Source organism: [Actinomadura] parvosata subsp. kistnae, from assembly GCF_900323885.1.
Taxonomy (GTDB): domain Bacteria; phylum Actinomycetota; class Actinomycetes; order Streptosporangiales; family Streptosporangiaceae; genus Nonomuraea; species Nonomuraea composti.
This window is the reverse complement of record NZ_OOHJ01000018.1, coordinates 3,357,854-3,412,784: the sequence shown is the minus strand read 5'-3', so window position 1 is coordinate 3,412,784 and position 54,931 is coordinate 3,357,854. Positions and strand designations below refer to the sequence as shown.

The 54,931-nt window shown below is 71.6% G+C and carries 54 protein-coding genes (2 of these 54 cut by a window edge); 26 read left to right on the top strand and 28 right to left on the bottom strand.

Annotated elements, in window-relative coordinates:
- On the top strand, positions 1-820 hold the 3' end of the coding sequence (locus KIS93_RS36140) for a bifunctional metallophosphatase/5'-nucleotidase (RefSeq protein ID WP_080043452.1). It extends 986 nt beyond the left edge of the window; the window shows 820 of its 1,806 coding nt (coding positions 987-1,806); the start codon falls outside the window, past its left edge; it ends in the stop codon at positions 818-820.
- A gap of 39 nt (positions 821-859) precedes the next feature.
- Here the strand turns inward: KIS93_RS36140 and KIS93_RS36135 are convergent, their stop codons facing one another.
- The gene (locus KIS93_RS36135) at positions 860-1,165 is read right to left on the bottom strand and encodes a nucleoside triphosphate pyrophosphohydrolase family protein (protein WP_080043453.1); all 306 of its coding nucleotides are present in this window, start codon (positions 1,163-1,165) and stop codon (positions 860-862) included.
- A gap of 27 nt (positions 1,166-1,192) precedes the next feature.
- On the bottom strand, positions 1,193-2,221 hold the full coding sequence (locus tag KIS93_RS36130; protein ID WP_186404600.1) for a sensor histidine kinase: 1,029 nt from the start codon (positions 2,219-2,221) through the stop codon (positions 1,193-1,195).
- 237 nt (positions 2,222-2,458) lie between these two features.
- Here KIS93_RS36130 and KIS93_RS36125 point away from each other — a divergent pair, with 237 nt between their 5' ends.
- A complete protein-coding gene (locus tag KIS93_RS36125) occupies positions 2,459-3,439 on the top strand; it encodes an NAD-dependent epimerase/dehydratase family protein (protein WP_080043455.1) in 981 nt (326 codons plus the stop codon).
- A gap of 277 nt (positions 3,440-3,716) precedes the next feature.
- On the opposite strand, the gene KIS93_RS36120 is transcribed toward KIS93_RS36125, so the two are convergent.
- Complete coding sequence (locus KIS93_RS36120; RefSeq protein WP_230465636.1) at positions 3,717-5,243, bottom strand: MFS transporter; 1,527 nt, start codon at positions 5,241-5,243, stop codon at positions 3,717-3,719.
- A gap of 110 nt (positions 5,244-5,353) precedes the next feature.
- Here KIS93_RS36120 and KIS93_RS36115 point away from each other — a divergent pair, with 110 nt between their 5' ends.
- Positions 5,354-6,784: a purine-cytosine permease family protein gene (locus KIS93_RS36115; protein ID WP_080043456.1), complete on the top strand. Its 1,431-nt coding sequence runs from the start codon at positions 5,354-5,356 to the stop codon at positions 6,782-6,784.
- Positions 6,784-7,248: a hypothetical protein gene (locus tag KIS93_RS36110; RefSeq protein ID WP_155128658.1), complete on the top strand. Its 465-nt coding sequence runs from the start codon at positions 6,784-6,786 to the stop codon at positions 7,246-7,248. Before KIS93_RS36115 ends, KIS93_RS36110 begins: the two co-directional genes overlap by 1 nt.
- A gap of 5 nt (positions 7,249-7,253) precedes the next feature.
- Here KIS93_RS36110 and KIS93_RS36105 read toward each other — a convergent pair whose 3' ends face one another.
- Entirely contained in the window at positions 7,254-9,053 is a 1,800-nt protein-coding gene (locus KIS93_RS36105; RefSeq protein WP_080047312.1) for an alkyl/aryl-sulfatase, read from the bottom strand.
- Between the two features lie 107 nt (positions 9,054-9,160).
- Between KIS93_RS36105 and KIS93_RS36100 the strand changes: the two genes are divergently transcribed.
- Together KIS93_RS36100 and KIS93_RS36095 are read left to right on the top strand one after the other, a co-directional pair.
- Positions 9,161-9,787: an HAD family hydrolase gene (locus tag KIS93_RS36100; protein ID WP_222107701.1), complete on the top strand. Its 627-nt coding sequence runs from the start codon at positions 9,161-9,163 to the stop codon at positions 9,785-9,787.
- 73 nt (positions 9,788-9,860) lie between these two features.
- On the top strand, positions 9,861-10,799 hold the full coding sequence (locus KIS93_RS36095) for a ribose-phosphate diphosphokinase (protein ID WP_080047313.1): 939 nt from the start codon (positions 9,861-9,863) through the stop codon (positions 10,797-10,799).
- A gap of 10 nt (positions 10,800-10,809) precedes the next feature.
- Here KIS93_RS36095 and KIS93_RS36090 read toward each other — a convergent pair whose 3' ends face one another.
- Entirely contained in the window at positions 10,810-11,625 is an 816-nt protein-coding gene (locus KIS93_RS36090) for an SDR family NAD(P)-dependent oxidoreductase (protein ID WP_080043459.1), read from the bottom strand.
- A 10-nt stretch (positions 11,626-11,635) separates the two neighbouring features.
- Here KIS93_RS36090 and KIS93_RS36085 point away from each other — a divergent pair, with 10 nt between their 5' ends.
- Positions 11,636-12,370 (top strand): nucleotidyltransferase domain-containing protein, encoded by a 735-nt coding sequence (locus KIS93_RS36085; protein ID WP_080043460.1) that lies wholly within the window; start codon positions 11,636-11,638, stop codon positions 12,368-12,370.
- Positions 12,371-12,810: 440 nt separating this feature from the next.
- A complete protein-coding gene (locus KIS93_RS63680) occupies positions 12,811-13,137 on the top strand; it encodes a hypothetical protein (RefSeq protein ID WP_222107700.1) in 327 nt (108 codons plus the stop codon).
- Positions 13,138-13,244: 107 nt separating this feature from the next.
- Here the strand turns inward: KIS93_RS63680 and KIS93_RS36075 are convergent, their stop codons facing one another.
- Entirely contained in the window at positions 13,245-13,841 is a 597-nt protein-coding gene (locus tag KIS93_RS36075; protein WP_080043462.1) for a TetR/AcrR family transcriptional regulator, read from the bottom strand.
- Between the two features lie 60 nt (positions 13,842-13,901).
- Here KIS93_RS36075 and KIS93_RS36070 point away from each other — a divergent pair, with 60 nt between their 5' ends.
- From KIS93_RS36070 to KIS93_RS36060, 3 genes are all read left to right on the top strand, one after another.
- Positions 13,902-15,077 (top strand): FAD-dependent monooxygenase, encoded by a 1,176-nt coding sequence (locus tag KIS93_RS36070; RefSeq protein WP_080043463.1) that lies wholly within the window; start codon positions 13,902-13,904, stop codon positions 15,075-15,077.
- 356 nt (positions 15,078-15,433) lie between these two features.
- Complete coding sequence (locus KIS93_RS36065) at positions 15,434-16,633, top strand: sensor histidine kinase (protein WP_080043464.1); 1,200 nt, start codon at positions 15,434-15,436, stop codon at positions 16,631-16,633.
- A gap of 124 nt (positions 16,634-16,757) precedes the next feature.
- A complete protein-coding gene (locus KIS93_RS36060; RefSeq protein WP_080043465.1) occupies positions 16,758-17,405 on the top strand; it encodes a response regulator in 648 nt (215 codons plus the stop codon).
- A 687-nt stretch (positions 17,406-18,092) separates the two neighbouring features.
- Here KIS93_RS36060 and KIS93_RS36055 read toward each other — a convergent pair.
- From KIS93_RS36055 to KIS93_RS36030, 6 genes are all read right to left on the bottom strand, one after another.
- On the bottom strand, positions 18,093-19,499 hold the full coding sequence (locus KIS93_RS36055) for an alpha/beta fold hydrolase (RefSeq protein ID WP_186404598.1): 1,407 nt from the start codon (positions 19,497-19,499) through the stop codon (positions 18,093-18,095).
- Positions 19,500-20,414: 915 nt separating this feature from the next.
- Positions 20,415-21,422, bottom strand: coding sequence for an ABC transporter ATP-binding protein (locus KIS93_RS36050; RefSeq protein ID WP_080043467.1), 1,008 nt, complete (start codon positions 21,420-21,422; stop codon positions 20,415-20,417).
- A gap of 124 nt (positions 21,423-21,546) precedes the next feature.
- On the bottom strand, positions 21,547-22,554 hold the full coding sequence (locus KIS93_RS36045) for an ABC transporter ATP-binding protein (protein WP_080043468.1): 1,008 nt from the start codon (positions 22,552-22,554) through the stop codon (positions 21,547-21,549).
- Between the two features lie 85 nt (positions 22,555-22,639).
- A complete protein-coding gene (locus KIS93_RS36040; RefSeq protein ID WP_080043469.1) occupies positions 22,640-23,521 on the bottom strand; it encodes an ABC transporter permease in 882 nt (293 codons plus the stop codon).
- Complete coding sequence (locus KIS93_RS36035; RefSeq protein WP_080043470.1) at positions 23,518-24,570, bottom strand: ABC transporter permease; 1,053 nt, start codon at positions 24,568-24,570, stop codon at positions 23,518-23,520. The genes KIS93_RS36040 and KIS93_RS36035 overlap by 4 nt, the downstream gene beginning before the upstream one ends.
- Before the next feature lie 16 nt (positions 24,571-24,586).
- Positions 24,587-26,401: an ABC transporter substrate-binding protein gene (locus KIS93_RS36030; RefSeq protein WP_080043471.1), complete on the bottom strand. Its 1,815-nt coding sequence runs from the start codon at positions 26,399-26,401 to the stop codon at positions 24,587-24,589.
- 147 nt (positions 26,402-26,548) lie between these two features.
- Here KIS93_RS36030 and KIS93_RS36025 point away from each other — a divergent pair, with 147 nt between their 5' ends.
- A complete protein-coding gene (locus KIS93_RS36025; RefSeq protein ID WP_222107699.1) occupies positions 26,549-26,905 on the top strand; it encodes a ribosomal maturation YjgA family protein in 357 nt (118 codons plus the stop codon).
- Here KIS93_RS36025 and KIS93_RS36020 read toward each other — a convergent pair.
- Entirely contained in the window at positions 26,861-27,694 is an 834-nt protein-coding gene (locus KIS93_RS36020; RefSeq protein WP_080043473.1) for a helix-turn-helix domain-containing protein, read from the bottom strand. The two genes, KIS93_RS36025 and KIS93_RS36020, sit on opposite strands and share 45 nt — an antisense overlap.
- Positions 27,695-27,795: 101 nt before the next feature.
- Here KIS93_RS36020 and KIS93_RS36015 point away from each other — a divergent pair, with 101 nt between their 5' ends.
- Positions 27,796-28,503: an SDR family NAD(P)-dependent oxidoreductase gene (locus KIS93_RS36015; RefSeq protein WP_080043474.1), complete on the top strand. Its 708-nt coding sequence runs from the start codon at positions 27,796-27,798 to the stop codon at positions 28,501-28,503.
- A gap of 1 nt (position 28,504) precedes the next feature.
- On the opposite strand, the gene KIS93_RS36010 is transcribed toward KIS93_RS36015, so the two are convergent.
- Complete coding sequence (locus KIS93_RS36010; RefSeq protein WP_080043475.1) at positions 28,505-28,771, bottom strand: heavy-metal-associated domain-containing protein; 267 nt, start codon at positions 28,769-28,771, stop codon at positions 28,505-28,507.
- Positions 28,772-28,894: 123 nt separating this feature from the next.
- On the opposite strand from KIS93_RS36010, the gene KIS93_RS36005 reads away from it, so the two are divergent.
- Both KIS93_RS36005 and KIS93_RS36000 read left to right on the top strand, forming a co-directional pair.
- Positions 28,895-29,437: a type 1 glutamine amidotransferase domain-containing protein gene (locus tag KIS93_RS36005; protein WP_080043476.1), complete on the top strand. Its 543-nt coding sequence runs from the start codon at positions 28,895-28,897 to the stop codon at positions 29,435-29,437.
- 150 nt (positions 29,438-29,587) lie between these two features.
- Entirely contained in the window at positions 29,588-31,117 is a 1,530-nt protein-coding gene (locus tag KIS93_RS36000; protein ID WP_080043477.1) for an amino acid permease, read from the top strand.
- A 42-nt stretch (positions 31,118-31,159) separates the two neighbouring features.
- Here KIS93_RS36000 and KIS93_RS35995 read toward each other — a convergent pair whose 3' ends face one another.
- The 5 genes from KIS93_RS35995 to KIS93_RS35975 form a co-directional block, all read right to left on the bottom strand.
- Positions 31,160-32,626, bottom strand: a complete 1,467-nt coding sequence (locus tag KIS93_RS35995; RefSeq protein WP_186404597.1) for an alpha/beta fold hydrolase — start codon at positions 32,624-32,626, stop codon at positions 31,160-31,162.
- A 163-nt stretch (positions 32,627-32,789) separates the two neighbouring features.
- Positions 32,790-33,425, bottom strand: coding sequence for a lipoyl(octanoyl) transferase LipB (lipB, locus tag KIS93_RS35990; protein ID WP_080043479.1), 636 nt, complete (start codon positions 33,423-33,425; stop codon positions 32,790-32,792).
- Positions 33,426-33,481: 56 nt separating this feature from the next.
- On the bottom strand, positions 33,482-33,673 hold the full coding sequence (locus tag KIS93_RS35985) for a PspC domain-containing protein (RefSeq protein ID WP_080043480.1): 192 nt from the start codon (positions 33,671-33,673) through the stop codon (positions 33,482-33,484).
- Between the two features lie 65 nt (positions 33,674-33,738).
- Positions 33,739-34,251: an HAD domain-containing protein gene (locus KIS93_RS35980; protein ID WP_186404596.1), complete on the bottom strand. Its 513-nt coding sequence runs from the start codon at positions 34,249-34,251 to the stop codon at positions 33,739-33,741.
- The gene (locus tag KIS93_RS35975; RefSeq protein ID WP_080043481.1) at positions 34,248-35,168 is read right to left on the bottom strand and encodes an AraC family transcriptional regulator; all 921 of its coding nucleotides are present in this window, start codon (positions 35,166-35,168) and stop codon (positions 34,248-34,250) included. Before KIS93_RS35975 ends, KIS93_RS35980 begins: the two co-directional genes overlap by 4 nt.
- Before the next feature lie 75 nt (positions 35,169-35,243).
- Between KIS93_RS35975 and KIS93_RS35970 the strand changes: the two genes are divergently transcribed.
- Both KIS93_RS35970 and KIS93_RS35965 read left to right on the top strand, forming a co-directional pair.
- Positions 35,244-36,062 carry an NmrA family NAD(P)-binding protein gene (locus KIS93_RS35970; protein WP_080043482.1) on the top strand — a complete coding sequence of 273 codons (819 nt, stop codon included), beginning with the start codon at positions 35,244-35,246 and terminating at the stop codon, positions 36,060-36,062.
- A gap of 208 nt (positions 36,063-36,270) precedes the next feature.
- Entirely contained in the window at positions 36,271-37,101 is an 831-nt protein-coding gene (locus KIS93_RS35965; protein ID WP_186404595.1) for an undecaprenyl-diphosphate phosphatase, read from the top strand.
- Here the strand turns inward: KIS93_RS35965 and KIS93_RS35960 are convergent.
- The gene (locus KIS93_RS35960) at positions 37,070-37,753 is read right to left on the bottom strand and encodes a hypothetical protein (protein ID WP_080043483.1); all 684 of its coding nucleotides are present in this window, start codon (positions 37,751-37,753) and stop codon (positions 37,070-37,072) included. The two genes, KIS93_RS35965 and KIS93_RS35960, sit on opposite strands and share 32 nt — an antisense overlap.
- Positions 37,754-37,845: 92 nt before the next feature.
- Positions 37,846-39,066 (bottom strand): serine hydrolase, encoded by a 1,221-nt coding sequence (locus KIS93_RS35955; RefSeq protein WP_080043484.1) that lies wholly within the window; start codon positions 39,064-39,066, stop codon positions 37,846-37,848.
- 90 nt (positions 39,067-39,156) lie between these two features.
- Here KIS93_RS35955 and KIS93_RS35950 point away from each other — a divergent pair, with 90 nt between their 5' ends.
- On the top strand, positions 39,157-39,705 hold the full coding sequence (locus KIS93_RS35950; RefSeq protein ID WP_080043485.1) for a PadR family transcriptional regulator: 549 nt from the start codon (positions 39,157-39,159) through the stop codon (positions 39,703-39,705).
- Positions 39,706-39,761: 56 nt separating this feature from the next.
- Here the strand turns inward: KIS93_RS35950 and KIS93_RS35945 are convergent, their stop codons facing one another.
- Both KIS93_RS35945 and KIS93_RS35940 read right to left on the bottom strand, forming a co-directional pair.
- Positions 39,762-40,184: a hypothetical protein gene (locus KIS93_RS35945; protein ID WP_155128662.1), complete on the bottom strand. Its 423-nt coding sequence runs from the start codon at positions 40,182-40,184 to the stop codon at positions 39,762-39,764.
- A 139-nt stretch (positions 40,185-40,323) separates the two neighbouring features.
- Positions 40,324-41,493: an MFS transporter gene (locus tag KIS93_RS35940; protein ID WP_222107698.1), complete on the bottom strand. Its 1,170-nt coding sequence runs from the start codon at positions 41,491-41,493 to the stop codon at positions 40,324-40,326.
- A gap of 57 nt (positions 41,494-41,550) precedes the next feature.
- On the opposite strand from KIS93_RS35940, the gene KIS93_RS35935 reads away from it, so the two are divergent.
- From KIS93_RS35935 to KIS93_RS35925, 3 genes are read left to right on the top strand one after another with little or no spacing between them, the layout of a single operon-like run.
- Positions 41,551-41,886: an ArsR/SmtB family transcription factor gene (locus KIS93_RS35935; protein WP_080043488.1), complete on the top strand. Its 336-nt coding sequence runs from the start codon at positions 41,551-41,553 to the stop codon at positions 41,884-41,886.
- Positions 41,879-44,644 carry an ATP-dependent helicase HrpB gene (gene hrpB / locus KIS93_RS35930; protein ID WP_230465638.1) on the top strand — a complete coding sequence of 922 codons (2,766 nt, stop codon included), beginning with the start codon at positions 41,879-41,881 and terminating at the stop codon, positions 44,642-44,644. The genes KIS93_RS35935 and hrpB overlap by 8 nt, the downstream gene beginning before the upstream one ends.
- Positions 44,641-45,315, top strand: coding sequence for a hypothetical protein (locus KIS93_RS35925; RefSeq protein ID WP_080043489.1), 675 nt, complete (start codon positions 44,641-44,643; stop codon positions 45,313-45,315). The genes hrpB and KIS93_RS35925 overlap by 4 nt, the downstream gene beginning before the upstream one ends.
- Here KIS93_RS35925 and KIS93_RS35920 read toward each other — a convergent pair.
- Positions 45,268-46,446: a threonine synthase gene (locus tag KIS93_RS35920; protein ID WP_155128664.1), complete on the bottom strand. Its 1,179-nt coding sequence runs from the start codon at positions 46,444-46,446 to the stop codon at positions 45,268-45,270. The genes KIS93_RS35925 and KIS93_RS35920 overlap by 48 nt on opposite strands.
- 56 nt (positions 46,447-46,502) lie before the next feature.
- Here KIS93_RS35920 and KIS93_RS35915 point away from each other — a divergent pair, with 56 nt between their 5' ends.
- The 3 genes from KIS93_RS35915 (at position 46,503) to KIS93_RS35905 (ending at position 50,654) form a co-directional block, all read left to right on the top strand.
- Positions 46,503-47,939 (top strand): amidase, encoded by a 1,437-nt coding sequence (locus tag KIS93_RS35915; RefSeq protein WP_080043490.1) that lies wholly within the window; start codon positions 46,503-46,505, stop codon positions 47,937-47,939.
- Positions 47,940-48,009: 70 nt separating this feature from the next.
- Complete coding sequence (locus KIS93_RS35910) at positions 48,010-49,287, top strand: FAD-binding oxidoreductase (protein WP_080043491.1); 1,278 nt, start codon at positions 48,010-48,012, stop codon at positions 49,285-49,287.
- Positions 49,288-49,298: 11 nt separating this feature from the next.
- Positions 49,299-50,654 (top strand): leucine-rich repeat domain-containing protein, encoded by a 1,356-nt coding sequence (locus KIS93_RS35905; protein WP_080043492.1) that lies wholly within the window; start codon positions 49,299-49,301, stop codon positions 50,652-50,654.
- A gap of 18 nt (positions 50,655-50,672) precedes the next feature.
- Here the strand turns inward: KIS93_RS35905 and KIS93_RS35900 are convergent, their stop codons facing one another.
- The 4 genes from KIS93_RS35900 to deoC are packed head-to-tail and all read right to left on the bottom strand — an operon-like array spanning position 50,673 to position 54,051.
- Positions 50,673-51,518, bottom strand: a complete 846-nt coding sequence (locus KIS93_RS35900; protein WP_080043493.1) for an aldehyde dehydrogenase family protein — start codon at positions 51,516-51,518, stop codon at positions 50,673-50,675.
- Positions 51,511-51,705, bottom strand: a complete 195-nt coding sequence (locus KIS93_RS35895; protein ID WP_080043494.1) for a hypothetical protein — start codon at positions 51,703-51,705, stop codon at positions 51,511-51,513. Before KIS93_RS35895 ends, KIS93_RS35900 begins: the two co-directional genes overlap by 8 nt.
- Positions 51,698-53,116 carry an aldehyde dehydrogenase family protein gene (locus KIS93_RS35890; protein WP_080043495.1) on the bottom strand — a complete coding sequence of 473 codons (1,419 nt, stop codon included), beginning with the start codon at positions 53,114-53,116 and terminating at the stop codon, positions 51,698-51,700. The genes KIS93_RS35895 and KIS93_RS35890 overlap by 8 nt, the downstream gene beginning before the upstream one ends.
- Positions 53,117-53,121: 5 nt before the next feature.
- On the bottom strand, positions 53,122-54,051 hold the full coding sequence (gene deoC, locus KIS93_RS35885) for a deoxyribose-phosphate aldolase (protein WP_155130014.1): 930 nt from the start codon (positions 54,049-54,051) through the stop codon (positions 53,122-53,124).
- 199 nt (positions 54,052-54,250) lie between these two features.
- Here deoC and KIS93_RS35880 point away from each other — a divergent pair, with 199 nt between their 5' ends.
- Positions 54,251-54,397 carry a hypothetical protein gene (locus KIS93_RS35880; protein WP_186404594.1) on the top strand — a complete coding sequence of 49 codons (147 nt, stop codon included), beginning with the start codon at positions 54,251-54,253 and terminating at the stop codon, positions 54,395-54,397.
- Positions 54,398-54,522: 125 nt separating this feature from the next.
- A protein-coding gene (locus KIS93_RS67700) for an ATP-binding protein (protein ID WP_281261986.1) crosses the window boundary here: on the top strand, positions 54,523-54,931 show its beginning. Its footprint extends 2,447 nt past the window's final position; 409 of the gene's 2,856 nt are visible here — the first part of the coding sequence; its start codon is at positions 54,523-54,525; its stop codon lies off the right edge, out of view.

Genomic DNA, 54,931 nt, shown 5'->3' with positions numbered 1-54,931 from the left:
GGGGTCGTCGTTCGGCCGCGTGCTCACCCAGATCGACCTGCAGATCGACAAGCGCACCAAGGACGTGATCCGGTCCTCGGTCAAGGCCGACAACAAGGTCGTCACGCGTACGGTCACCCCTGACCCGCAGGTCGAGGCGCAGGTCCAGGCGTGGAAGACGCGCAGCGCCGCCGTCGCCGACCGCAAGATCGGCACGATCACGGCCGACATCACGAACCTGGTCAACAACAGCTCGGCCGCGACGACGAAGCCGGAGACGGCGCTCGGCGACCTCATCGCCGACTCGCAGCTCGAATCCGCCAAGGCGGGCGGCGCCGAGATCGCGCTGATGAACCCGGGCGGCATCAGGACGTCGCTGACGTACGCGCAGAAGGGCTCCGAGGGCGACGGCGTCGTCACCTACGGCGAGGCGTTCGAGGTCCAGCCGTTCAGCAACATCGTGCAGGTCCGGACCTACACGGGCGCGCAGCTCAAGGCCCTGCTGGAGCAGCAGGTCTGGACGCCCAACCCGACGACGGGCGCGATCACGCACCGCATCCTGCAAGTGTCGTCCTCGCTCACCTACACCTTCGACACGACCAAGCCGGTCGGCTCGCGGGTGTCCGACATCAAGCTGAACGGCACGCCGGTCACGGACACGCAGTCCATCAAGATCGCCGCCAACAACTTCCTGATGGGCGGCGGCGACGGTTTCTCGGTGTTCACGCAGAGCACCGACACGTGGAGCGGCCCGATCGACCTGGACGCGTTCACGGCCTACCTGGGCGCCCACTCGCCCATCAGCCCGTCTCCCGCCGACCGGATCACCTTCGTCAAGTGATCCTCTGACCAGCGTGGGGCCCCGGTGTCCGCCGGGGCCCTACCGTTTCCAGGCCAGCCACTTGCGCGCGATCTCGGCCTCCAGGTCCACCCCGTGGTGGCGGGCCATGAGCAGCACGTGGCACACCACGTCGGCCAGCTCCGCCCTGAAGTCGGCGTCGAGCTCCTCCCCGGTGCGGCCCTTCGTCCTGGCCCTGCCGGTGAGCATGAGGAACGCCTGGGTCAGCTCGCCGACCTCCTCCTGCAGCTTGAGCAGGAACCAGGTGTCGTCGCGCTCGATGCCCAGGTGATCGGCGTACCGCCGCGAGATGGACTCGATCTCCTCGGAGAGCCCGCGCAGGTCCATGCCGCCGAGTGTAGGCCCCTGCCGCGCTCAGCCACGGTGCAACGGCAGGACGGCGACGAAGCGGGCGCCGGGCGCGTGGTCGGCGACCGTCAGGGTGCCGCCGTGGGCCGTGGCGATCTCCCGCGACAGCGGCAGCCCGAGGCCGCTGCCGCTCTTGTCCTTCGCCCTGGCGCTCTCCAGGCGGGTGAACCGCTCGAAGACCCGCTCCCTGTCCTCCGGCGCGATCCCGTCGCCGTCGTCGGTGACGGTCACGACCACCTGCTCCTCCCGTACGGTCACCTCGACCTCGATCCTGGACAGGGCGTGGCGGGTGGCGTTGTCGAGCAGGTTCGTCAGGAGGCGGTCGAGCTGCACCGGCGAGCCGAGCACCGGGGCCGCCGCGCGGGCGCGCAGAAGGATCGGCACGGGGCCGCCCGCGCGGTGGCGCAGCTGCTCCTCCGCCACCGCGCGCAGGTCCACCACGCGGCGCTGCGTGAGCGCGCCCGCGTCGAGCTTGGCCAGCATCAGCAGCTCGTCGATGATGCCGGTCAGCCGGTCGGCGGCGGCCAGCGCCCGCGTGCCCGTGGCCGGCCAGTCCGTCTCGTCGGGATAGCTGGCGGCCATCTCGAGCTGGGCGCGCAGGGCGGAGATGGGGCTGCGCAGCTCGTGCGAGGCGTCGGCGACGAAGCGGCGCTGCGTCTCGGCCGAGCGCTCCAGGCGGTCGAGCGTGTGGTTGGTGGTCGCGGCCAGGTCGGCGATCTCGTCACCTGTGGGAGGGACGGGGACGCGCCGGCTGAGGTCCCTGCCCGTGATCTCGGCCAGCTCCGCGCGTACGCGCTCGACGGGACGCAGCGCGTGGCTCACCGCGGCCCAGGTGAGCAGCGCGACGATCACCAGGACGAGCGGCGTGCCCAGGAACACCATCAGATGGATCCACCTGAGCGCCGCGTCCACGTCGGCGGAAGCGCCGGCCCCGCGCACGGTGGCGAGCGTGAGGACCGACGCGCCGACGAACACGGCCGCGGCCACCAGGGTCGCGGCCGTGGTCAGCCGCGCCCGGATCGAACGCGGCAGCAACCCACGAGCACGTGGCAGCAGGCCCCGGCCGCGCGGAAGCGACCGCCGGGCTCTTGGCAGCAACCGTGTTGTCAATCCCGTCCCCGCCTTCCTGTCATCACTGTGAGTAACCTTTACCCGCCCGTGGCAGACGCAACATGATCGACGGATACTGTCCGTACATGTTTCGCTCCCGGCGATTCCGCTGACGGCGTGCATGACTTACGGGCGGCCGGCCCGGCGGGCAGGGTGGGGGCCATGAAGGTTCTGGTGCTGGGTGGCACGGGGTTCGTCGGCCGGGTGGTCGTCGGCGAGGCGCTGGCGATGGGGTGGGAGGTCACGGCGTTCAACCGGGGCAGCCAGGAGCCGCCGGCCGGGGTGACGGTGTTACGCGGCGACCGCACCGCGCCCGGCGGGCTCGCCGCGCTGGAGCGCGGCGAGTGGGACGTCGTGGTCGACACCTGGTCGTGGGCGCCCTCCGCGGTCAGGGACTCCGCCGCGCTGCTGGCTGGGCGGGCCGGCTCCTACGTGTACGTCTCCAGCCGGTCCGTGCACGCCGAGCCGGTGCCGTTCGGGGCCGACGAGAGCGCGCCCGTGGTGGCGGCCTCGGCCGACGACGGCGACGGCCCCTACGCGCGTAACAAGGCGGGCGGCGAGCTGGGGGCGGTGGCCGCGTTCGGCGACCGGGCGCTGCTGGCCAGGGCGGGGCTGATCATCGGGCCGCACGAGAACGTCGGGCGGCTGCCGTGGTGGCTCGGCCGGATCGCCCGGGGCGGGGCCGTGGTCGCGCCCGCGCCGGCGGATCGGGGCCTGCAGTACATCGACGCCCGCGATCTCGCCGTGTGGTGCCTGGAGGCGGGGGCGCGGGGCGTCGGCGGGGCGTTCAACGTGGTGTCGCCGCCCGGGTTCACGACGATGGGAGAGCTGCTGGAGACGTGCGTGAAGGTGACCGGGTCCGGGGCCGAGCTGCGCTGGATCGAGGAGGAGCGGCTGCTGGCGGCCGGGGTGGAGCCGTGGGTGGGGCTGCCGTTCTGGCTGGTCGGCGCCGACTACGACTTCCTGCACGGGGGTGACGTGAGCAAGGCGGTGGCGGCGGGGCTGCGCGTGCGGCCGGTGACGGAGACGGTGGCCGACACGTGGGCCTGGCTGCGCGGCCTCGGCGGTCAGGCGCCCCTGCGGGCGGACCGGCCCCTCAAGGGCCTCGACCCGGACGTGGAGGCACGCCTCCTGGCCTCATGACACCCGCGATCGCGGGAGCCTCATGGCGCGGCTTCGTCCGCGCGCATCCTGGCGTCGCGGCGCGGCCTCGTCCGGCGCGCGCCGTAGTGTCGTGGCGCGGCCTCGTCCGGCGCGCGCCGTGGCGTCATGGCGCGGCCTCGTCCGGTGCGCGCCGTAGTGTCGTGGCGCGGCCTCGTCCGGTGCGCGCCGTGGCGTCGTCGCACGGCCTCATCCGGTGCGCGCCGTAGTGTCGTGGCGCGGCCTCGTCCGGTGCGCGCCGTAGTGTCGTGGCGCGGTCTCATCCGGCGTGCGCCGTAGTGTCGTCGCACGGCCTCATCCGGCGTGCGCCGTAGTGTCGTCGCGCGGCCTCGTCCGGTGCGCGCCGTGGCGTCATGGTGCGGTCTCGTCGGCGGGTGACCTGGCCGGGGACGGGGCCGGGTCGTGGCGGGTGCGGACGAGGTCGTACAGGGCGGCCAGCAGGGCGATGGAGACCGACGACACCACCACGACCAGCCCGTGCCGGAAGGCGGTCGGCCACCCCGCGCCCAGCGACCCGAAGAACGTCGACCCGGCCGCCGCGATCCCGATGGCCGAGCCGAGGCGCTGCCCGGTCTGCAGCACCCCGGCGGCGCTCCCGCCTCCGGAGGGCGGCACCTCCGACATCGTGATGGCCTGGTTGGGCGAGATGACCAGGCCGCTGCCGAGGCCCGCGACGAGCAGCGGCAGCGCGCTCGTGCCCGGCCCCGGCGCCGGGCACGAGCGCGGTGGCGCCCATGGTGGCGAGGAGCCCGGCGATGACCAGGGTGAGCCCGATGGCGACCAGCCGCCGCCCCATGCGTGACACGAGGTGCCCGCCGAGCATGGCGGCCGACGCCGAGCCGAGCGCGAACGGCGTGATCGCGAGGCCCGCGAGCAGCGCGCTGTAGCCGTGGCCGCTCTGCAGGTAGAGGGTGAAGATGAAGAAGATGCCGGTGAAGCCGGCGAAGTAGAACAGCGCGATGGCCGAGCCGAGGCTGTAGGAGCGTTTGCGGAACAGCTCCAGGTTCACCAGCGGCTCGCGCCGGTAGAGCCGCTCCCAGGTGACGAACCCGGCCAGCACGGCCAGCGCGGCCGGCACGAGCAGCCACTTGGCGGCCCCTTCCCACTGGTGCCGCTGGATGAACGGCAGCAGCAGCCCGGCCACGCCGACCCCGAGCAGCAGCACGCCCACGGGGTCCATGCTCTCGGGCCGCGTGTGCACGAGCTGCGGGCGCGGCAGCAGCCGCCAGGCGAGCGGGAGCAGCAGGAGCCCGATCGGCAGGTTCACCAGGAACACCCACCGCCAGCCCGCGTCGGCCCCGAACACGGTGACCAGCGCCCCGCCGATGAGCGGCCCGGCGGCGGTGGAGACGCCGATGGTGGCGCCGAGCGCGCCGAAGGCGCGGCCCCGCTCGTACCCGTGGAACATCTGCTGGATCAGGCCCGAGACCTGCGGGTTCAGCATGCCGGCCGCCATGCCCTGCACGAGGCGGGCCACGATGAGCACGTTCATGCTCCAGGCGAAGCCGCAGAAGGCGCTGGAGAGCGTGAACAGGGCGACGGCCCCCAGGAAGATCGTCCGGCGGCTCCGGGCGTCGCCGAGCCGCCCGGCGGGCACCAGGAGCAGGCCGAACGTGAGCGCGTATCCGGACAGGGTCCACTGGAGGCCGTCCTCGGTGGCCTGGAGCCCTTCGCGGATGGACGGCAGGGCGACGTTGACGATGCTGACGTCCAGGCCGGTCATGAACGCGGAGACCAGGCAGACGGCCAGCGCGCGCCGCCGCGGGTCGGTCCTGGTCTCCCCCATCACCTCGCACACACTTCCCGTGAAGCCATGAAATATCGCCTATGAGGCGTTTCTTTGCTTCCGGCCGGGGACGGGTTCGTTTCCCGGGCAAGGATGGGTAACGTCCGATCATGGACACGATGGCGGTCGAGCAGAACGGCATCAACGCCGTCCCCGAGCGGGAGCGGCACGGCAGGCCGAGAGACCTGTTCTGGCCCTGGGCGGGCTCGAACCTGTCGCTGTTCGGGGTGGCCTTCGGCGTGTACGTGGTCGGGCTCGGGCTGGGCGTGGTGCCCGCGATCGTCACCGGGGCCGTCGGGTACGCGCTGTCGTTCCTGCTGGTCGGCCTGGTCGCGATCGCGGGCACCAGGTCGGGGGTGCCGACGATGACGCTGGGCCGGGCGCCGTTCGGCTACCAGGGCAACAAGCTGCCGACGCTGTTCTCGTACGTCTCGAATGTCGGCTGGGAGATCGTGCTCGTCACGCTCGCGGCGCAGAGCGGCGCGGAGATCATCCAGCGGCTCGTTCCCGCGTGGAGAGGCGCGTCCACGCCGATCACGGCGGTGTGCTTCGCCGTCGCGGCGGCCGTGGTGATCGCGGTCGGCGTGTACGGCCACCAAATGATCATGGTGGTGCAGCGTTACCTGACCTACGCGTTCATCGTGCTGACGGTCGTCTACATGGTGCTCATGGTGCCCAGGCTCGGCACGGGCTCCCTGGAGACGACGTCGGGCGCGGGCGGCTGGGTGGGCGGGGTCATCTTCGCCATGACGTTGCTGGGCCTGGGCTGGGTGAACTGCGGCGCCGACTACTCCCGCTACCTGCCCACCCGCTCACGGGCGCGCTCGGTGGCCCTGTGGACGACGCTCGGGGGCGCGCTGCCGCCGCTGGTGCTGCTCGTGTTCGGGGTGCTGCTGGCCGGCGGCGATCCCACGCTGGCCGGGCAGGCGGGGGCCAACCCGGTGGCGGCGCTGGCGGGGGCGTTGCCGACCTGGTTCCTGGTGCCGTACCTGCTGACCGCCGTCGGCGGCTTCCTGGCCGGCGCGATCATGGACATCTACTCGTCCGGGCTGTCGATGCTGGCGCTCGGCGTGCCGATCAGGCGGCACTACGCGGTGCTGGTCGACGGGCTGCTCATGGTGCTCGGCGGCTACTACCTGCTGTTCGTCTCCACGAGCTTCCTGGCCACGTTCCAGGCGTTCCTGGCGATCGTCGGCGTCGTGATGGCGGCCTGGGTCGCGATCTTCCTGGTGGACATGTGGCGGCTGCGGGCCGGCGGGCGCGAGTACGACGAGCGGCTGCTGCGGGCGGGCGCGCCCGCGCTCAACTGGCAGGGCCTGGTGTCGCTGGTCGTGGCGTCGGCCGCCGGCCTCGGGCTGATCACCTCGGCCGATCCGAACATCGCCGGTCTCGTCGGGTTCCTGATGAGCGACGAGCTGAAGAGCGGCACGTTCGGGACGGCGAACATCGGCGTGGCGATCGCGCTCGTGCTGGCCGGGCTGCTGTACTTCGTGATCACCGCTGTCGCCCGGCCTCGCCGTGTTGTTACTGTTGGTGATTGATGACTGACTTTCCGCTACGTCTGCTGAGATCGTCCGTGCACGTCACGGCCGCCGGGCTGCTCCTGATCGCCGTGCTCGGCGCGCTGCGCGAGGGTCGCGGCTGGCCGGCCGCCGGTGGGGTGCTGCTCGGCCTCCTGTACGCCGCCGGCCCCGCGCTCCAGGGCCGGGCCGTGGCCGGGCAGGTCTGGCTGGGGCTGGTGACCGGCTGGTGGGCCGTGCTGGCCGTGGCGGCGCCGCCGTTCGTGTGGGTGGCGTTCCCGCTGCTGTTCGCGTACCTGCACGTGCTGCCGCTGTGGGGGGCCATGTTCGGCGTGGCGGTGCTGACGTCGGCGGCGATCGTGACGGCGGCCTGGCACGCGGGCGAGCTGACGACGGCGCTGCTGGTCGGGCCGGGCGTCGCGGCGGTCGTGGTGACGCTGCTGGCGCTGGCCTGCAAGGCGCTGCGGGCGGCCGGACAGAGTTGAGCCGGTCAGGCGGTGACGATCGCGAAGTCCGGCACCGGGCGGTCGAGCACGGCCACCAGCCGTTGCAGCACCGTCGTGTCGCCCTCGCGCCGCACCCCTTCCACCCCCTTGCCCGTCAGCAGGCCCACGAGCTGCGCCTTCGTCAGCCGCAACGTCAGGTCGGCGGCGCCGTCGCGCGGGGCGGGCTGCTGGATGAACACCCCGTTCGACAGCGTCGTACGGTACCGCTCGCCCAGGTCCGTCAGGTGCCAGTCGATGGACAGGCGCTCGTGCCAGGCCCGGGGCCCGTCCACGCGGATGGCGATCGAGTCGAAGATCTGCTCCACGGTCAGGGCGGCGAAGAAGTCGGGCGAGGCGGTGTCCAGGGTGGCGGGCACGGTGCCGTCGGCCAGCTCCAGCGCGCCCGACAGGTAGCAGTTGCGCCAGGTGGCGTTCTCGGCGCCGTGGCCGAGCCGGGTGTAGACCTCGGCCAGCAGGTCGCGGGCCTCCTTGTTGCCCTCGTCGGCGAAGACCGCGTGGTTGAGGAGCTGGGCGGCGAAGCGCAGGTCGTTCTCGTCGATGTAGCGCCGGGCGAACGCGACCACGGCCGCCCCGCCGCCCAGGCACTCGACGTACCGCATCGCGCTCTCCCGGGGCGGGTGCTCCCACAGGTGCGCCGGGTTGCCGTCGAACCAGCCCAGGTACCGCTGGTAGACGGCCTTGACGTTGTGCACCAGCGAGCCGGAGTAGCCCTGCGTGTGCCAGGCCCGCTCCAGGTCGGGCGGAAGCTGGACGACCTCGGCGATCTCGGGTGCCGTCAGGCCCTTGTTGAGCAGGCGCAGGGTCTGGTCGTGCAGGTAGGCGTACATGTCCCGTTGCCGGCTGAGGAAGCGCTCCACGCGCTCGGCGCCCCACGTGGGCCAGTGGTGCGAGGCGAAGGCGACGTCGGCGCGGCCGGCGAACAGGGCGATGGCCTCGGTCAGGTACCTGGCCCAGGCGCGCACATCCCGCACGGCGGCGCCGCGCAGCGGCAGGAGGCTGTGCTGGTTGTGGGTGGCGTTCTCGGCCAGGCAGAGGGCGCGCCGGTCGGGCAGCAGGACGTTCATCTCGGCGGGGGCCTCGGCGCCCGGGGTGAGCTGGAAGATCATCCTGACGCCGTCGACCGTCTCCTCCTGGCCGGTGCGGGCGATCTCGTCCGTGGGCGGGATGAGCGACATGGTGCCCGTCGAGGCGGTCATGCCCAGCCCGGCGCCGACCTGGCCCCGCGGGGAGCGGGGCAGGGCGCGGCCGTACATGTAGACGGCGCGGCGGGCCATGGCGGGGCCGGCGTAGAAGTTCTCGGCCACGGCGTGCCGCATGAAGCCGGCGGGCGCGAGGATGGGCACGCCGCCGCCGGTGACGCCGCGGACGCCGCCGAAGTGGTCGGCGTGGGCGTGCGTGTAGATGACGCCGGTGACGGGGCGCTCGCCGCGGTGGGCGCGGTACAGCTTGAGCGCAGCGGCGGCGCACTCGGTGGAGATGAGCGGGTCCATGACGACGACGCCGCGCTCGCCCTCGATCAGCGTCATGTTGGACAGGTCCAGGCCCCGTACCTGGTAGACGCCGTCGGTGACCTCGTACAGGCCCTGTTTGGAGCAGAGCTGGCCCTGTCTCCAGAGGCTGGGATGGGCGGTGCCGGGGCAGTCCCCCTGGAGGAAGTCGTAGGAGTCGTTGTCCCACACGACCCTGCCGTCGACCGTTCTGATCACGGCGGGGCTGAGCTTCGCGATGAAGCCGCGGTCCGCGTCCTCGAAGTCGCCTCTGTCGTGGAAGGGAAGGTCTGCCATGCACAGCCGCATGCCCTCCTTTCCCGGCAAATAGCTCAATAAAGGCCCTAAATAGGATGAATCTCCGACAAGTGGATGTGGTTGGCTTGGGTGCCATGGAAGCGTGCGTGTTCGACCTCGATGGGGTGCTGGTGGACAGCGAGCCGGTCTGGGAGGAGGTGCGCCGGGCGTTCGTCGCCGACCACGGAGGCACCTGGCAGCCCGACACGCAGTCCAGACTCATGGGCATGAGCACCGGCGAATGGGCCGCGTACCTGCACGAGCTCGGCGTCGAGCTGCCCCCCGACGAGATCGCGCGCGGCGTCGTCGAGCAGATGGCCGCACGCTACCGCGACGACGTGCCGCTCATGCCCGGGGCCGTCGAGACCGTCCGGCGGCTGTCCGGACGGATCACGCTGGGGCTGGCCAGCTCGTCCCCGCGCCGGCTCATCGACGTCGTTCTGGAGGCGGCCGAGCTGACGGAGTGCTTCGCGGCCACCGTCTCCACCGAGGAGGTGCCGCGCGGCAAGCCCGCGCCCGACGGCTACCTGGAGGCCGCCCGGCGCATCGGGGCCGACCCCCAGAAATGCGTGGCGGTCGAGGACTCCAGCAACGGGCTCCGCTCGGCGTACGCGGCAGGAATGCGCGTGATCGCGGTGCCGCACCCGCGCTACCCACCCGCGCCCGACGCGCTCGCCCTGGCCTGGCGCGTCCTGCCCGGCCTCGACGCGCTCTCAGCCGAACTCGCCGGGTGAAGAACCCCAGGAGGCGCTGAGCTCAGGGCTGCTCTCGTGGAACGTCAGTGCCCATGGCTACCATGTGGGAATCGTGCGAGACATCACGGTTTTCAGCGGCAGCGCCCATCCCGAACTGGCCGAGGAGATCTGCGCCCACCTGGGCACCCCTCTGCACCCCGTCCAGATCAACCGCTTCGCCAATGACGTGCTCGAAGTGCAGCTCCAGGCCAACTGCCGCGAGCGCGACGTGTACCTCATCCAGCCGCTCGTGCCTCCCGTGCAGGAGCACCTCGTCGAGCTGCTGCTCATGCTCGACGCCGCCCGCGGCGCCTCCGCCGCCCGGACCACCGTGGTGATGCCTCATTACGCCTACGCCCGAAGTGACAAGAAAGACGCGCCGCGCATCTCGATCGGCGCCCGGCTGGTCGCCGACCTGATGGTGGCCGCGGGTGCCAGCCGGGTGCTGGCGATGACGCTGCACTCGCCGCAGGTGCACGGCTTCTTCAGCGTCCCCGTCGACCACCTGCACGCGCTGCGCGAGCTGGCCGCGCACTTCCGCCGGTACGACTTGTCCAACACGGTCGTCGTCTCGCCCGACCTCGGCAACGCCAAGGAGGCCGCGCACTTCGCCCGCCTGCTCGGCACCGGCGTCGCCATGGGCGCCAAGCAGCGCTTCAGCGACGACCGCGTCGTGATCAGCTCCGTGATCGGCGACGTGGCCGGCAAGGACGTCATCATCCTCGACGACGAGATCGCCAAGGGCAGCACGGTCATCGAGCTGCTCGACCGGCTGCGCGAACGCGACGTGCGGTCCGTACGCGTGGCGTGCACGCACGGCCTGTTCTCGGCCGACGCCCTCGACCGGCTCAGCGCGCTGCCCGAGGTGCAGGAGATCGTCTGCACCAACACCGTCCCGCCGCCCAAGCCCACCGACAAGCTCACCGTGCTGTCGATCGCGTCGGCCCTGGCCGAGGCCATGCGCCGGATCCACTACGGCGAGTCGGTCAGCGCCCTGTTCAGCACATCCTGAGCAGCCCCGTTCAGTACATCCTGATGGTCTGCCCCGTCACCCGCCGCCCCTGGTGCGAGGCCAGGAACGTGATCACCTCGGCCACGTCCTCCGGCTGCGCGATCTCCTTGAGCACCGCGCTCTCGGCGACCGCCCTGGCCACCTCGTCGTTGATCCAGCCGGTGTCGGTGACGGGCGGGTAGACCATGTTGGCCGTGATGCCGTAGCGGCCCAGCTCGTGCGCGGCCGACATGGTGTAGTTCTCCTGGGCGGCCTTCGCCGCGCCGTACGAGACCTCGGTCGGGAAGCCGTCGCGCCCGCCGGAGGTCAGGCCGATGATGCGGCCCCAGCTCGCCCCGCGCGCCAGGTGCCGCCGCGCGAACTCCGCGATCAGCAGCGCGGCCGCCCGCGCGTCCACCGCGAACTGCCGGTCGTGCGTCTCGGCGTCCACGAGCCGCAGCGGGCGGCCGAACCCGTCGCGCTCGGTGGGCGTGAAGGTGTCGCTGAGCCAGCCGCTGGCGTTGTTGACCAGGATCTCCACCGGCCCGAACGTCTCCTCCGCCAGGTCGAACAGCCGCTTCGGCGCCTCCGCGTCGGCCAGGTCGGCCTCGAACGCCTCCGCGGTGCCGCCCGCCTCGCGGATGCGGCGCACCACCTCGTCGGCGGTGCCGGCACGGGCCCGGTCGTAGGTGTCCGGATAGGCGGGCTCGTTCAAGGGCTCAAGCCGTTTGTACGTCAGGAGCACCGCGACCCCTTCGGCCGCCAGTGCGCTCGCGGTCGCCGCGCCGATGCCGTGATTGGCGCCTGTGATCAGCGCGACCTTTCCTGACAGCCCTGTATCGATCATAGTTGCCATCATGCACGCAGCCACCGAGCGACTGCTCACGCATTTTCTCGAGAGCATCGAGCCCGCCGTCCCCCTGGTCGCACTCTGGGCGCACGGCTCGCTCGCGGCGGGCGACTACCAGGAAGGACGCAGCGACCTCGACCTGATCGCGGTGCTCGACTCGCCGGCCACGATGGGCGACTGGCGGCGGATCAAGGCCGTGCACCGCAGGATCCGCCTGCCGCTGGCGGAGCTGCTGCACTGCTCGTACATGTCCAGGCAGGAGCTGGACGACCTCGGGGCCGAGCACATCACGTGGGCGCACCAGCAGATCTACCGGCGCCCCGTCAGCGCCGTCACCCGGCGCGAGCTGCACGACGGGGCCAGGGTCCTGTACGGGCCGCCGCCCGCCGGCCTGCTGCCGCCCGTCTCGGACGAGGAGCTGATCCGGTATGTCCGTACGGACCTGCGCGACTTCTGGCTCGTCAAGGCGCAGGAGCGGCGGCGCTGGCTGCAGGACGTCTGGGTGGACCTCGGCATGCTGACCGTCGCCAGGGCCACGGTCACGCTGCGGGAGGGGCGGCTGATCAGCAAGCTGGAGGCGCTGGACGTGCTGGCCGGGATGGGGGCGCCGGAGCCGGTGGTGGCCGACGTGCGCGCCCGCCGCTACGGGACGCCGCGGCCGGTGCTGAGCCGGTTCAGGCGGGGGCGGCTGGCGCGGGCGTTCGTCAGGTCGGCGATCAGGCAGGCGCTCGCCACCGCCTGAGAGGGATCAACGGCCGGACGGGCGCACGCACCTCCTGAGTTTTCGCAGGAAGAATGGCAAGGCTCCGGTGGTTTGTTACGAGCGTAGTGCTGGCACCAATCACCACCTGAAACCGGGAAAGGGCGGCAAATGGGGGAAAGCAGGCAGTCCTATCTGGTGGCCGCGGCGTCGGCCGTGTCGCTCCTGCGCGATCCGGCCGTGGCGGCGTCGTGGGACAAGCCGAGCGCGCTGATGGAGTTCAGCGTCGCGGGACTGGCCGGGCACCTGGCCCACCAGCTCGTACGGGTCGGCGACGTGCTCCCGCCCAACGGCCAGGCCGGGGAGCCCATCACGCTCATCGAGCACTACTCGCGCTCGCCGTGGGTGCAGGCGGGCCTCGACCACGAGAGCAACCTCAGCGTCCGGCGCGGCGGCGAGGCGGCCGCGGCGGCCGGCCCGCCGTGCTCGTCGAGCGGGCCCAGGCGCTGTACGAGATGCAGAGCGCCGCCCTGGCCGCCGAGCCCGCCGACCGGGTCGTGTTCCTGCCGTGGTCCGGCTGGTCGCTGCGGCTCGACGACTTCCTGCTCACCCGGCTCGTGGAGCTCGTCGTCCACTCCGACGACCTGGCCGCCAGCGTGGGGGTGGAGACCCCCGAGCTGCCCGCCTCGGTGATCGACCCGGTGGTGGAGCTGCTGGCCCGGCTCGCCGTGCATCGCCACGGGCCGACGGCGGTCATCCGTACGCTGAGCAGGGCCGAACGCGCTCCGGCCACGATCAGCGCCTTTTGACCCGCGGGCGGGGCCGGCCCTGATCAGCGGGTACGTCGCGCGGGACCTCTGTGCGTAACCGGCCGTGACCAGCGGCCATTGATCTTCCCGGCAGGGGCAGGCCGTGATCAGGGGATGCTCGTGTCGTCGCTCCCGCTCCCGTTCACGATCATGCGCAGGGCCGCGACCACCTCGCGGCCCGACAGCGCGCTGTCCGGGTCGAGCAGCCACTGCGACAGGAACCCGGTCAGCATGGCCTGGTAGACCGTGCCGGTGAGGCGCTCGCGCTCGGGATCCGTGCCCTGCGCCACCCCCTCGAACAGCTCGGCGAGGCCCAGCCGCGCCTCCCCGATCGCCCGTACGAGCTGCTCGCGCACCTCCGGCACGTGGTCGATCTGCCCGAGCAGCTCGAACTGCGTCACCCACAGCGGCCGCAGCTTCTCGAACGACTCCACCACCCGGTCCCACGCCGCCTCGAACCGCTCCAGCGGCGTGGCGTCGGCCCGCACGTCGGCCGCCAGCGTGGCCTCCAGCTCCTCGCCCCACTCCTGCATCACCTCGAACAGCGCCTCGTTCATCAGCGCTTCCTTCGACTTGAAGTGGTAGCCGATGCCCGCCAGGCTCACGCCGGACGCGTTCGCGATGTCACGCGCCGTCGTGCGCGAGTAGCCCTTCTCGATCAGGCACTGCTTCGCCCCCGCCAGCAGATCTTCCCTGTTTCCCATGCCCAGAGGCTAACACAATCGTCCTAGACAAGCGTCTCAGACAGATGTACCGTCCCATCCATGACGAACATCCTCATTTCGGGAGCGAGCATCGCCGGCACCGCCACGGCGTACTGGCTGCGCCGGCACGGCTACGCCGTGACCGTCGTCGAGCGCGCCCCCGCCATCCGCACCGGCGGCTACAAGGTGGACCTGCGCGGGGCGGCACTGCAGGTCATCGAGCGCATGGGCCTGCTGGACGCCGTCCGCGCCAGAGCCACCGACATGCGCGTCGCCACCTACTACGACGCCTCGGGCCGCCCGCTGACCACCGTCGACGCCGACCTGTTCGGCGGACGCACCGGCCCCGACGCCGAGATCATGCGCGGCGACCTCAACGAGCTGCTGTACGACCTGACCCGCGACGACGTCGAGTACATCTTCGACGACTCCATCACCGGCATCGCCGAGGACGGCACCGTCACGTTCGAACGATCCCGCCCACGCGCGTTCGACCTCATCGTCGGAGCCGACGGCGCGCACTCCAACGTCCGGCGGCTCACCTTCGGCGACGAGTCCGCCTTCACCCGCGACCTCGGCCACTACATCTCGATCTGCACCGTGCCCAACACCCTCGGCCTGGACCGCGAGGAAGCCGTCCACGCCACCGCCGGCCGGACCGCCAACGTCTACAGCACCCGCCAGGACACACGCGCCAAGGCCCTGTTCATGTGGTCCTCCCCGCCCCTCACCTACGACCACCGCGACGTCGCCGCGCAGAAGAACCTGCTCGCCCAGGCCATGGACGGGGTCGGCTGGCAGGTGCCCGCCCTCCTCGACGCGGCCCGCGACGCCGACGACTTCTACTTCGACTCCGTCGCCCAGATCCACCTCGACCGCTGGTCCAAAGGCCGCGTCGTGCTGGTCGGCGACGCCGGCTACTGCGCCTCACCCGCCTCCGGGCAGGGGACGAGCCTGGCCGTCGTCGGGGCGTACGTGCTGGCGGGCGAGCTGGCCACGGGCGGTGGGACGGACGGCTACGAACGCGAGCTCCGGCCCTTCGTGACGGCCAACCAGGCACTGGGCCCGGCCAACATCAAGGGGATGGTGATCGGGTCACGGGCGGCACTGTGGTTCCAGCTCACGATGATGCGCCTGCTCCCGCACCTGCCCGGCCGGAACCGGATGATCGAACGGATCACCGGCCCCATCGCCCGCGCCGCCAACGCCATCACCCTCAAGACCTACGATCACTGACCCGCCTACCCCCTGCTTCCAGCCCCACCGACCCCGACCCCCGGGTCCCCGGACCCACGAACCCCACATCCACGGCACCTTCAACCACGGGCCCCTTCAACCATGGGTCCTTCAACCCACCGCCCACTTCACCCCACGGGCCCCTCCAACTCACGGGCCCCTTCCACCTACGGGACCCTTCGCCCCAGGCTCGCCCAGGCCCCCTTCAGCCCACGGCCCCCTTCGACCAACGGCATCCTTCGACCAACGGACCCCAGCCCACGAACCCCAGACCCGGGCCCACTCGCCCGACAGACGCCTCCCCTTACTACTTTCGTCGTAACAGCGTTTCCCCAGCCCGCCCCTACCCTGTGACCATGCGATTCGCACTGCTCGGCGTGGCGGTCCTCGCGGTGTCCCTGTTCGTGATGAGCGGGCAGATGGGGGTGCCGTCCGACCTCCCGTTCCCCGTGCAGGTCGCGATCGCCGGCGCGGCGGGCGTGGCCGCCTGGCACGCGCGGCGTTCCTGGTGGCCGCTGGCCGCCCTCGGCGCCGTCACCTATGCCTGGCTGGTGGTGTGGCCGCCGCTGCTGGTCGCCTCCTACTTCGCCGGCCGTACGCTCGGCAGGGGCCGCGGTCTGGCCGCCTACCTAGGGGCATGCCTGGCCGTCCAGGGCGTCTCTGCGCTCGTCGGTGAGGCCCGCGACGGCCCGCAGGAGATCATGACCGCGAGCCTCGGCAACGCCCTGTTCATGGCGCTGGGCACGATCGGCCTCCCGCTGGCCGTGGGCCTGTGGACACGCGCCAGGAAGGAGACGGCCGAGGAGCGCGCGCGACGGCTCGAACGCGAGCAGATCATGCGGGCCGAGCAGGTCAGAGCACAGGAACGCGCCAGGATCGCCAGGGAGATGCACGACATCGTCGCCCACCGGGTCTCGCTCATCGTGCTGCACGCGGGCGCCCTGGAGGTGCGCACCACCGACGAGGAGACCGCCGAGACCGCCGCCCTGATCGGCGGCATCGGCAGAGAGGCCCTGTCAAACCTCCGCGACGTGCTCGGCGTCCTCCGCACCCCTCGCCCCGACTCCCCCGCCCCCGACCTCAGCCCGCACCCCGCCCTGGACGACCCCGACCTCAGCCCACGTCCCGCCCTGGGCGACCCCGACGCCACCTACCGACCACAGCCCACCCTCGGCGACCTCGACCGCTTACTCGACCAGTCCCGCGCACTCGGCATCACGGTGACCAGACACGACGAGGGAGATCCCCGGCCGGTGGAGGAAACGGTGGAGCGCACCGCGTACCGAGTGATCCAGGAAGCACTCACCAACGTGCACAAGCACGCAGGCGACGCCCACACGGACGTCCTGCTGCGCTTCGCGGACGGAGAACTGGAGGTGGAGATCCGCAACCAACGCCCACACGGACACCCCGAGAACCTCCTCGGCACGGACCTGTCAGGCGCCGGCTGGGGCCTGGTAGGACTACGCGAACGCGTGGAGCTGCTCGGCGGCACACTCCGCACCAGCACCGAGGAAAGCGGCGGCTTCCTCGTCAGCGCCAGGATCCCGGCATGAGGAGACTGCACCACCGCAGTCGTCCGGAGCCGGCCCTGAGCAGCCCTCACGCGAGCGGCTTCGCCATGCACGACGCGGGGACTGTAAGGGTCCAGGGCACCACCGCAGGCGGCGGGAGCCCGGGATGATCAGGGTCCTGGTGGTGGACGACGAGGCTCTCGTCCGGTCCGGGCTGCGCATGATCCTGGAGGCGGCGGGCGACATCTCCGTGATCGGCGAGGCCCGCGACGGCGCCGAGGCCGTCTCGGCGGTGGGGCGGTTGCGGCCGGAGGTGGTGCTGATGGACGTGCGGATGCCCGGCATGGACGGCCTCACCGCCGCCGCCCGCATCCTCAAGGCCCCCGAGGCGCCAAAGGTAGTCATGCTGACCACGTTCGACGCGGACGAGTACGTACACGAAGCGCTGCGCCTCGGCGCCGTGGGCTTCCTGCTCAAGGACACCCCGCCGAGAGAGCTCGCCTCCGCGGTGCGCACGGTCGCGGGCGGCCAGGCGATGCTCTCGCCGTCCGTGACGAAGCGGGTGATCGAGCAGTACGCCGACCGCGCCCCCTCTCGCGCGGAGGCGGCCCGCCGGCAGCTTGAGGGCCTCACCGACCGGGAGGAGGACGTCATCAAGGCGCTGGCCCGCGGCCTGTCCAACGCGGAGATCGGCCGCGAGCTACGCCTGACGGAGGCCACGGTGAAGGCCCACGTCAGCCGGGTACTGGCCAAGCTGGGGCTGGCCAACCGCGTCCAGGCAGCAATCCTCGTCCACGACGCCGACCTCACCTGACCCCACCCGCCCGACCCGAATGGCTGCCACGCCCCCGGCGACTGGTGCACCCTCGGACGGCTAGCCCCTCCTGACGGCTGGCCAAGCGCCCCTGACGGTATGGCGCGCGCCCGAACGGCTGACCCCGCCCCGAACGGCTGGCCAAGCCCCGGACGGCTGGCCCGCCTTCGGGCGGTTGAGCCGAGCGCCTCCGGGCACGGGGCTCGGCGTCCGCATGGCGGAGCTACCAAACACAAGGCGCGGCGCACGCGCGCCAGGCGTCCCTCACACGGGCCCAGCGTTCGCCTGACCGGACGCCGCACGCAAGCCTGTGCTCAGGTGGCCGGCACCCGGACGCAGGACCCGGACACAGTGCCCGGACACGGGGCTCGGACACGGGGTTCTGCGTCCGCGTGGCCGAGCCGTCAGACACGGGGCGCGGCGCTCGCGTGCCGGGCGCCCCTCACCCGGGCCCAGCGTTCGCCTGACCGGACGCCGCGCACGCGAGCCCTGCGCTCACATGGACGGGCGCCCGGACATTGAACCGGGACAAAGCCCTCGGACACAGGGCCCGGCGCCCGCCAAGCCGCACGCCGCGCACACGAGCCCTGGGCTCACCCAGCCGGGCGACCTGGACATGGGGCTCCGAGGGTGGGCGGGTGAGGACGTGCGGATGGGGGTGCATCGGTGGGCGTGTGCGGGAGGGGGTCAGCTGGGGAGCGGGGTGCCTGGGCAGCCGCGGTCGATGCGGCCCGTTTCGAAGTAGCGGACCACGTCGGCCGCGCATTCCGGTACGCGGGTGGTCGAGACGTGCACGTCGTCGGCGACCGTGTAGACGGTGCCGCCGATGGCGCGGCGCGTCTGCAACGTCCAGTCGTAGGCGGACATGAACTCGTACAGGTGCCCGCCCAGCACCAGCGACCCGCTGCCCCGCCGCAGCTCGGCCTGCTGGACGGGGAGCGGCCAGCCCTGGCACATGGCGCCGCCCAGGCCCCAGCCGCGGCCGGTTGCCGGGAGGCGTTCGACGAGGCGCTGGTAGGTGCGCCAGGCGGTGTCGAAGGAGGGTCGGCTGTCGTCCTCGTTGCAGGCGACGGCCCAGTTCATGGTGCGGTTCAGCATTTCGGGTGCGCCGGGCGCGGGGGTGCCCATCATGGGGGCGCCCAGCAGTTGCTTGACGGTGGGTGGGGCGGTCGTGCCGGTTGACGTGCGCAGCTCGGACAGGGCCTTGCCCGCGCGTGCCCAGTCGGTCGAGTTGAGCTTGGCCAGGTCCGCGACGGCCGAGCCGTCGATGGGACGCTGCAGGTCGGTGTAGGTTTTGGGGCTCTTGTCGTACGTGCGGACCAGCTTGGCCACCTCCCGGCGCACCTGGGCGGCGGTGGCGCCGAGACCGTAGAGGCCGTCGCGGCGGGCCAGCCAGGCGGCCATCCGCCCGAAGTCGCGCTCGGCCGCCTCCGCGGCACCCTCCGTGTGCCGGACGAGGTCGGTCCACGGCGGCGCGACGCTGTCCAGGAAGGCCCGTCCGGTGTGCTGTGGGAACTGGCTGCGGTACACCATGCCCAGGTAGGTGCCCCAGGAGAAGCCGAGCAGGTTGAGCTTGCTCTCCCCCAGCGCGGTTCGTACCAGATTGAGGTCCTTGGCCACGTTCGTGGTGGTGAGCTGGCCGAGGAAGGCGGGGTCGGAGCGGCCGCACTGCTGGTTGGCGGCGAGCTGGGCGTCGTAGACCTTCCTCGCCGTCTCCTTGGTGAACGCGCCGGGCGCCTGCGGGCCGACCGGCGGGGTGGGGCAGGCGACCTTGGTGCTGTAGCCGACGCCGCGCGGGTCGAAGCCGATGATGTCGTAGCGCTCGTTGAGCCGCGCCATCTCCTCGTTCCTGAGCGCGGCCCGCAGGATTGGGTCCAGGTAGCCGCTGTTGCCCGGCCCTCCGGGCAGGACGGCTACGGCGCCGAGCCGCTCCTGCTGGTTCGTGGCGGCCAGCCGGGTCACCGCGATGTCGATCGTCCGCCCGGTGGGGTCGCGGTGGTCCAGCGGGACGCTGACCTTGCCGCACTGCAGGCGCTTCATCTCGGTACGGAACGCCGGGATCTGCTCCTCCTTCACGCCGAGGCTCCGGATCACGTCATCGGTGTAGGACGGGCAGGCCGCCCACTCAACGGACGACACACCGGAGCCGGCGCCCAGGGCCGTCGATGTGGCGGCAGTGCTCACAACGGCCGACGCGGTGATGGTGCCCACGGGGGCCGGCACGGTAGCGGTGCTCCCGGTGAGAGGCACGGCGGTGGCGCTCGCCGTGGAAGGATGCGCCACCAGCACTGCCAGCGCCAGCGACAACGCCAACGACAGTGCCAGGGCCGGTGACAGCGACAGCACCGGCGAAGAGGCCGGTGCCGCGCGGGATGTTCGGTGCGTCATGCGGTACAGGAGTAGCGCAGCGGCCGTTTCCGCACCGTTTCCGACCAACCCCAGACACGAGCGCGGGGGTAGGGCGCAAGGTGCTGGCCACGGGCGGGCGCGGTGGCGGGACTCGGTGCGACCCCCAGGGGCACAGGCGGGAGCGCAAGGGCGGGAATGCGGGCAGGGCCGGCACGGGCGCAGGGGCCGGCACGGGCGTAAGGGTCGGCACGGCGCAGGGGCCGGCACGGGTGCAGGGGCGCAAGTTGCTGGCCGCAGGCGGGCGTGGTGGCGAGACGCAGGTGCGGCCCCCGGGCGGCACAGGCGGGTGCGCAAGGGCGGCCACGGGAACGGGGGCGAGATGGCCAGGAACGCGGGCATCGGCGCGAGCGGGCGCACGGCGGAAGCGGGAGTCGGCGCTGGAGTGGGCGTAGGCGCGGCACGGGACGGGGCGCGCGTGCGGGCGCCGAGCGCGGGGCGGGGGCGGGGCATCGGCGCGAGCGGGCGCAGGGCGGGAGCGGGAACCAGCGCTGGAGCGGGCGCAGGGGCGGGGCTGGGGCGGACGCGAGGGGCAGCACTCACGCGAGGGCCGGGGTGGCGGCGCGGCCGCTCGCTTTGGGGCCGCGCTCGCCCCCGCCCCGGTTAGGGGGTTGTTGTCTCCGCGTAGTAGCAGGCTGCCTGGGCCTCTGGGGTGGCGGGCAGGATGGGCAAGGGTTCTGTGCGGCAGCGGGTGTGCACGCCTGCCTCCGCGGCCTTGCCGGAGGCGAGGACCTGGCAGCGGGCGTGGAAGCGGCAGCCGCCGGGGATTCTGGTGGGGTCCGGGGGTTCGCCGGTCAGGACCACTCGTTCGGGGGATTCCGGCAGGACGGACATCAGGGCCTGGGTGTACGGGTGCCGGGGGGCGGTCAGGACCTGTTCGACGGGGCCGGATTCGACGATTCTGCCCAGGTACATGACGGCCACCCGGTCGGCGATGTTCCAGGCCAGGCCGAGGTCGTGGGTGACGACGAGTGCGGACAGGCCGAGTTCGTCGCGTAGGCGGAGCAGGAGGGCCAGGATCTCGCCGCGTACGGAAGCGTCGAGGGAGGCGACGGGCTCGTCGGCGATCAGGACCTTCGGGTTGAGTGCGAGTGCGCCGGCGATGACGACGCGCTGGCGTTGCCCGCCGGACAGCTCGTGCGGGTAGCGCAGGAAGAACCGGTCCGGGGGGCGCAGGCCGGCGTGGGAGAGGGCCTTGGACACGAGGTCCTGCTCGTCCGGGAGGCCGTGGATGCGGGGGCCTTCCGCGACGGCCTCGTACACGGTGTGCCTGGGGTTGAGTGAGCCGGTCGGGTCCTGGAGGACGAGCTGCACCTGGCGGCGGTAGGTCTTGAGTGCCTTGGAGGTGTAGGTGAGGGGGTTGCCGTCGTAGCGGACCTCGCCGGAGGTGGGGCGTTCGAGGCCGAGGAGGGTGCGGGCGAGCGTGGTCTTGCCGCAGCCGGACTCGCCGACCAGGGCGACGATCTCGCCTTCGCCGATGGCCAGGTTGACGCCGTCCACGGCGCGGGCGCGGCGGCCCCGGGAGGAGAACTCGACGTGCAGGTCGCGGGCCTCCAGCAGGGTCGGCCGGGTCGTCGTGACCGCCTCGGCGGTGGTCTGCGTCTCAGTCATGCGAGCTCCTCCCACGGGCAGTCTCCGTCATGCGAGCTCCTCCCACGGGCAATCTCCGTCATGCGAGCTCCTCCCACGGGCAACAGCGCGTGCGACGACGGACTCGGCCAAACGACGGTCGTGGTCATGCGGGCTCTTCCGTAGCTGGAGCCGAAGCCGGGGCGGTGGCGGTGGCGGGCTTGGCGTGGATGCAGGCCGCCACCCGCCCCGCCCCCGCCGCCCAAAGCTCGACGTCGAGCGTAGGGCACTCGTCGAGTGCGACGGGGCACCGCGGATGGAACGAGCACCCGGTGGGCAGGTGCATGGGGTCGGGCGGGTCGCCGCCGAGTCCCTTCGGGGCCATGCGGGAGGCGGGGTCGCCGACGGTGGGGAAGGCGGCGGCGAGTGCCCGGCTGTAGGGGTGGCGGGCGTCGTGGAAGACCTCGCTGGACGGGCCGTGCTCGACGACGCGGCCCGCGTACATGACGGCGAGCTGGTCGCAGACGTCGGCGAGCACGGACAGGTCGTGCGAGATCATGATGAGGGAGATGCCCTGCTGGGCGACCAGCTCCTTGATCAGGGTGAGCACCTGGGCCTGCACCATGACGTCGAGGGCGGTGGTGGGCTCGTCGGCGATGATGAGGCGGGGGGAGCAGGCCAGGGCCATGGCGATCATGACGCGTTGCCGCTGGCCGCCGGACAGCTCGTGCGGGTAGCTGCGGGCCCGCCAGGCGGGCAGGCCGACCTGTTCGAGCAGTTCGGTGACGCGGCCGCGGGCGGCGTCGGGCTTGGCGAGGTCGTGGACGAGCAGCGGCTCGGCGATCTGGTCGCCGATGCGGCGGACGGGGTTGAGGCCGTGCTGGGCGCCCTGGAAGACGATGGACGCCTCGGCCCAGCGGACGGCGCGCAGGCGGCCCCATTTCATGGCCAGCACGTCCTCGCCGTCGAGCAGGATCCGGCCGCTGACGCGCGCGTCCCGGGGCAGGAGCCGGAGCAGCGCCATGGCCAGCGTGGACTTGCCGGATCCTGACTCGCCGGCGACTCCGAGTGCCGCTCCGGAGTCGAGGGTCAGTGACACTCCCCGTACGGCTGGCACGTCGCCCGACGCGATGCGGTAGGTCACGGACACGTCGTCAAGTTCGAGCAGGCTCATGCGGCCCTCCTCAGCCGGGGGTCGGACGCGGCCTTTCCGAGCAGGCTCATGCGGCCCTCCAAAAGCACGACCTCTCCGAGCAGGCTCATGCGGCCCTCCTCAGCCGGGGGTTGAGCACGGCCTCCAGGGCTCGGCCGACGAGGGTGAACGCCATGACGACGACGAGGATGGCCAGGCCGGGGATGAGGATGTACCACCAGGCGCCCTGGTCGGCGGCGCCGAAGTCGTAGGAGGCGCGCAGCATGGTGCCCCAGGAGGTCTTGTTGGAGGTGACGCCGAGGAAGGCGAGCGTCGATTCGGTGACGATGGCGCTGGCGACCTCCAGCGTGGTGCTGGCCAGCAGCAGCGGGGCCACGTTGGGCAGCACGTGCCGGGTGGTGATGTGCCAGTGTCCGGCGCCGAGTGCCTTGGACCGTTCGATGTAGGGCCGGGCTTCGACGGCGAGCGTCTGGGCTCTGATGAGGCGGGCGGTGGACGGCCACGAGGTGACGGCGATGGCCATGATGACGGTGAACGTGCTGCCGCCGAGGATGGCGGCCAGTACGAGCGCCGTGACCAGCGACGGCAGCACGAGGAACCAGTCGGTGACGCGCATGAGCACGCCGTTGGTCCAGCCGCGGAAGTGCCCGGCGGCGACGCCGACGACGAGGCCGATGACGATGCTGAGCACGGCGGCGAGGAAGCCGATGAGCAGGGACGTGCGCGAGCCCCACCAGATCATCAGCAGGATGGAGCGCCCGGACTCGTCGGTGCCGAAGGGGAAGGACAGGCTGGGGCCGTCCCATTTCTCCCCTGGCGCCTCGACGACGTTCGTCACGCTCTCGTCGATGAACAGCGGCGCGACGAGCGCGAGCAGCACGGCGGCGAGCAGGATCACGAGGCCGGCGACGCCGGCGCGGTGGTGGCGGAACTCGGCCCAGAAGCGGCTCAGGGCGAGCCGCCTGCGGGCCATGGCGACACTGGTCATGCCGATCTCACCCTCGGGTCGAGCAGGTGGTACACGACGTCGGCCAGCGTGTTCATGACGATCACCGACACGGTGATGAGCATGAACGTGCCCTGCATGAGCGTGAAGTCGGGCACCTCGATCGCGCGGTAGAAGAGCTGGCCGAGGCCGGGCCAGGTGTAGATGTACTCGACGGTGACCGCGCCGCCGACGACGAAGCCGATGCGCATGAACACCAGCGTGACGGTGGGCAGCAGCGCGTTCGGGACGGCGTGGCGGCGGCGTACCTCGTCGTCGCGCAGGCCCTTGGCGCGGGCCACGGTCACGTAGTCCTGGCTGACCTCCTCCAGGAGGGAGGAGCGCATGACCATCAGGTACTGGGCGTACACGACGGCGACGAGGGTCAGGCAGGGCAGCACCATGTGGGAGGCGACGTCGAGGACGTAGCCGAACCCGTCGGGCGCGTCCACGCTCTCGATGCCGCGGAACGGGAAGAGGCTGGGAATGGGCCCGATGCCGACGCCGAACACCATCATCAGCAGCAGCCCGAGCCAGAACGTCGGCACGGACCACAGCAGCAGCGACACGCCGGTGGACACGCGGTCGAAGCGGCTGCCGTGCCGCCATCCGGCGCGGGTGCCCTGCCAGATGCCGAGGCTGACCGCGATGACCAGGCCGGTGCCGGTGAGCAGCAGCGTCGGGCCGATGCGCTCGCCGATCAGGTCGATGACCGGCCGCTTGTACTCGTAGGAGGTGCCGAGGTCGAGGCGGAGCGTGTCGCCGACGAAGTTGAGGAACTGGTCGATGAGCGGCTTGTCGAGGCCGAGGCGGCGCCGTTCGAGGTCGAGCTGGTCCGGGGTCATGTTGCGGCCCTGGGCCAGGTTGCGCACGGGGTCGCCGGGCAGCAGCCGGAAGACGAAGAACGTGCCGACGAGCACCATGGCGATGCTGAACAGCGCCCCACCGGCCTTGGACAGCGCGTACTGTAGCGTGCCGCGGCTGGTGGGGCGCTCGTCAGCGGGGCCCGCCGCCTGGACGGCGGGCTCTGCTGATTCAAGCGGAGTCGTCATTCGGAGTTTTCTTGGCTTATTCGCGCTCGTCGGCGGTGCTCTTGCGCCGCCTGGTCAGGAGGAAGGCCGCCGCCCCGACGACGATCACGCCGCCGACGATGCCGGCGATCAGGCCGGTGTTGGAGCCGCCGCCCGCGCTGCCGCCGCCGGCCGCCTGGGCCTTGACGTCGACGGTGTAGAACGGCCAGTAGCCGCTGCCGCCGTACAGCAGGCCCTTGTCCTCGGGGATGGGCGTGATGCTGGTGATGCGGTCCTTGCGGTAGCCCTCGAGGTCGTTGGTGTAGTAGATGGCGATGATGGGAGCGTCGGTGTAGAGCTGCTCCTGCATCTTCTTGATGATCTCGGCGCGCTTGGTGCGGTCGAGCTCCTTCTGCTGGTCCTTGTAGAGCTGCTCGAAGGTCTTGTTGCAGTAGAAGGACTCGGTGCCGCCGCCTTCGCCGTTGGCGTCGGGCCGGCGGCTGCACAGGTGCGTGGCGAAGACCTCTTCGGGGTCGGGGTTGACCGACCAGCCGCTGATGGCGATGTCGAAGTTGCCGGTGATGCCGGTCTCCTCGGTGAACTTGCTGGAGTCCAGCTTCACCGTGGTGAGCGTGACGCCGATCTCCTTCAGGAAGCCCGTCATGTACTCGGCGAGCTTGTCCTCGATGGGGGTGTCGGTGTGGATGGTGAAGCGCCATTCGAGCTTGCGCTTGCCGTCGGGCATCGTACGGATGCCGTCGGCGCCCTTCTTGTACCCGGCGTCGTCGAGAATCTTGTTGGCCTTGGCGGGGTCGTAGGTGACCTTGGTGTCGCCGGTGGCCTCCCAGAAGAAGTCCTTGTACATGGGCGGCACGATGGAGCCGTCGGCGACCTTGGCCAGGCCGTTCTGGACCTCGTCGACCAGCTTCTGCTTGTCGATGGCGTAGTGCAGCGCCTGGCGGACCTTGACGTCCTTCAGGGCGGGGTGGCCGTCGCCGATCGGCTTGTCGTCGCTGGTGGTGGCGCCGTGGTTGATCTGCAGGTACGACGCGCGCCGGCCCTGGGTGTTCCACGCCTCGATGTTCGGGTTGTTCTGGATGCCCTCGAACTCCTGCGGGGTCATCCGGCCGAGCAGGTCGATGTCACCGTTCTTCAGGCCGGCGATGGCGGCCTGCGGGTTGTCGTAGAAGATGACCTGCAGCTCGTCGATCTTCGGCTTGCCCCGCCAGTAGTTGGGGTTGGCCTGAAGCTTGACGTAGTTGTCCTTCTTGTGCTCGATCGCGATGTACGGACCGCTGGTCACAGCGGGGTACTTCTCCGCGTCGTAGTTGGCCATGTCGGTGACCGACTCCCAGACATGCTTGGGCATGATCGGGACCGGGTTGTCCAGCATGGACGCCTGCGGGGCCTTGAGCTTGATCGTCAGGTCCTGGCCGCTGGCGGTGACGCTCTCGAAGTTCTCCACCGCGGGGCCGTTCGCCGTCTTGGCGGCCTCGTCGGTCATCATCTTGTTGAACGTCCAGGCGGCGTCGTCGGCCGTGATGGGCTGGCCGTCGGACCACTTGGCCTGCCGGATCTTGAACGTCCAGGTGAGCCCGTCCTCGGACGTGGTCCACGACTCGGCCAGGTCGGGGCTGGGCTGGAGCGTCTTGGAGTCGGGCACGGTGAGGAAGCCGTACATCCAGCGGTGGATGGACGTCGAGACCAGGCGGACGGCCAGGAACGGGTTCATGGAGTCCATGGCCTGGGTCGCGCCGACCCGTACGATCTTCTTCCCCGCCGCCGGATCCTGGGCGTGGGCCGCCGTGGCGCCCTGTCCGGCCACTAATAGCGCGGCACCCAGCACAGCCAGGCGCGCGAACCATTTCCTCATGTGTGCCTCACCTTCAGGCGGGGGGTTCCTGTGTAGAGAAAGGCACACCATACGGAGTCCGCATGTCAACGAGGTGCGGAAAATTGTTTCACCTTCGTTTCCTTTGGCGGTGTAAATTTTCAGCGCTCTTGGCACTACCGTGAGCTGGTGCCCCGCCCGCTCATCGCAGTGACCTGCGTCGTGATCGTCGCCTGCGGGCTCGGTGTCCGCGCCCTGTGGGACGGGCCGGTGCCGAAGTACGCCGGCGACGCGCTCTACACCGCCTTGATCTACGCGCTCGTCGTGCTGATCCTGCCCAGGGTACGCCCGTGGGTGGCGGCGGCGGTGTCGGCCGGGCTGAGCTGGGCGATCGAGTTCGCCCAGCTCGCCGAGATCCCCGAGGTGCTGCGGCCGGTGCTGGGCAGCACGTTCAACCCGCCCGACCTGCTCTGGTACGCCGTCGGCGCGGCGCTCTGCTGGCTAGCCCACCATCGACTGCGTGCCGAGGACACCGAGCAGGGCTAGGCGCTCGGCGTCCGGGGTGCCCGGCTCGGCCGTGTAGACCATGATGCGCAGGTTGCTGCCCGCCACGCTGAGGATGTCGCAGTCGAGCGTCAGCGGCCCCACCTGCGGATGCTCGATGGTCTTGGGGCCGCCCTCCTGCCGCCCGACGACCCCCGAGTCCCACAGCTCGGCGAACCGCGCGCTGCCGGCCCGCAGCTCCGCGACCAGCCGCCGCAGCTGCTGGTCGGCCGGGTACTGGGCGGCGGTGGCCCGCAGGTCGGCCACCATCATGGCCTCGAATGTGCGCCGCTCCTCCGGCGTGTACCTGACCCGGCTGCCGGGGCCGACGAAGTTGCGCCAGACGCCGTTGCGCTCGTTGCCGCGCCAGCCGGACGGGTCGCCCATCAGCGCCGCGTACATCGGGTTGGCCAGCAGCAGCGTCCAGGCCGCGTCGTAGACGCCGACGGGCGTGCCGGCCAGCCGGTCGAGCATGCGGTGCACGCTGGGCGGGATGAACGCGGGCACGGTGTCGGGGCAGGGCGGCGCCAGCCCCGCCGTCCTGAACAGGTAGGAGCGCTCGTCGGCCGACAGCCGCAGCGCCCGCGCCAGTGCCTCGACGACCTGCGGCGACGGGTTGGCGGCCCGGCCCTGTTCGAGGCGGGTGACGTAGTCGACGGAGATCCCGGCGAGCAGTGCCAGCTCCTCGCGGCGCAGCCCCGCCGCGCGCCGGCGCCCGCCGGCGGCCAGCCCCACGGTCTCCGGCGCCACCCGCTCCCGCCAGCGCCGCACCGCCTGCCCGAACTCCCTCATGCCCCCAGTCTCCCCCTTCCGCCCGGAAGGTTCCTGGCACTGTCAGTCCCAGGAAAACCGGACGAATGGCTACGCCGGGGGCCGCGCCGCAGGCTGGAGGCATGACGACGACATTGATCACCGGAGCGAACAAGGGTCTCGGCCACGAGACCGCCCGCCGCCTCATCGAGGCCGGCCACACCGTCTACCTGGGCAGCCGCGACGCCGAGCGCGGCCGGGCGGCCGCCGACCGGCTCGGCGCGCGGCTGGTCGTCCTCGACGTCACCGACGACGACTCGGTGGCCGCCGCCGTCAAGACCATCGAGGCGGACGGCGGCCTGGACGTGCTGGTCAACAACGCCGGCATCGAGGGCAGGACGGCGGACGGAGGCGTGATCGGCGCCGCGGACGTGACGGCCGACGACCTGCGCACCATCTTCGAGACGAACGTCTTCGGCCTGGTGCGCGTCACGCACGCCTTCCTGCCCCTGCTGCTGCGCTCCCCCGCGCCCGTCGTGGTGAACGTCAGCAGCGGCCTGGCCTCCCTGGCCAGGATGACCACCGAGGGCACGCCGGCGTACGCGTACCCGGGGGTCGCCTATCCCGCCTCCAAGGCGGCGGTGAACATGATCACCGTGCAGTACGCGAAGGCGTTCCCCCAGCTGCGCGTCAACGCCGTCGAGCCCGGGTTCACCAAGACGGACCTCAACCACAACACCGGCATCCAGACCGTCGAGGAGGGCGCCGAGATCATCGTCAGGATGGCCCAGGTCGCCCCCGACGGCCCCACCGGCGGCTACTTCGACGCCAAGGGCCCGCTCCCCTGGTGACCTAGTGGCAGCCGCCCGAGCCGCAGCACGACGACCCGCTCACCTGGGGCAGCAGGTCGACCTTGCCGCGCAGCTCGTAACCGGCCTCGACCACGGCGGCATCGATCAGCGCGGCGTCGACCGGCGCCGCGCTGGTCACGGTCACCGCCCCGGACGCCAGGTCGACCTCGACCCCGCTCACCCCGGCCACCTTGCCGACCTCCTGAGTCACGGCGCTCACACAGTGACCGCAGGTCATGCCCTCGACCTGGTACGTGGCGACAGTCATGGCAAAACTCCTCACTCTCGGGGTCTCGTGACGCCCAATATACCCCCCTAGGGTAAAGACGCATACATCGGCATCCCACGGAAAGGGGGGTGGAAACACGGATGTCCAAGGGGGACGAGTCACATGCTGGACGGCAAGACCATCGCTTTCCTGGTCGCTCCCGAGGGAGTCGAGCAGGTGGAGCTCACGGAACCGTGGAAGGCGGTCAAGCAGGCGGGCGGCACTCCCAAGCTCGTCTCGACCTCTTCCGGCCAGGTCCAGGGGTTCAACCACCTGGACAAGGCGGACACGTTCGCCGTGGACAACACGGTGGACAGCGCCGAAGCGGCCTCCTTCGACGGCCTCGTCCTGCCGGGCGGGGTCGCGAACCCGGACTTCCTGCGCACGGTGCCCGAGGCCGTGCGGTTCGTCCGGGCGTTCTTCGACGCCGGCAAGCCGGTGGCCGCGATCTGCCACGCCCCGTGGACGCTGATCGAGGCCGACGTCGTACGCGGCCGGACACTGACGTCCTGGCCCAGCCTCCAGACCGACCTGCGCAACGCCGGGGCGACCTGGGTGGACAAGGAGGTCATGGTCTGCACGCAGGGCCCGAACACGCTGGTGACCAGCCGCAAGCCGGACGACCTCAAGGCGTTCTGCCAGGCGGCCACGGACGCCTTCTCCTGACCTGCGAGGTGGCCTCCTCCCCCGGCAAGGAGGAGGCCACCGAACCGCCTGACGAGATCGAAACCCGCCTGTAACGCCTTGTCCCCTGGGCAGAAATGGTCTAGACGTAGACCAAAAGGAGCGTCCTCCGCGCCCCCCAGGGAGACCTCAATGACCACTGAAGAGGATTCCAGGCGACTGGCCGAGCTCGGCTACAAGCAGGAGCTGGCCCGCACCTGGAGCGGTTTCTCCAACTTCGCCATCTCCTTCTCGATCATCTCCATCCTCGCCGGCTGCTTCACGACCTTCGGACAGGCGTGGAACAACGGCGGCCCCATCGCCATCTCGTGGGGCTGGCCGCTGATCTCCGTGTTCATCCTGATCATCGGTTTCTGCATGTCGGAGCTGGTGTCGGCGTACCCGACGGCGGGCGGCATCTACTGGTGGGCCGCCAAGCTGGGCAAGCCGATCCACGGCTGGTTCACCGGCTGGCTCAACCTCATCGGGCTCGTCGCCGTCACCGCGTCGGTCGACTACGGCTGCGCCACGTTTCTCAACATCACCCTCAACCGCCTGACCGGCGGCGCCTGGGAGGGCACCCTCCCGCAGGCGTTCCTCCTCTTCGTGATCGTCCTCGCGCTGCACGCGCTGATCAACATCTACAGCCACAAGCTGATCTCGCTCCTGCAGAACGTCTCCGTCTGGTGGCACGTGGCCGGCGCCGCGATCGTCGTCGCCATCCTGATCTTCGCGCCCGAGAACCACCAGTCGGCGTCCTTCGTCTTCTTCGGCACCAACAACAGCTCCGGCTTCGGCGACGGTTCCGACGGGCTGCCCTTCTGGCTGTACGTGCTGCCGCTCGGCTTCCTGCTCACCCAGTACACGATCACCGGCTTCGACGCCTGCGCGCACGTGTCGGAGGAGACCCAGGGGGCGGCCAGGAGCGCGGCCCGCGGCCTGTGGCAGTCGATCTTCTACTCGGCCATCGGCGGCTGGATCCTGCTGCTGTCGTTCCTGTTCGCCGCCACGCATGTGGACGAGATCAACAAGAACGCCGGCTTCGTCGGCACCATCTTCGACACCGCGCTGTCGTCCCCGCTGGCCACGGCCATCTTCGCGATCTCCACGATCGGCCAGTTCTTCTGCGGCATGAGCTGCGTGACCTCGATGTCCCGCATGACCTACGCGTTCTCGCGCGACGGCGCCGTGCCCGGCTGGCGCCTGTGGTCGAAGGTGGACCGCAACCGCACCCCCGTCAACGCGATCATCGCCGGCTGCGTCGCCGCCGCCCTGATCACCCTGCCCGCCCTCTACGCCCCCGCCGGCCTGACCACGCCGGTCGCCTTCTACGCCGTCGTGTCGATCGCCGTCATCGGCCTCTACCTGGCCTTCCTCATCCCCATCTGGCTGCGGCTGCGCATGGGCGACGCCTTCCAGCCCGGCCCGTGGACGCTCGGCAGGAAGTACAAGGCGCTGTGCTGGATCGCCTGCGTCGAGATCGTGATCGTCTCGATCTACTTCATCATGCCGTTCTCCCCGGCCGGCGTACCCGGCAGCGCGGACTTCACCTGGACGTCCGTCAACTACGCGCCGATCGCCGTCGGGGTGGTGCTGATCGGCATCGCGCTGTGGTGGGCCCTGTCGGCCCGCCACTGGTTCACGGGACCCCGCCGCACGATCGACGAGGTCCCTGCCGCGTGAAAGATCGATGGGTACGGCGTGCTCACGCCGTACCCATCGGCCCTACCAGGAGAGCCGGTCCGTCGGCCAGGCCGGCTTCGTGCTCCTCAGCTTGAGCGTCTCCTCAGGCGTCCCCACGGCGCAGCGCGTGCCGTGCGCGGGCACCTTCAGCGAGATCAGGTACTCGTCGAAGATGTCCGTCTGGCACTTGTCCTTGCCGTAGATGCGGTGACCCCAGCCCTCGTACGTGAGCAGCACCGCCTTGGAGCCGAGCTGGCGGGCCGCGTTGGCCGACCAGATCCACGGCGTCGCCGGGTCGTGCAGCGAGTTGCCCAGCAGCAGCGGGGCGTCACCCGTGTACTTGAGCTGGTGCGGCGGGTTGGTGGTCGGGTAGTTCATGCAGATCGGCAGGTCGTCGATCGGGTACGGGTGGTACCGCGTGTCGGGCGCCAGCGTGTTCGACACCTTCATGAGGGTGGCGTACTCGGCGTAGTTGCGCACCCGGAGGTTGTAGTCCTGGCACAGGATCGTGGTCGGCAGCTCCGCCACGTCCCCCTCGACCGGCCCGCGGCCGGGCAGCGGCGGCACCCAGTCAGGCTCGGCGCCGCCGTTCAGCCAGTTGATCGTCTGGCTCAGCGTCTGCCAGTCGGGGCCCTCGTTGCCCAGCGCGGCGTTGTAGATGACCTGCAGCTCCGTCATCTTCGTGCCGGTGCTCGGGTAGACGAGCTCGCCGCGCCGCGCCTTGTCCAGCAGGCCCTTCCAGATCGCCCGGACGTCCTGGCCGTGCAGCACGCAGCTCGGGTCCTGGTCGCACCAGCCGACGAACTGGTCGAAGCCGTCCTCGACGGCGAGCGCCTCGGTGGACAGGAAGCCGGCGACGTTGAGGCTGTGGTCCATGTTGCTGTCGAGCCCGAGCGCGCGGACGCGGTCGGGGAACAGCTCGGCGTACATCTGGCCGATCAGCGTGCCGTACGAGATGCCGTAGTAGGTGAGCTTCTCCTCGCCGAGGGCGGCGCGCAGGGCGTCCATGTCGCGGGCCACGTCCTGGGAGTCGACGTGGTCGTACAGGGGGCCGGTGCGCTCGCGGCAGTCGGCGTGCAGCTTCTTGGTGAAGGCGTTCCAGGCGTCGAAGTCGGCCTGGCTCTTCATGACGGTGTGCGGCATCTGGTTGTAGACCGACGCCGAGCAGATCACCGGGTGGCTGCGACCCACGCCCCGAGGGTCGAACCCGACGATGTCGAACCGCTTCTGCAGCTCATCGGTGAACCAGGTGGCGCCGAACGCGGCCTCCACGCCCGACCCGCCGGGGCCGCCGGGGTTGATCACCAGCGAGCCGATCCGGGCGGCCGGGTCGGTGGCCTTGCGCCGGGCCACGGCGATGTCGACGGTCGGCCCGTCGGGCTTCGACCAGTCGATCGGGACGGTCAGCTTGCCGCACTCGGCGGCCGGCTCCTCCTCACAGGGCGCCCACGTGATCGTCCGTGCTTCCGTCTCCGCGTTGGCGGGCGAGACGGAGGCGAGCGTCGCCATCGCCATTAAGGCGGCGGCGAGCAGAGAGAACCTCTTTCGCACAGTGCTCCAATCATCAGCCGATCCCCCCGTTGGGGCTGCGACCAATGTGGATCATCGCGCAAGAGCAGGCACGGACGGGGAGGAATGACAAGATTGGCTCCCCGCCGATGACCTGCGAAAGTCAGGAGGCCTCGAACGCCTCGGCCACGGCCGCGCGCACCTCGTCCATGGACGCGCTGCCCAGCTCCCGCTTGAGCGAGGTCATGTCGACGTCGGGCATCCCGCACGCGACCGCCCAGCTCCACGGCGTCAGGTCGCCGTCGACGTTGAGGGCGAACCCGTGGCTGGTGACGCCCCGGCTCTGCCGCATGCCGATCGAGATGATCTTCCGCCCGGTCTCCGTCGTCCAGACGCCGGTCAGCAGCTCCGAGCCCGGCGGCGTGTCCCGCCGCTCGGCCGGCAGCCCCAGCTTGCCCAGCGCCTCGACCAGCCTCAACTCCACCTCGCGCACGTAGTCGACGATGCCCTCACCCTCGTCGAGCTTGACGATGAGGTAACCGACGAGCTGGCCGGGCCCGTGGTAGGTGAGCTGCCCGCCCCGCCCCGTCTCGACGACGGGGATGCCGTGCGTGGGGTCGGGCAGGTGGGAGACGGGGGTGCGGCGGCCGATGGTGTAGACGGACGGATGGCTGAGCAGCCAGAGCGTGTCCGGCCGCTCGTCACTCTGGCGCTGCCCGACGAGGTCGGTCATGCGCTCCATCGCCTGATCGTAATCGACGAGCTCATCCTGGATGAGCGTCAGCGGCCTTGCCCTCATGCTTCGAGGATATGCCGCTGCCCGCACGCACCGGCACGCCCCTCGATCCTCTGAGGTCAGGCGGTGCGGTACCCCTTCGGCTCCTGCGGGACGAGGATCCACATGGCGACGTAGACGACCCAGAGCGGTCCCGGGATGAGCGACAGCAGCAGCCAGAGGATCCGTACGAGGGTGGGGGGCAGGCCCATCTTGTCGGCGAGACCGCCGCAGACGCCTGCGATGATCCGGTGCTCACGAGAGCGGTACATGTCGTTCCTCCGTGTGGTTTTCGCGACCTATCTGGGAAACGGACAGCGGCGCCGCAGGACTCCCGTCAGGAACCCTGAGAAAACCCTGTAAGGGTCAGCCACTCATGTGCCATGCCCAGATGTCGGCTGGTCAGTCCCTGTCTGGGATCCACGTGGACGAGCAGGAAATCCGCCAGACCCTGACGCACCCTGAGGTACTCCTCGTCCTCCGCCCACACCTGGTCGTCGAACCAGACGAACGGCCGCTGCCCCACGTACGCCGCGACGTGAGGCGTCTTGAACATCTCCCCGTACTCGCTCGCCGGCGCCCGCACGGAGCCCATCGGGATGACGGGCAGCGAGGGCAGGCCGATCCTCGGCGCGATCCACTCGTTGGCGTGGTGCTCCCACGTGGTGGCCCAGACCAGCTCGGAGCCGGTCGCCAGGGCCAGCTCGATCAGGCGCCGGCCGTGGCGGGGGTTGAGGTGCACGGTGTAGACGTCGGTGCCGATCGTGCAGCGGTAGCGGCGGAAGTCGGACGTGGGGCGGCCCATCGGGTTCAGTACGCCGTCCACGTCGAGCAGGAGCAGGGGTTTCACTTGGCCGCCGCCGCCCGGTGCTCCTGCGGGCTGATGCCGCGCACCCGCTTGAAGGCGGCACTGAGCGCGAACGGGCTGCCGTACCCGACCTTCCTGGCCACCGAGCCGATCGTGGCGTCCGGCTCGCGCAGCAGGTCGGCGGCCAGGGCGAGCCGCCAGTCGGTGAGGAACGACATCGGCGGCTCGCCCACCAGCTCCGTGAACCGCCGCGCCAGCGCCGCCCTGGACACGCCCACCTCGGCGGCCAGCGCCGCGACCGTCCACGGGTGGGCCGGGTTGTCGTACAGCATGCGCATCGCCCTGCCCACCACCGGGTCGCTCATCGCGCGGTACCAGCCGGGCGCCTCGTGCGTGGCGAAGTGCGCCCGCAGGACCGCGATGAGCAACAGGTCCAGCAGCCGGTCGAGGACGGCCTCCTGGCCCGGCTCGTCCTTGACGATCTCGGCGCCGAGCAACCCGATGATCGGGTCGCCCGGCTGCACGATGAGCTGCGGCAGCGCGTCGAGCAGCCGCCTGCTGACCTCGCCCTCCATCGTGTACGTGCCGGTGAGCAGCACGGTGTCGCCGTCGGCGCTGTTGCCCCACGTGCGCAGGCCCAGGTCGAGGCTCTCGTACAGGACCTCGCCGTCGATCGTGGTGCAGCGCTGGCCGGGGTGGATGACGACCTGCGGCTTCGTGCCGGGATCATCGGCCACCACGTACGGCTCGGGCCCCCGCGCGACGGCCACCTGCCCCGGCTCCAGGCGTACCGGCTCGCCGTCGTCGAAGACGATCCACGACTCGCCCCGCACCTGCGCGATCACCGACAGCGGCGCTTCGTCCTGGATGCGCAGCGACCAGGGCGGCGCCAGGATCGAGCGGAGCAGGAAGGCGCCCCGCGCTCTCGGGCCGTCGAGAAGCGCCGCGAGCTGGTCCATACGCTAGACGATCGCATATGGGAATGCGCTTCTCAACCATGGAGAGTCTTATCGGTATCGGGGCTTACTGGATGCATGACGATCCTCGTGCTCGGCGGCACCGGCAAGACCGGCCGCCGCATAGCTGACCGCCTCACCTCGCTCGGCCTGCCCGTCCGGGCCGGCTCCCGCTCTGCCACCCCGCCCTTCGACTGGCAGGACCGCGGCACCTGGCAGGCCGCGCTCGACGGCGTGACCGCCGTCTACGTCTCCTACTACCCCGACCTCGCCTTCCCCGGCGCCTACGACGACGTCAAGGCGTTCACCGAGCTGGCCGTCCGCAACGGCGTGCGCAAGCTCGTCCTGCTGTCCGGCCGGGGCGAGCCGGAGGCGCAGGCCAGCGAGCGCACCATCCAGGAGTCGGGCGCGGAATGGACCGTGCTGCGCTGCGGCTGGTTCATGCAGAACTTCAGCGAGGACTTCCTGCTCGGCGCCGTCCTCTCCGGCGTCATCGCCCTGCCCGCCGCCGACGTGCCCGAGCCGTTCCTCGACGTCGAGGACATTGTGGACGTCGCCGTCGCCGCGCTCACCCAGGACGGGCACGCGGGCAAGCTGTACGAGCTGACCGGGCCGCGGCTGCTGACCTTCGCGGACGTCGCCGAGGAGCTGTCGGCGATCCTCGGCCGGCCGGTCACGTTCGTCCGGGTCACGCCCGAGGAGTACGTGAGCGCGGCCATGGAGCACGGCGTGCCGCGCGAGGCCGCCGAAGGGCTCGGCCACCTGTTCACCGACATCCTGGACGGCCGCAACGCGAGCGTGACGGACGGGGTGCGCGAGGCCCTGGGCCGGCCGGCCCGCGACTTCGCCGACTTCGCACGGGCGAACGCGCACGTCTGGAAGGCGCCGCAGGGGTGAGGGCCGCGCGGATGAGGGCCGCGGGGGTGAGGGCCGCGCGGGCGGACATCGTGCGAAGGCGGCCGGGCGCGGGCCGTCGGGGCGAACCTCGGGCGAATTTCCGGTGAACTCGGCGGATCGTCCGCCGACCGCGGCCGGAGAGCGATTGCCGAGCCCCCGATTCCGCTAACCTCACCCTCGTCACTCCCGCATCCTGGAAGGTGTCGTCGTGATCGGCTGGCTAGAAGCGGTGATCTTGGGGTTGGTCCAGGGGCTGACGGAGTTCCTGCCGATCTCCTCCAGCGCCCACATCCGGGTGGTCTCCGCGTTCGCCGGCTGGCCCGACCCGGGGGCGGCGTTCACCGCGGTCATCCAGATCGGCACCGAGCTGGCCGTCGTCATCTACTTCAGGCGCGAGCTCTGGGAGATCATCTCCACCTGGGTGCGCTCGCTGTTCGTCAAGGAGCTGCGCCCCCACTGGGCCGCCCGCATGGGCTGGTACATCATCGTCGGCACCCTGCCCATCGGCGTGCTCGGCCTCGTGCTGAAGGACCAGATCGAGACCGTCTTCCGCGACCTGCGCCTGGTCGGCACCACGCTCATCGTCTTCGCGCTCATCCTGTGGTTCGCCGACCGTACCGCCCGCAACAAGCTCACGCTGGAGAAGCACCTCAGCATCACCCACGCCCTCATCTACGGCTTCGCCCAGGCGCTGGCCCTCATCCCCGGCGTGTCCCGCTCGGGCGGCACGACGACGGCCGGCCTGCTGCTCGACTACCGCCGCGAGGACGCCGCGAAATACTCGTTCCTGCTGGCCATGCCCGCCGTCTTCGCCTCGGGCCTGCTGGAGCTGACCGAGATCGGCGGGGCCGATACGCCCGACTGGGGGCCCACCATCGTGGCCACGATCGTCTCGTTCATCGTGGGGTACGCGGCGGTGGCGTGGTTCCTGCGCTACATCAGCACGCACCGCTTCACCCCGTTCGTGATCTACCGGATCATCCTGGGCTTCTTCATCATCCTCGCGGTCACCGCGGGCTGGATTCCGGCACTCGGCTGACCTGGTAGTACTCCGCCCACGCGGCGTCGCCCATGCGCAGGATCCTCGTCCCGGTCCAGCCGAGCGCCGCGACGGGCGCCACCCAGAACGGCACGGTCAGCGGCCCGTACGGCACCAGGAACCCGCCGAGGTAGCCGGCGGCCACCACGAGCGGCACCCACCACCCGGTGAAGCCGGCCCGCCACACCGCCACGGTCAGCAGCGGCAGCCCGACGAAGCCGAAGAACATCCACGGCATCTGGAAGCCGAAGATCACGCCCGGCAGGTTCAGCATCTCGTCGAGGATGCGCTGGGCCTCCTCCGGGCTGTTGTGCTGCCCCAGGTACCACTCGACCGGGTCGATCAGCAGCAGCCCCGAAAGCTGCAGGTAGCCGATCACCGCCAGCACCCCCGACACGTGGCCGAGCCGGGTGGCCCGGCGCCTGGTCAGGTGCATGAGGCCGATGACGGCGACGGCCATCAGCATCCAGCTCCAGTGGTAGAGCGCGGACTGGGTCTGGGCCAGCGCCGGGTTGTCGCCGAAGCTGACGGCCTCGCGGTCGTCGCCCCACGTGCCGGGGTCCACGACGACGGCCACGGCCTGGAGGAGCGGGGCCACGACGAGCAGCGTGCCGGCCGTGACGCGGCGGAAGGTGATGTGGTCGTTCAGCATGCGGCCGACCGTAGGCGGGCGTGCCACCGCCGGTCGTCCCCCTGCGGGCCGACCGGCGGTCCCCTATGAGGAGGAGAAGCGGCCGGCAGCCTCTATGAGACGCGCCGGGCGGTGACGTCGTGTCCCGCCCAGTTCAGGGCCACCTCGCCGTCCGCGCGGAAGTCCAGCTCGACCTCCCCCTTCATCCGGGCGAAGAACCGCGTCGGCGACATCGGCCGCAGCTCGGTCCTGGCCAGCCCGTGCACCTCGACCATGAGCCGCCCGCCCTCCCTGGTCACGTCCATGGTGGAGGTACGGCCCAGGAACCGCATCGTGTACCGGCCGGCGTACCGGTCGAACAGGGCGGGGTCCACGGTCACGAACACCCGCTCGCCCGGCAGCTCGTACGGCTCCCCTCGGGCGATCGCCGCCAGGCCGCGCTCGATCTCGGAGAAGGCGGCGTTCTCGACGTTCGACAGCACGCAGACGAACAGGTCGTCGGCCGGGTAGCGGGCCGAGACGCTGACGAACCCGATCGTGCCCCCCGAGCTCTCGATCCGCCCCGGCCCGACCGCGCAGCCGTACCCGTAGGCGATGCCGTCGCTCTCGACGTACGGCCCGACGAGCTCGTCCGGCACGTCCAGCCGCCACCGGTGCAGGTCCTCGACGGTCGAGCAGATCGCCCCGGCCGCGTCCTGGCGGGAGTTGTCGACGTACGGGGCCGGCTCGGCGCGGCCGTCCACGGCCAGGTAGCCCTTGGCGTCGTCGGTCAGCCCGGTGCGCGTCATCCCCAGCGGCCCGAAGACGTGCTCGCGCAGGTAGTCCCCGTACGCCAGCCCCGACACCCGCTCGATCACCTCGCCCAGCAGCACCCACCCCGAGTTGCTGTAGCTGACCCCCTCGCCCGGCTCGAACAGCAGCGGCCGGTCCTTGAACCCGTCGATGAGCTCCCGCCGCGTCACGGCCGTCCCCATGACCCGGGTGAACCCCTCGGTGGTGACGTAGTCGGGGATGCCGGAGGAGTTGGTGAGCAGGTGATGCAGGGTGATCCGCTCGCCGCCGGGGTATCCGGGCAGGTAACGGGCGATCGGGTGGTGCACGCCCAGCAGGCCGCGCTCCTTGAGCCGCAGGATCGCCATCGCGGTGAACGTCTTCGTCTGCGACCCGATCCTGAACGCCGTGCCGGGCCGGTTGGGCACCCCGCGTTCGTGGTCCGCCAGCCCGTACCCCTGTGTGAACAGCACCTTCTCGCCGCGCGCCACCAGCACGGCCCCGCTGAACCGGCCCAGCTCCGCGTACGCGCGCACGAACCGGTCCATCCGCCGTCGCTTCATGAATACTCCAAGTTGACTATTCGACTTGGAGCAATGAGAGCATGGCGAGGCTGATATGGTCAACGTTGATTATTCAGCGGAGGTGATCCCGTGTCGGCGTCGTCCACCCGGCTGCTCGTCCTCGGCCTGCTCAACGAGGGCCCCAAGCACGGCTACGAGATCAACCAGGTCGTCACGGCCGCGGCCCTCGACCAGTGGACCGGCGTGAAGCCCGGCTCGGTCTACCACGCGCTGGCCAAGCTGGAGCTGGAGGGCCTGGCGCGCACCCTGTCCGAGGAGCGCCAGGGCGACCGCCTGCGCCGCGTCTACCAGATCACCCCGGAGGGCCGCCGCACCCTGCGCGACCTGCTGCGCAAGGCCCTCGCCACCCCGCCCCACTCCACCCGCTCCGACTTCGCCCTGGCCCTGCGCTGGCACACCCTGCTCGACACGGGTGAGGCCGGGGAGCTGGTGGCGGCGGCGTCCCGCGAGGTCGAGGCCCAGCGCGCCGCCCTCGCCGCCGGCCGTACGGCGAAGGCGGGCCTGTCACCGCTCGCGGGCGCCCTCTTCGACAACGCCGAGGCCCACCTGGCCGCCGACGCCAAACTCCTGGAGGACCTGGCCCGCCTGCTGCCCACCGCCCAGAAGCCCGCCCAGTAGGCACCCACCGCGCCGCCCGGAACAGCACCCGTCGGCCCGCCCAAAAGCTTCAGCCCTCAGGACAACTTGCGCGGGTAGCGGCTGCACCAGGCGAAGGCGGCCGCGAAGAGGGCCCAGGCGGTGACGTACGCGATCGGGTGCGCCCAAGCGTCACCGATGATGTCGGCCAGCGCCTCGCGGCCCTCGAAGTAGCACGCGAGCCCCAGCACCGCGCCGGGGATCGCGCCCCACCACCGCTTCCACCACACCTCGTGCACGGCGATCTCGAACACGACGAGCGTGATCGGCCCGAACAGCAGGAACTTCAGGTTCAGCGCCGAGGGCGCCAGCGCGCCGAGCACCATGACGCCTGCCGCCGCCGCGACGGTCAGCAGGACGACGGCGCCGAACGGGGCCGGCTCGTCGCGCGGATCGACGTCCGGCGGCTGCTCCGCACCGTCCTGCAAGGGCTCGTCACGTGGATCACGGTCGTCAGACACATCCGACATTCTGGCGGTCAGGGACGTGTCTCGACGACTCGCTTTCCGGACGTTTCAGGTGACCGGCACGCTCACCCCCGCCCGCTTTCCGGACGTTCCAGGTGACCGGCACGCTCACCCTCGCCGCTTTCCGGACGTTCTAGGTGGCCGGCACGCTCACCCTCGCCCGCTCCCGATACGTGACCAGCGTGAACAGCAGCGCCACCACCCCGAACCCGGCGGCCAGCACCACGACCCCGATCCGCCCGTAGCCCTCCAGCGCCGCGCCGCCGGACAGCCCCGCCACGAACAGCCCAAGGTACTGAGCCGACGACAGCAGGCCCAGCCCGACCGGGACGTTCCCCGGCACGGCCACGACGGTCCTGAACTGCTGGGCGGGCGCCACCAGCCAGCCGGTCGCGCCCCACAGGAAGGCCCAGATCAGGGCGATGGGCAGGGCGAGGTTCGCGACGGGGATGAGGGCCAGGAACACGACGGACGCACCCAGGCCGCCGAGGATCATCCGGCGCGGCCCGTACACGTCGGTGAGCCGCCCGCCGAGCGCGTTCCCCACGATGCCGCCCAGCCCCCACGCCCACAGCACCGCGGGCAGCGGCAGGTCGAACAGCGAGCCGATGTAGGTGTAGGCGGTGAACCCGGCCGCGAACATCAGCAACTGCGTCACCATCACGGCCGGCACCCGCCGGTCCCGCAGCGGCTCGAACCGCTCCCGCAACCGCCCCGAGGCGGGGATGCGCACCTCGGGCACCAGCGCGGCCACGCCGATCAACCCGACCAGACCGAGCCCGGCGACCATCCAGAGGGTGGAGCGCCAGCCGGCCGCCTGGCCCAGCCAGGTGCCCAGCGGCACCCCGATGGCCGACGACACGCTCAGCCCGCCCATCACCAGCGCCAGCGCGCGGCCGCGCCGCTCGGGCTCGGTCAGCGCGTTCGCCACGGCGGAGGAGGTGGGCGTGAACATGGCCGCCCCGGCCGCCGCGAGCACGCGGGTCAGCATGACCAGCGCGTACGTGGGCGCCAGGGCGGTCAACGTGTTCCCGACCACGAACACCGCCATGGCCAGCAACAACACGGTTCTGCGCGACATTCGTGCGGTCAGCGCGGCGAGCAACGGCGACAGCACGGCGTAGGCCAGCGCGAACACGGTCATGAGCTGCCCCGCGGCGGACCGGGAGACCCCCAGGTCCGTGGAGATGGGCGGCAGCAGCCCTGCCGTGACGAACATGCCCGTGCCGATCGCGAAATTTCCGGCGGCCATCGGATAGAGCCGCGAACTCATGGGAGCCTCCAGCAACAGTTGGATGCTCATCAAACTGACGTATAGTTGGATTGTTGTCAAACAATTCGACGGAGGTAGGGTTTCCCCATGCGCCTGCTGCCGCACCCGTCCACGGAGAACATCCAGCTCACGGAGGTTCTGCGGGCTCTGAGCGACCCCATCCGCCTCGAGATCGTGATCCGGCTCGCCACGGCCGGCGAGATGACGTGCACGGTCGCCGGCGACGACCTCGGCGTCCACAAATCCACCGCCTCGCACCACTACCGCACCCTCCGCGAGGCCGGCGTGGTGCTGACGAAGCAGGAGGGCCGCCTCAAGTACATGAGCCTCCGCCGCGACGACCTCGAAACCCGCTTCCCGGGCCTGCTCGACGCCGTCCTCACCGCCGCCACCCGCCCCCTCCCCGCCGAGGCCCATGCCTGACCCCGAACGCGGTACCGCCCGGCCCGCCCCCACCCCACCGCCCCCGGACACCGCCGCCACCTCACCGCGCAACGCCACCCCGCCGATGCCGGACGCCACTGCAACCGCACCGCGCGACGCCTCCGCGCCGATCAAGGGCGCCACCGCCGCAGCACGGCGCGACGCCAGCCCGGCACCACGTGGTACCGCCAAGGCGCGGGGCGACGCGGACTCGCGGGCGGAGGGGTTGCCCATTCGGCATGTGCTGCCCGAGTTGCTCGGCGCGTTGGAGCGGCACGGGAGTGCGGTTCTGACGGCGCCGCCCGGCACCGGCAAGACCACCGTGGTGCCCCTCGCGCTGGCCGAGGCGGGGCTGCGGGTCGTGGTGGCCGAGCCGCGCCGGTTGGCCGTGCGGGCGGCGGCGCGGCGCATGGGCGTCAGCTACACGATCAGGGGCGAGCGGCACGTGGGCGCGAACCCGATGGTCGAGGTCGTCACCACCGGCGTGCTCCTCCAGCGGCTGCAGCGTGACCAGGAGCTGGCCGGGGTCGACGCGGTCATGCTCGACGAGTGCCACGAGCGGCACCTCGACGCGGACACGGCGCTGGCGTTCCTTCTCGACGTACGTGACACGCTCCGCCCCGACCTGCGCCTGCTGGCCACCTCCGCCACCGCCGACGCCCAGCCGTGGGCGGACCTGCTCGGCGGCCCGATCGTGGCCGCCACCGGCGCCTCCCATCCCGTGGAGACCGTCTGGGCCCCGCCGCCGCGCCCGGTCGCCCCGCCGCACGGGCTGCGCGTCGATCCCGCGTTGTTGTCCCACGTGGCCTCCGTCGTTCGCAGGGCGCTGGCGGAGCGGGACGGCGACGTGCTGTGCTTCCTGCCGGGCGTGGGCGAGATCGCCAAGGTGGCGGGGATGCTGGCGGGCGACGTGGAGCACGTGCTGCAGGTCCACGGCCAGGCGCCGGCCCATGTGCAGGACGCCGTGCTGAGCCCCGGCCCGGCCCGGCGTGTCGTGCTGGCCACGTCGGTCGCCGAGTCCAGCCTGACCGTGCCGGGCGTCCGGGTGGTGGTGGACTCGGGCCTGGCCCGCGAGCCCCGCACGGATCATGCCCGTGGCCTGGGCTCCCTCACCACGGTCCGCGTCTCCAAGGCGTCGGCCACCCAGCGCGCCGGCCGCGCGGGCCGCGAGGCTCCCGGGACGGTGTACCGCTGCTGGTCGGCGGCCGAGCACGACCGCCTGGCGGACCATGCACGCCCGGAGATCGCCCTCGCCGACCTGACGGGCTTCGCGCTGCAGGCGGCCTGCTGGGGCACCCCGGACGCATCGGACCTGGCCCTGCTCGACCCGCCACCCCCCGCCGCCCTGTCCGCCGCCCAACGCACGCTGGAGGCCCTGGGCGCGATCACCTCCCCCTCACCCGCCCCCGACGCACAGGCGCAGGTGACGCCTGCCTCCCCCATCGCGCGGGCGCAGGTGACCGGGCGGGGGCGGCGGATGGCGCTGGCCGGGGTGCATCCACGCCTGGCCAGGGCCCTGCTCGACCTCGGCCCCGAGGCCGCCGAGGTGGTGGCCCTGCTGTCGGAGCAGCTGCCCAGGGACGCGTCCGACGACCTGGTGGAGGTCTGGCGCGCGGCCCGCAGGGGCGGCACCGGCTTCGCCTCCCGCTGGCGCCAGGAGTCCGCCCGCCTGCGCCGCACCGCCACCGAAGCCAACCGCACCGCACAAGCCGGCACCGCACAAGCCGGCACCGCACAAGCCGGCACCGCACAAGCCGGCACCGCACAAGCCGGCACCACCGCGGAAGCCCGCGCCGCGTCCACCTCGCTCACCGGTGACGCGCTGGCCGGGATGGCGGTGGCGTTGGCGTTCCCCGAGCGGGTGGCGCGCCGTCGCGGCGGCGGTTACCTCATGGCCTCGGGCACCCAGGCCCAGCTCCCGGACGGCTCCAGGCTGCGGACCGCGGAATGGCTGGCCATCGCGGTCGCCGACCGCCCCACCGGCTCGGCGTCGGCCCGCGTCAGGCAGGCCGTCGTCATCGACGAGGCCACCGCGCGGGCGGCGCTGGAGCCCACGACGGAGGATGAGGTCACGTGGCGGGTCCCGCCGGGCGAGCGCCGTGGCGACGTCTCGGCCCGCCGGGTGGAACGCCTGGGCGCGATCGAGCTGTCGTCCACCCCGCTCAAGGACGCCGACGTCCGTGACGCCATCCTGCACGGCCTGCGCACGGAAGACGTTCTCACGTGGACGAAGCAGGCGAAGGACCTGCGTGACCGCCTGGCGTTCTGCCATCGCGCGGTCGGCGCGCCCTGGCCCTCGATGGACGACCTGGTGGGCCTGGCCGACCAGTGGCTGGAGCCGGAGCTGAGCCGGGCGCGCCGCCGCGCCGACGTGGAGCGCATCGACGTGGCGTCGGCGCTGCGGCGGCTGATCCCGTGGAGCGAGCGCCTCGACGAGGTGGCTCCGGAGCGCATCGAGGTGCCGACGGGTTCCCGGGTCCGCCTCGACTACTCGGGTGATCAGCCGGTGCTGGCGGTCAAGTTGCAGGAGCTGTTCGGCTGGCAGGAGACGCCGCGCGTCGCGGGCGTCCCGGTGCTGGTGCACCTGCTGTCCCCCGCCGGTCGTCCGCTGGCCGTGACCGCGGACCTGGCCTCGTTCTGGCGGGAGGGCTACCGTCACGTACGCGCGGAGATGCGCGGCCGCTACCCGAAGCATCCCTGGCCGGAGGACCCCTTGACCGCCCAGCCGACCCGCCGCACCAAGAGGAGCACCCCATGACCGACTGGCTCGGCGCGGCGGCGAGGGACAACGCCCGCTGGTGCGACCTGATGTGCCGCGCCCACGGCATCCCGGGCACGTTCACGGACCTGGCCTGGACGAACCGGGTCAGGACGCCGCCGTTCTATCCCGACGCCGTCACCCTCTCCCCGGAGGCGACGGCCGCCGACCTGCTGCCGCGCATCGACGCGAGCCCGGGCGCGTCGGTCAAGGACAGCTTCGCCACCCTCGACCTGCCGGGCTTCGACGTGCTGTTCGAGGCCCAGTGGATCTTCCGTGAGGCACCGGAGAAGGCTGCCACGAGCTGGCGGGTGGTCCGGGACGAGGTGGCGCTGGCCGAGTGGGAGCGGGCGTGCGGGGTGAAGGACCTGTTCCGGCCGGTTCTTCTCGACGAGGCGACGATCGTCCACGCGCCCGACCTGAGCGCGGGCGCCGTCCTGACGGCGACCGGCCCGGCCGTGGGCGTCTCGAACGTGTTCGGCGACTGGTCCGGCATGCTCGCGGCGGCGGCCGGGCTGTTCCCCGGCCGCCCCCTGGTCGGCTACGAGAGCGACCCGTCCGACGCCCTGAAGCAGGGCTTCACCACGATCGGCCCGCTCCGCGTCTGGCTCAACCGTAGAGACTCACGGCAGGAGATCGTCCAGCGTCGGGTTCTCCAGCACCGGGTATGACTCGCCGCCCACCCCCAGGTCCTTGAACCCGCTGGACGTGGCGATGCACACGACGGGCCCGGCGAAGTCCCTGCGCAGCCTGCGGTGCCCGGCCAGCCCGGCCGTGCCCGACAGCTCCTGCCACAGCCCGGCCCGTGCCAGCTCCCGCTGGGCCCGCCGCATCTCCTCGTCGGTCACGAGGACGGCCTCGCCGCCGCTGTCGCGCACGGCGACCACGCCCCGGTGCCCGCCGACGGATCCGGCGATGCCGTACGCGTCGGTGGGCCCGAGCTCGACGATGGCGGCGGGCAGCCCGGCGGCCAGCGCCTTGGCGTGCGGCCCGCCGGCCGCCGACTCGCAGGAGAACATGCGCGGCGCCCGGTCCGTCACCCCGAGCAGCAGCAGCTCCGTGAACCCCTTCCACACGCCGTAGAGCAGCTCGGCGTAGCCGGTGGGGGTGAACACGGCCGCGGGCACCTCGCCGAGCTGCAGGAACAGCTCGTACGCGATCGTCTTGTAGCCTTCGGGCCCGAACGGGTGCCCGGTGTGCGTGACGGTCTGGTTGCTGACGGGGTGGTAGCCGAGCCGGTCGACGATCTCGCGCAGCAGCGGCCAGCGCCGCTCGACGGGCACGGTGACGACCTTCGCCCCGTACGCGCGCACGAACGACTGGACGGCGGGCGGCGACCCGGCGGAGGTGAGGACGATGGCGGGCAGCCCGGCGCGGGCGGCGTAGGCGGCGGCGGAGGCGCCGTGGTTGCCGGAGGAGGCGACGACCACGCCGGGTGCTCCGGAGGCGAGGGCGGCGCTGACGGCGACCCGGTTGAGGCGGTCTTTGTGGGACCAGGTCGGGTTGCGGGATTCGTCCTTGATGTAGACGTCACCGAACGGGACCAGCGGCGTGCCGCCCTCCCCGAGGGTGGGCGCGTCGAGCGGTGGCAGCAGGGGCGACCACCGCGCCAGGTCGGGGCCTGGCTCCTGCTCGAACAGGCCACGGTCGACCTTCGCGTAGTCGTAGACGATGTCGAGCGGGAAGGCGAGATCGTCGGTGCTGGTTTTGGGGCAGCCTCTGGTCAGCGGCGGGAACAGGGGAAACTCGGCCGAGGGGTCGCCCAGGGAACGCTGGCGGAGGGCAAGCGAAGGTCCGTTCACGTGAATCGACCCTATCGAGCCTCGCAACGTTGAGTGAAAAGCTGCACACTCTTCTCATGTTGTGGGCAGGCAGGTCCGCCATCGAGATCGCGACGGCCGTCCGGCAGGGCGAGGTCAAGGCCACGACCGTCGTCGAGGAGCATCTTCACGTCATCTCGGAGCGTGATCCCAGGGTGGGGGCGTTCCGGCGGGTCAGGGAGCGGGCCGTGGACGAGGCGCGGCAGCTGCACAAACGGCGCGATCTGGCCGATCTGCCGCTGGCGGGGGTGCCGGTGGCAGTGAAGGACAACCTGGAGGTGGCGGGCGAGGCCACGCGCGGCGGGTCGGCCGCCACGCCGGACACGCCGGCGCCGGAGGATCATGTGACGGTGGCGCGGCTGCGGGCGGCCGGCGCGGTGGTCGTGGGGCTGACGAACCTGCCGGAGCTGGGGCTGGTGGCGCTCGGCGACAGCGCGTACGGCATCGTCCGCAACCCGTGGAACCCGGCGCGCACGGCGGGCGGCTCGTCGGCGGGCAGCGCGGCGGCGGTGGCGGCGGGCATGGTGCCGATCGCGCTCGGCAACGACGGCATGGGCTCGTTGCGCATCCCGGCGGCGTGCTGCGGCGTGCTGGCCATCAAGCCGGGCACGGGGCTGGTGCCCGCGCCGTCGGACGACTGGGAGCAGCTCGTCGAGAACGGCCCGCTGGCCACCACCGCCTCGGACCTGGCGCTGGCGCTGTCGGTGCTGGCGGCGGACCCGGCGCTGGCGCAGGCGTGGCGCGGCGGGCGCCGGGTGGAGCCGCCGCCGCGCATGTTGCGCTCGGTGTGGGCGGACGACGACGAGGTGTGGGAGCCGCAGCCGCCGCCGAGCAGCCCGGAGCCGTTCGACCTGCGGGTGGCGTACGCGCCGCAGCCGCTGCCGGCGGGGATGCGGATGGACAAGGAGTTCGCGGCGGCGGTGCGGGGCGCGGCCGAGACGTTGCGCGTGGCGGGGCACACGGTGGTGGAGCACGAGCACAGGCTGCCGGCCTGGCTGGGCCCGGCGACGGTGGCGACGTGGCTGGTGCGGGCGGCCGAGGCCGCCGATGGCCTGCGCGGGCTCGAACGCCGCACGCGGGCGCTGGCCAGGGCGGGCCGGTTGCTGCGCGCGGTCAAGCTGGACGGTGTGCGCGGCCGGGAGCGGTGGCGCGGTTACGGCGCCGACCAGTGGTTCGGCGAGGCGGACGCGCTCATCACGCCGGCCCTGGCCGCGCTGCCGCCGAAGGCGGAGCGGTGGGGTGAGCGCGGCCTGCTGCGCAACGCGTGGACGAACGTCACGTACGCGCCCACGGCCGGCCCGTGGAACATGTGCGGCTGGCCCGCGATCACCGTCCCGGTGGCGACGCACTCCGGCGCGCTGCCGATCGGCGTGCAGATCGTGGCCCCGCCGGGCGGCGAGCCGCACCTGCTGGGCCTGGCGGCCCAGCTCCAGGAGGCGCATCCGCCGCTGCGACCTCCGGGTTTCTCCTTCTAGAAGCCTCAGTTATGGCTACGATCAGATCCATCTCTTGGACTTATAGGAGCGGCGTCAGCATCCTGGAGACATGCTGCACAGAAACGACCCCGGATATGACGCCGAGCGGACCGGCTTCCAGCTTCTCGACCCGCACCGCCCCGATCTGATCGTGCCCGCCGCCACGCCGGAGGACGTCCGCCGGGCCGTGGCGCACGCCGCCGAGGCGGGCCTGCCGGTCGCCGTCCAGGCCACCGGCCACGGCCTGCCCCAGGCCGCCACGGAGGGCGTGCTCATCACCACGGGCCGGATGAACGCCGTCACCATCAACCCGGACACCGCCACCGCCCGCATCGAGGCGGGGGTGCGCTGGGAGCAGGTGATCGAGGCGGCGGCCCGGCACGGGCTGGCCCCGCTGTCCGGCTCGTCGCCGTCGGTGGGCGCGGTGTCGTACACGCTGGGCGGCGGCCTCGGCCTGCTGGCCAGGACGTACGGCTACGCCGCCGACCGGGTGCGGGCCGTGGACGTCGTCACGGCCGACGCCGAGCTGCGGCACGTCACGCCGGGCGACGACCTGTTCTGGGCCCTGGTGGGCGGTCGGGCGGGGTTCGGCGTGGTGACCGCGCTGGAGATCGGCCTGGTGCCGGTGGCGCGGCTGTACGGCGGCGCGCTCCACTTCGAGCAGGTCGAGACCGCCCTGCGGACCTGGCGGGACTGGACGGAGACGGTGCCGGACGAGATGACCTCGTCGATCGCGATCATCCCCTTCCCCGGCCGGACCGTCGCCCACATCCGCATCACCTACACGGGCGACCCCCGAGAGGGCGAAGAACTCGTCCGCCCCCTGCGCGCGATCGGCCCCCGCCTGCTCGACACGGTCGGCGAGATGCCGTACACCGCCTCGGCCGCCATCCACAACGACCCGACCACGCCGTCCGGCTACTTCGCCACGCACTCCCTGCTGCGCGAGCTGCCCGACGTGACCCCGCTGCTCGGCGTGCGCGGCGTGATCGAGGTGCGCCACCTCGGCGGCGCGCTGGCCAGGCCCCAGGGCGCGCCCAACGCGGTCGGCAACCGCGACGCGCGGTACTTCGCCGCCGTCCTGTCGCCCGGCCTGGCCCCCGGCACGGACGTCGCCGCGCTGCGCCCGGCGCACGACGCGGTGCACGACGCGCTGTCCCCGTGGGCGACGGGCGGGCGGCTGCTGAACTTCCTGTACGGCGCCAACGCCGGGCCCGAGCAGGTGCGCAGGGCGTACGAGCCGGAGGACTACGCCCGGCTGACGGCGCTCAAGGCCAAGTGGGACCCCGACCACCTCTTCCGCCTGAACCACCCGATTCCCCCGGAAGTTGTCACTCCCACCCCATAGGGTCTCGGTCCATGATCCAGCCCTCAGACCTGACCGCCCTGCGCGCCAAGCTGGCGACCGCGTCCCCCGAGAGCGCCTGGAAGGCCGTGCGGCGGCTCGCGCTCGGCAGCCGGGACGCGGGCGCGCTCGACCTGGCCGCCGACTACGCCGAGGTGGCGAAGCCGGGCACGGACAAGCTGCTCAAGCTCTGGCCCGACGCGCTCGACCCCGACGGTTTCGCGCAGCGGATGCTGGCGCCGGCCTTCGCCGCCGAGGGGCGTACCGAGCTGACATTGCGCAGGCAGAGCGCGCTCACGGCGGGGCTGCGCCACCTGACCATGCTCGACACGCTGGTCCTCGACCACTGCAAGAGCCTGTCGGACCTCTCGGAGCTGTCCGGGCTGGCCGGGCTGCGCGTGCTGGAGCTGGACGGCTGCGCGGCCGTCAGCGACCTGGAGCCGCTGGCCGCGCTCACCGGGCTGACGGCGCTGCTGCTGCCCAACTGCCGCCAGGTGTCCGACGTCACCCCGCTGTTCGCGCTGCGCGGCCTGCGCCGGCTCGACCTGCGGGGCACCGCCGTGGCGAGCGTGGAGGGGTTCGGGCAGGCGTGGCCCGGTCTGGAAGAGCTCGATCTGGACGGCTGCCGGCTCGTCGAGGACGTGCGCGGCCTGTCGGGCCTGCGTAGCCTGCGGAAGCTCGACCTGAGCCGCACCAAGATCACGACGCTGGAGGGCCTGCGCGACCTCAGCTCCGTCACCGAGCTCACCCTGCACTGCGCCCGCCTGAAGAGCCTCGACGGCATCGCCGCCATGCCCGCGCTGGAAACCCTCTGGACCGCCGGCTGCACGAACGTGCGGAGCCTCGACGGCTTCGGCCACCACCCCCGGCTCACCAGCCTCGGCCTGCCCGAGTCCAAGCTCCCTGACCTGCGCCCGCTGTCGCGGCTGCCCGCGCTGACCAGCGTCGTCATCGGCCGGCACCAGCGGCTCACCTCGCTCGACGGGCTCGAAGGGCACCCGTCGCTGGAGGAGGTCGAGCTGGTCTACGCGGAGGACCTGACCGACTTCTCCGCGCTCGCCCGCATGCCCGCCCTGCGCGTGCTGACCCTCCAGGGGCTGGACCAGCTCGCCGACCTCACCCCGTTCTCGGGGCTGCTCCACCTGGAGGAGCTTCACCTGGCCTGCATGGACGACCTGCGCACCCTCGGCGACCTCGACCGGCTGCCCGCCCTGCGCAAGCTGGAGCTCTACGACTGCCCCAAGCTGGACGACCTGGGCGGCCTCCTCGCGCTCCCGTCGCTCAAGGAGGTCTGCGTGAACGACTGCCCCGCCCTGCCGGCCAATCTCATCGCGGACCTGAAGGCCCGGAGCCTGTTCACCCAGTGGTGACAGGCTCCGGGCCCGCGCTCACACGCCCATCGGGTGCCAGACGGTCTTCGTCTCCAGGAAGCGCGTCATGCGGCCGATCCCCGGATCGGCCGTCCAGTCCTCCTGGACGGGCCGCGCCACCCGCTTGAGGTTCTCCGCCGCCGCCTGCTCGCAGCTCAGCGCCAGCTCGGCGTCCGCGACCCCGGTCAGGTCGAGCCCGTTGACGTCCATGTGCGCCGCCAGCCAGGGCGCCAGCTCGGCCTGACGGCCGGTCAGGATGTTCACCACCCCGCCGGGCAGGTCGGAGGTGGCCAGCACCTCGGCCAGCGTGATCGCCGCCAGCGGCGCGGGCTCGGAGGCGACCACGACGCAGGTGTTGCCGGTCACGATCACCGGCGCGACCACGGACACGAGCCCGAGCAGCGGATCGGCGGGCGCCACCACGGCCACCACGCCGGTCGGCTCGGGCGTGGACAGGTTGAAGTAGGGCCCGGCCACCGGGTTCGCCGCCCCGCGCACCGAGGCGATCTTGTCGGACCAGCCCGCGTACCAGACCAGCCGGTCGATGGTGGCGTCCACCTGCTCCAGAGCCGCGCGCTTGCCGCCGCCCAGCTCCTCGGCGAACTGCGCGCGCCGCCCCTCCAGCATCTCGGCGATCCGGTAGAGGATCTGCCCCCTGTTGTACGGCGTCGCGCCCGACCAGCCCGGGAACGCCTTGCGCGCGGCCACCACGGCGTCACGGGCGTCCTTGCGCGAGGCCCGCGCCGCGTTGGCGACGAACTCGCCCTTGGCCGAGGTCACGGGGTAGGACCTCCCACTCTCCGAGCGCGGGAACGCCCCTCCGATGTACAGCTTGTAGGTCTTCTTGACGGACAACCTACTCATCGCCCCGCCCCCTCCACGTGGACTCCTGCGACATCTGGACCGGCACGAAGACCTGGCCGCACCGGCTCACGCCGCAGCGGTGGGCGTACCAGCCGGTGCGGACGGGCCGGCCGGCCCTGGCGAAGGCGTGGCCCCGGGTGGCCTCGGCCCGGCGCGCGCGGCGGCGGGCCCTGCGGTGCTCACACATCAAGGTAGGCCTCCAGACCGGCCAGGCCGCCCTCGCGCCCGTACCCGGACTCCTTGTAGCCGCCGAAGGGTGAGGTGGGGTCGAACTTGTTGAAGGTGTTGGCCCAGACCACGCCGGCGCGCAGCTTGTCGGCCATCCACAGGATGCGCGAGCCCTTCTCGGTCCACACGCCGGCCGACAGCCCGTACGGGGTGTTGTTGGCCTTCTCCACGGCCTCGGCCGGGGTGCGGAAGGTCAGCACCGACAGCACCGGCCCGAAGATCTCCTCGCGGGCGATGCTGTGCGACTGCGCCACCCCGGTGAACAGCGTCGGCGGGAACCAGTAGCCCTGCTCGGGCAGCTCGCAGGCGGGCGACCAGCGCTCGGCCCCCTCGGCCTCGCCCAGATCGCTCAGCCGGCGGATCTTGGCCAGCTGCTCGGCCGAGTTGATCGCGCCGATGTCGGTGTTCTTGTCCAGCGGATCACCAAGGCGTAGCGTGCCGAGCCGCCGCTTGAGCGCGGCCAGCAGCTCCTCGGCGACGGACTCCTGCACCAGCAGGCGGGAGCCGGCGCAGCACACGTGCCCCTGGTTGAAGAAGATCCCGTTGACGATCCCTTCGACGGCCTGGTCGAGGGCGGCGTCGTCGAAGACGATGTTGGCCGCCTTGCCGCCCAGCTCCAGGGTGAGCTTCTTGCCGGTGCCGGCCACCGCCCGGGCGATCAGCCGGCCGACCTCGGTGGAGCCGGTGAAGGCCACCTTGTCGATGTCGGGGTGGGCGACCACGGCGGCGCCGGTCTCGCCCGCGCCGGTGACGATGTTGACCACGCCCGGCGGCAGGTCGGCCTGCCGGCAGATCTCGGCGAACAGCAACGCCGTCAACGGCGTGGTCTCGGCCGGCTTGAGCACCACCGTGTTCCCGCACGCCAGCGCCGGAGCGATCTTCCACGCCAGCATCAGCAGCGGGAAGTTCCACGGGATCACCTGCCCGGCCACCCCGAGCGGCTTGGTGCCGAACCCGGCGTATTCCAGCTTGTCGGCCCAGCCGGCGTAGTAGAAGAAGTGCGCCGCCACCAGCGGCACGTCCACATCCCGCGACTCCCGGATCGGCTTGCCGTTGTCCAGGCTCTCCAGCACGGCCAGCTCCCGGGCCCGCTCCTGGATGAGGCGGGCGATGCGGAACAGGTACTTGGCGCGCTCGGCGCCGGGCAGCGCGCTCCAGCCGTCGAATGCCTTACGCGCCGCCCGCACGGCCCGGTCCACATCCTCGGCGGACGCGGTGGCCACCTCGGCCAGCGTCTCCTCGGTGGCCGGGTTGACGGTCTTGAACGACGGGCCGGAGCCGTCGACGAACTCGCCGTCGATGAACAGCCCGTAGGAGGACTTCAGGTCGACGACGTCGCGCGACTCAGGTGCAGGTGCGTACTCGAACATCGCCATCAGTCCAGGGTGAAGTAGTCGGGGCCGGCATAGCGGCCGGTGGCCAGCTTCTCGCGCTGCATCAGCAGGTCGTTCAGCAGCGAGGAGGCGCCCAGCCGGAACCACTCCGGCGTCAGCCAGTCGTCGCCGGCGGTCTCGTTGACCAGCACGAGGTTCTTGATGGCGTCCTTGGTGGTGCGGATGCCGCCGGCGGGCTTGACGCCGACCTGGCGGCCGGTGGCGTCGCGGAAGTCGCGCACCGCCTCCAGCATGATCAGGGTGACCGGGAGGGTGGCGGCCGGGGCCACCTTGCCGGTGGAGGTCTTGATGAAGTCGGCGCCGGCCAGCATCGCCAGCCAGGAGGCGCGCCGCACGTTGTCGTAGGTGACCAGCTCGCCGGTCTCCAGGATCACCTTCAGGTGCGCCGGCCCGCAGGCGGCCTTGACCGCGACGATCTCCTCGTACACCTTCATGTACCGGCCGGACAGGAACGCGCCCCGGTCGATCACCATGTCGATCTCGTCGGCGCCCGCCGCCACGGCCAGCGCGGTGTCGCTGACCTTGACCTCCAGCGAGGTGCGGCCGCTGGGGAAGCCGGTGGCCACCGAGGCGACCTTGATGCCGGTGCCCTTGAGCGCTTCGGCGGCGACGGCGACGAGGTCGGGGTAGACGCACACGGCCGCCACCGAGGGCGCCTCCCCGCCGGGCCGCACGGCCTTGGCGCACATCGCGCGCACCTTGCCGGCCGTGTCGGCTCCTTCGAGGGTGGTCAGGTCGACCATGGAGATGGCCAGGTCAATGGCCTGCGCCTTGGCCGTGGTCTTGATCGAACGGGTGCCGAGCATCGCCGCCCGCTGGTCCGCGCCGACCCGGTCGACCCCGGGCAGGCCGTGCAGAAATGCTCGCAACGCGGCTTCGGACGAGGCGACGTCCGCGAGCGAGGTAGTCACAGTTGACACCTAGACAGCATCGCCGACCAGGGCCACTACCTCCAAACCGGACCACCTTAGGGCACCCGGGCGCCCGTTCCTAGGTATGCGGAGTGCCTGCGCACAGCAGAGATAAGGCATCCACCCGATGTGGCGGGGTGGGCCTTAGCACGAATCTTGAAGGTGTCAGAAGGACACAGGAAATTTCAGGAGACACACCATGCATCCCGAGATCGAGTTCGAGCTCATGAAGAGTCAGGCCAGCGAGCTGCGCAAGGCGGCCGCCCACCACCGCCGCGTACGCGAGGCCGAGCGGAGCAACAAGAGCGAGCGCCGCTCGTTCTTCGGCAAGCGCCGCTCGTCATGACCGCCCCACGAGAACCCGGCCGCATCCTCGCTCGCGGCCGGGTCTCGCACCCGCCTTGAACGCGGGCCCCGAATTCGCCATAAAACCGTCGAAAGCATCGGAAGTTGCATGACATGCTGGACGACATGCGGGGACGATCTGTCAGTCCCGTCTTCGTCGGGCGGGAAGAGGAGCTGGCGGCTCTGTCTGAAAGCTTCGACGAGGCCAGGAAAGGCAGAGCGACGGCCGTCCTCCTAGGGGGCGAGGCCGGCGTCGGCAAGACCAGGCTCGTCCAGCGCTTCGCCGAGCAACGCGCCGCCGACGGCGCCCACGTGCTCTTCGGGGGCTGCGTGGAGCTGTCCACCGAGGGCCTGGCGTACGCGCCCTTCACCGCCGCGCTCCGCCAGCTCGTCCGCGAGCAGGGCCCGGCCGCCGTGGCGGGGCTGCTGCCCGACGGCGCCGAGCGCGACCTGGCCCGGCTGCTGCCCGAGTTCGGCGAGCCCAACGGCGACGGCGAGACCGACACGGGCCGCGCCCGCCTGTTCGAGCAGTTCC

What these genes read in the sequence shown, in the direction of transcription:
- KIS93_RS36015 (WP_080043474.1), top strand. Translation starts at nt 27,796, where the DNA reads ATGACGACGACATTGATCACCGGAGCGAACAAGGGTCTCGGCCACGAG.
- KIS93_RS35955 (WP_080043484.1), bottom strand. Translation starts at nt 39,066, where the DNA reads ATGAAGCGACGGCGGATGGACCGGTTCGTGCGCGCGTACGCGGAGCTG.
- KIS93_RS36035 (WP_080043470.1), bottom strand. Translation starts at nt 24,570, where the DNA reads ATGACGACTCCGCTTGAATCAGCAGAGCCCGCCGTCCAGGCGGCGGGC.
- KIS93_RS35890 (WP_080043495.1), bottom strand. Translation starts at nt 53,116, where the DNA reads ATGTTCGAGTACGCACCTGCACCTGAGTCGCGCGACGTCGTCGACCTG.
- KIS93_RS36005 (WP_080043476.1), top strand. Translation starts at nt 28,895, where the DNA reads ATGCTGGACGGCAAGACCATCGCTTTCCTGGTCGCTCCCGAGGGAGTC.
- KIS93_RS35915 (WP_080043490.1), top strand. Translation starts at nt 46,503, where the DNA reads ATGTTGTGGGCAGGCAGGTCCGCCATCGAGATCGCGACGGCCGTCCGG.
- KIS93_RS36115 (WP_080043456.1), top strand. Translation starts at nt 5,354, where the DNA reads ATGGACACGATGGCGGTCGAGCAGAACGGCATCAACGCCGTCCCCGAG.
- KIS93_RS35935 (WP_080043488.1), top strand. Translation starts at nt 41,551, where the DNA reads ATGCGCCTGCTGCCGCACCCGTCCACGGAGAACATCCAGCTCACGGAG.
- KIS93_RS35895 (WP_080043494.1), bottom strand. Translation starts at nt 51,705, where the DNA reads ATGTGTGAGCACCGCAGGGCCCGCCGCCGCGCGCGCCGGGCCGAGGCC.
- KIS93_RS35925 (WP_080043489.1), top strand. Translation starts at nt 44,641, where the DNA reads ATGACCGACTGGCTCGGCGCGGCGGCGAGGGACAACGCCCGCTGGTGC.
- KIS93_RS36085 (WP_080043460.1), top strand. Translation starts at nt 11,636, where the DNA reads ATGCACGCAGCCACCGAGCGACTGCTCACGCATTTTCTCGAGAGCATC.
- KIS93_RS35970 (WP_080043482.1), top strand. Translation starts at nt 35,244, where the DNA reads ATGACGATCCTCGTGCTCGGCGGCACCGGCAAGACCGGCCGCCGCATA.
- KIS93_RS36050 (WP_080043467.1), bottom strand. Translation starts at nt 21,422, where the DNA reads ATGACTGAGACGCAGACCACCGCCGAGGCGGTCACGACGACCCGGCCG.
- KIS93_RS36110 (WP_155128658.1), top strand. Translation starts at nt 6,784, where the DNA reads ATGACTGACTTTCCGCTACGTCTGCTGAGATCGTCCGTGCACGTCACG.
- KIS93_RS35910 (WP_080043491.1), top strand. Translation starts at nt 48,010, where the DNA reads ATGCTGCACAGAAACGACCCCGGATATGACGCCGAGCGGACCGGCTTC.
- KIS93_RS36125 (WP_080043455.1), top strand. Translation starts at nt 2,459, where the DNA reads ATGAAGGTTCTGGTGCTGGGTGGCACGGGGTTCGTCGGCCGGGTGGTC.
- KIS93_RS36045 (WP_080043468.1), bottom strand. Translation starts at nt 22,554, where the DNA reads ATGAGCCTGCTCGAACTTGACGACGTGTCCGTGACCTACCGCATCGCG.
- KIS93_RS36120 (WP_230465636.1), bottom strand. Translation starts at nt 5,243, where the DNA reads ATGGGGGAGACCAGGACCGACCCGCGGCGGCGCGCGCTGGCCGTCTGC.
- KIS93_RS36030 (WP_080043471.1), bottom strand. Translation starts at nt 26,401, where the DNA reads ATGAGGAAATGGTTCGCGCGCCTGGCTGTGCTGGGTGCCGCGCTATTA.
- KIS93_RS36090 (WP_080043459.1), bottom strand. Translation starts at nt 11,625, where the DNA reads ATGATCGATACAGGGCTGTCAGGAAAGGTCGCGCTGATCACAGGCGCC.
- KIS93_RS36000 (WP_080043477.1), top strand. Translation starts at nt 29,588, where the DNA reads ATGACCACTGAAGAGGATTCCAGGCGACTGGCCGAGCTCGGCTACAAG.
- KIS93_RS36070 (WP_080043463.1), top strand. Translation starts at nt 13,902, where the DNA reads ATGACGAACATCCTCATTTCGGGAGCGAGCATCGCCGGCACCGCCACG.
- KIS93_RS36010 (WP_080043475.1), bottom strand. Translation starts at nt 28,771, where the DNA reads ATGACTGTCGCCACGTACCAGGTCGAGGGCATGACCTGCGGTCACTGT.
- KIS93_RS35995 (WP_186404597.1), bottom strand. Translation starts at nt 32,626, where the DNA reads ATGGCGACGCTCGCCTCCGTCTCGCCCGCCAACGCGGAGACGGAAGCA.
- KIS93_RS35905 (WP_080043492.1), top strand. Translation starts at nt 49,299, where the DNA reads ATGATCCAGCCCTCAGACCTGACCGCCCTGCGCGCCAAGCTGGCGACC.
- KIS93_RS36020 (WP_080043473.1), bottom strand. Translation starts at nt 27,694, where the DNA reads ATGAGGGAGTTCGGGCAGGCGGTGCGGCGCTGGCGGGAGCGGGTGGCG.
- KIS93_RS36060 (WP_080043465.1), top strand. Translation starts at nt 16,758, where the DNA reads ATGATCAGGGTCCTGGTGGTGGACGACGAGGCTCTCGTCCGGTCCGGG.
- KIS93_RS35975 (WP_080043481.1), bottom strand. Translation starts at nt 35,168, where the DNA reads ATGGACCAGCTCGCGGCGCTTCTCGACGGCCCGAGAGCGCGGGGCGCC.
- KIS93_RS36075 (WP_080043462.1), bottom strand. Translation starts at nt 13,841, where the DNA reads ATGGGAAACAGGGAAGATCTGCTGGCGGGGGCGAAGCAGTGCCTGATC.
- KIS93_RS36135 (WP_080043453.1), bottom strand. Translation starts at nt 1,165, where the DNA reads ATGGACCTGCGCGGGCTCTCCGAGGAGATCGAGTCCATCTCGCGGCGG.
- KIS93_RS35985 (WP_080043480.1), bottom strand. Translation starts at nt 33,673, where the DNA reads ATGTACCGCTCTCGTGAGCACCGGATCATCGCAGGCGTCTGCGGCGGT.
- KIS93_RS36065 (WP_080043464.1), top strand. Translation starts at nt 15,434, where the DNA reads ATGCGATTCGCACTGCTCGGCGTGGCGGTCCTCGCGGTGTCCCTGTTC.
- KIS93_RS36040 (WP_080043469.1), bottom strand. Translation starts at nt 23,521, where the DNA reads ATGACCAGTGTCGCCATGGCCCGCAGGCGGCTCGCCCTGAGCCGCTTC.
- KIS93_RS36105 (WP_080047312.1), bottom strand. Translation starts at nt 9,053, where the DNA reads ATGGCAGACCTTCCCTTCCACGACAGAGGCGACTTCGAGGACGCGGAC.
- KIS93_RS35900 (WP_080043493.1), bottom strand. Translation starts at nt 51,518, where the DNA reads ATGAGTAGGTTGTCCGTCAAGAAGACCTACAAGCTGTACATCGGAGGG.
- lipB (WP_080043479.1), bottom strand. Translation starts at nt 33,425, where the DNA reads ATGAGGGCAAGGCCGCTGACGCTCATCCAGGATGAGCTCGTCGATTAC.
- KIS93_RS35940 (WP_222107698.1), bottom strand. Translation starts at nt 41,493, where the DNA reads ATGAGCATCCAACTGTTGCTGGAGGCTCCCATGAGTTCGCGGCTCTAT.
- KIS93_RS35880 (WP_186404594.1), top strand. Translation starts at nt 54,251, where the DNA reads ATGCATCCCGAGATCGAGTTCGAGCTCATGAAGAGTCAGGCCAGCGAG.
- hrpB (WP_230465638.1), top strand. Translation starts at nt 41,879, where the DNA reads ATGCCTGACCCCGAACGCGGTACCGCCCGGCCCGCCCCCACCCCACCG.
- KIS93_RS35960 (WP_080043483.1), bottom strand. Translation starts at nt 37,753, where the DNA reads ATGCTGAACGACCACATCACCTTCCGCCGCGTCACGGCCGGCACGCTG.